Origin of the sequence: Amycolatopsis oliviviridis, from assembly GCF_014654365.1 — a bacterium.
Lineage (GTDB): Bacteria > Actinomycetota > Actinomycetes > Mycobacteriales > Pseudonocardiaceae > Amycolatopsis > Amycolatopsis oliviviridis.
On record NZ_BNAY01000006.1, the window covers coordinates 226,230 to 281,908 of the forward strand.

The following is a 55,679-nucleotide window of genomic DNA, read 5'->3' on the forward strand; positions in this document are numbered from 1 at the left end:
GCGGCTGGACGACCTGGCGGAGCGGCTCGACAAGGTCGAGGACGGCTTCACCGGTCGCCTCGGCGACCTGGACGGCTCGATCCGCAGCGGTCTGTCGAAGGTCGAGAGCACGCTGCAGAAGCAGCCGGACACCGACTCGGTCGACACGCTGGTGCGCAAGAGCAACGACGAGTCCGTGCGCCGCATCGGCGGCCAGCTGGACGAGGCCATGGCGACCTTCGCGGAGCTGATGCTCGGCGGTGGCCCGGCCGTGCAGCAGATCGCCCCGCCGCCGCCCGCCCCGCGTCAGCCGCGTCGCAGCTCGCGCAACGGCCGCGCCCCCAAGGCGGCCGACGCCAAGGCGAAGGCCGACGGCACCGACGAGACCACCGACTGAAGCCCTCCCCCTCCCGCGTTTCGTCCTCTAGTTGCGGTAGTTCGTACTACGCACTTCAGCACCCAGAGGACTAAACGCGACGGATGCGGGCGCGTACTCCTGAAGCGCGTGAAGGCCCCCTTCCCTCGGCTGAGCCGAGGGAAGGGGGCCTTCACTCTTCTCTGCCTCCCCCGCACCGACCTGCGTTTAGCCCCCTAATCGCGATCCGGCCCACGCGTTTCGTCCTCTGGATGCGGCCGGGACCCCGCGACGAGGGCGCGCGCCTGCGGTGCTCGGTGTGGTCGCCAGCGCCGGTGCCCCCAATGTGGCATTGGGGACGCTCGCTCCTGACAGGACCCAGCCGCCACACCCCGCGCGTCGCGTTTAGCGGGCTAAACGCGATCCGGCGCCCGGGCTCACGGCAGAGCGACTTTCGCGGGCTAAACGCGATCCGGCGGGGCGGGGCGCGGGCAGGGCGGAGCGACTTTAGCCCCCTAATCGCGATCCGGGCCACCGGATCGCGATTAGGGGGCTAAACGCAGGTCAGGCGCGCACGGTCTCCAGGACGAGCGGAGCGGAGTCCGGCGCCGAGGAGCCGATCGCGTAGGCGTCTTCGAGCGCAGCGAGAGCCGAAGCAACAGCGTCCGGCGTATCGGTGTGGAGCTCCAGCAGCGGCTGCCCGGCCGTCACCTTGTCGCCCGGCTTCGCCAGGCAGAGCACGCCGGCCGCGGCCTGCACCGGATCCTCCTTGCGCGCCCGCCCGGCCCCGAGCCGCCAAGCGGCGACCCCGACCGAGTACGCGTCCAGCGAAGCCAAGACGCCGGACGAAGGCGCCGAGACGACATGGACGTGCCGAGGCCGCGGCAAAGCGGCTTCCGGATCCCCGCCCTGAGCGGCGATCATCCGGCACCACGTCTCGTAGGCCCGGCCGGAAGCGAGCACCGCGGCCGGGTCCACATCGGACAGCCCGGCCAGCGCCAGCATCTCCCGCGCCAACGCCACGGTCAGCTCGACGACGTCCGCCGGGCCGCCGCCGCGCAGCACCTCGACCGACTCCGCGACCTCGATCGCGTTCCCGACGGCGTTGCCCAGCGGCACGTTCATGTCCGTGATCAGCGCCGTCGTCGCGACGCCGTGCGCGGCCCCGATCTCCACCAGGGTCCGCGCGAGCTCCCGCGCCTGCGGCAGCGTCTTCATGAACGCGCCCGAACCGGTCTTCACGTCGAGGACCAGCCCGGCCGCACCCTCGGCGATCTTCTTGCTCATGATCGAGCTCGCGATCAGCGGGATCGACTCCACCGTCGACGTCACGTCCCGCAGCGCGTACAGCTTCTTGTCCGCGGGAGCCAGCCCGGACGTCGCCGCGCAGACCACCGCGCCGACGTCGTCGAGCTGCCGGATGATCTCCGACGTCGACAGCGCGGCCCGCCAGCCCGGGATCGACTCCAGCTTGTCCAGCGTCCCGCCGGTGTGCCCGAGCCCGCGCCCGGACAGCTGCGGCACGGCCGCGCCACAAGCCGCGACGAGCGGCGCCAGCGGCAGCGTGATCTTGTCGCCGACCCCGCCCGTCGAATGCTTGTCGATCGTCGGGCGGCTGACCTTCAGGTCCAGCCGCTCCCCCGAGGAGATCATCGCGCCGGTCCACCGCGCGATCTCGCCGGAATCCATCCCCCGCAGGAAGATGGCCATCGCGAGCGCGGCCATCTGTTCCTCGGCGATGTCGCCGCGCGTGTACGCGTCGATCGTCCAGTCGATCTGCTCGTCGGAGAGCCGTCCACCGTCCCGCTTCGCGCGGATGACGTCGACGGCGGCGAACGCGCTCACGGCAGGTCGTCCGGCCCGAAAGCGTCCGGCAGCACCGACGACATCGGCAAGATGCCGCTGGGAGTGTCCACAAGGCACTCCGCGCCGCCGTGCTCGAACAGGATCTGACGACAACGTCCGCACGGCATCAGCAAATCGCCTTCACCACTGCGGCAAGCGACGGCGACGAGCTTGCCGCCGCCGGTCAGCCGCAACTGGCCTGCCATCGTGCATTCCGCGCACATTCCCAAGCCGTACGAAGCGTTTTCGACGTTGCAGCCGACGACGATCCGGCCGTCGTCCACCACCGCCGCGACACCGACGTGCAGACCCGAGTACGGCGCGTACGCCGACTTCGCCGCTTCGACGGCCTGAGCCCGCAAGGATTCCCAGTCGTACTCCGCCATGTCAGTCCTCACCTCGCCGGTACAGCGCGCCATCGGCCTTGGGCGGCCGCAGCCGCTGCGAAGCCACCGCCAGCACGATCAGCGTCACGAAGTGCGCCGTGTACGGGATGAGGTCGCTGGGCAGGTCGTCGTTGGTCCAGTAGATCGCGTACAGCGCGCCCGCGCCGACGACGCCGAGCGCGGCGGCGATCCACTGACGGCGGAACAGCTGCACGGCCACGATCACGGCCAGCAGGATCACCGCGCCGTACAGCAGCGCGAGCACCGCGGTGCCGCCACCGGCGAGCTGGAGACCATCGGCGTACCCGAACAGCGCCGCGCCGCCGAGCAGGCCACCCGGCCGCCAGTTGCCGAAGATCATCGCCGCGAGCCCGATGTACCCGCGGTTGTTGGTCTGGTTCTCCAGGTAGTCCGCGCCGCCGGCGAGCAGCACGAGCGACGCGCCACCCATCCCGGCGAGCCCGCCGGAGATGATCATGGCGACGTACTTGTGCAGGTAGACGTTCACGCCGAGGGACTCGGCCGCGACCGGGTTCTCACCGCAGGACCGCAGCCGCAGGCCGAACCGCGTGCGCCACAGCACGAGGTAGCTGATCGGGACCAGGGCGATCGCGATCATCGTCAGCGGCGCGACCTCGGTGACCAGGCCGTTGAGGATCCCGGCGAGGTCGGAGATGAAGACGCGCTGCATCTTCTCCAGATCCGACAACCAGTCCGAGAGGAACGTCGCCGAGTAGGTGTCGAACTTCGGGACCGGCGGCGACTGGCGCGGGTTCCCCGAAAGCGGGGTGAACACCAGGTTCGCCAGGTACTTCGCGACACCGAGGCCCAGCAGGTTGATCGCCACACCGGAAACGATGTGGTTGACGTTGAAGGTCACCGTCGCGACGGCGTGCAGCAGACCGCCGAGCGCGCCGAACACGACCGCCGAGATCAGCCCGGCCCAGACCCCGCCGTGGTACGCGCCCCACGCGGCACCCCAGGTGCCGAGGATCATCATGCCTTCGAGGCCGATGTTGATCACGCCCGAGCGTTCGGCCCAGAGCCCGCCGAGCGCGCACAGCAGGATCGGCAGCGCCAGCCGCAGCGCGGTGTGCGCGGTGTTGGTCGAGGTCAGCGTGTTGACGCCGGTGGCGTACGACGCGATCGCGAGCACACCGACCGCCAGCAGGCCCCAGATGGCGCCCTTGGCCCAGCCGGGAATGCGGCGCTTCGGCGGCTTCACCGGCATGGTGGTCCCGCCCGTGTTGGGCGAAAGAACGTCCGCGGTGGTCACACCGCACCTCCCTCGGACACGCTGGAACCCTTGCCCGCCAGCGCGCGACCCACGCGTCGCTGTTCGGCGGCCAGGTCGGCGCGGCGCACGATCTCGTACGCGATGACGACCGACAGCACGATCACGCCCTGCATGATCGTGGCGATCTCTTTGGACACGTTGATCTGCTCCAGCGACACCGCGGACCGGTCGAGGAACGCCCACAGCAGGGCGCCCAGCGCGATCCCGGCCGGGTGGTTGCGGCCGAGCAGAGCGACCGCGATGCCGGTGAAGCCGTACATCTGGGTCGAGGTGATGCCGTAGGTGAAGTCGCGGCCGAGCAGTTCCGGCATCGCGATCAGACCGGCGACACCGCCGGAAAGCAGCATCGCGATCAGCGTCATCTTCTTGGCGTTGACCCCGCCGGCCGCGGCCGCCGTCGTCGATTCGCCGGACGCCTTCAGCTCGAACCCGAACCGGGTCCGGTTGAGCATGAACCAGTAGGCCGCGCCGATCAGCGCCGCGATGATCACGAAGCCGAACAGCTCGCCCGAACCGATCGGGATCCCGGGGATCCGGCCGGTTTCGGCGATCTCGCGGGTGGCGATGTTGTTACCGGTCTGCACGCCGAACTGGTCGGCGTTGACCAGGAACGCCACGATGCCGCCGACGATCGCGTTCAGCATGATCGTCGAGATGACCTCGGAAACGCCTCGGGTCACCTTCAGCACCGCGGGGATCGCCGCGTAGAGCATGCCGCTCAAGACCGCGACGACCAGGATCGCGAGCACGTGGATCACCGGCGGCAGCTTCAGCGCCCCGCCGATGATCGCGGTGACGATGGCGGCGAACCGGTACTGGCCCTCGACACCGATGTTGAAGAGGTTCATCTGGAAGCCGATGGCCACCGCGAGCCCGGACAGGTAGTAGACCGTCGCGAGGTTCACCGTGTCGACGGCGGTCGAGCCCTTGAAGAGCTGCCCGACCATCGTGCCGTAGGCCTGAAGCGGGTCCGCGCCCGAAATGATCAGCGCGATGGCGGTCAGGATGACCGCGAAAACGATCGCGAGCAGAGGCGGCAGCAGCCTCGTACGCCAGGAACTCACGATGCACCTTCTTCTTCGGAGTCTTCGGAAGCACCCGTCATCGCGGAGCCCAGTTGCTGCGGGGTCACGGTCGCGGGGTCGGCCTCGCCGACCAGCCGTCCGCGGAGCATGACCTGGATGGTGTCCGACAGCCCGATCAGCTCGTCGAGGTCCGCCGAAACCAGCAGGACGGCCAGCCCGGCCGCGCGCGCCTGGCGGATCTGCTCCCAGATCAGCGCCTGCGCGCCGACGTCGACACCACGGGTCGGATGCGAGGCGATCAGCAGGACCGGGTCGCCGGAGAGCTCGCGCCCGACGATCAGCTTCTGCTGGTTACCACCCGAAAGGGCGGCGGCGGGGACGTCGATGCCCGGCGTGCGGACGTCGTACTCCTCGACGATGCGGCGGGTGTCCTCCCGCGCGCCGTCGATGTCGAGCAACTGTCCTTTCGCGACCGGCTTGCGCGTCTGGTACCCGAGGATCCGGTTGACCCACAAGGGTTGCGTGAGCAGGAGGCTGTGCCGCGTGCGGTCTTCGGCGATGTACCCGATCCCGGCCTCGCGGCGGGCGAGCGTCCCCAGTTTGTGCAGTTCGACGACCTCGCCGTCGGCCTCGGTCAGCTCGATCCGGCCGCCGCCCTTGCGCATGCCCATGATCGTCTCGACGAGTTCGGTCTGGCCGTTGCCCTCGACCCCGGCGATCCCGAGCACCTCGCCCGCGTGCACGGTGAAGGAGATGTGGTCGAGCACGTTCCGCTCGGAACCCTCGACCTTCAGGCAGACGTCGTCCAGGCGGAGAACGTCCCGGTCGGTCACGGTGGACTCGCGGGTCTCCGGGCTGGGCAGCTCCGAGCCGACCATCATCTCGGCCAGCTGGCGCGAGGTGATCGTCTTCGGATCGGCCGAGCCGACCGTGGTGCCACGGCGGATCACGGTGACCGTGTCGGCGATCGCGCGCACCTCGTCGAGCTTGTGCGAGATGAAGAGGAAGGTGAAGCCGTCCTTCTGCATGGCGCGGACGGTCTCGAACAGCGCGTCGACCTCCTGCGGCACGAGCACCGCGGTGGGCTCGTCGAGGATGATGATCCGCGCGCCGCGGTAGAGCACCTTGACGATTTCCACGCGCTGGCGGTCGGCGACGCCGAGCTCTTCCAGCAGCGCGTCCGGGCGGGCGTGCAGGCCGACCCGGCCGGCGAGTTCCGCCAGTTTCGCCCTGGCGGCGCGACCGATGCCGTGCAGGTTCTCCGCGCCGAGGAAGACGTTCTCCCCGACGGTCAGGTTGTCGGCCAGCATGAAGTGCTGGTGGACCATCCCGATTCCGGCCTTGATGGCGTCCTGCGGGTTGCGCAGTTTCACCGGTTCGCCGTTGATCGCGATGTCGCCCTCGTCCGGCTGCTGCATGCCGTAGAGGATCTTCATCAGGGTCGATTTGCCCGCGCCGTTCTCGCCGCAGACGGCGTGCACCTCGCCCTTGGTGACGGTGAGGTTGACGTCGGAGTTGGCCACGACACCGGGGAATCGCTTCGTGATCCCGGTCAGCTGCACGGCCGGTTCACCCCGGTCGGGGGCGTCGGTGACCTCGGCCTGGGGAGCGCTCATGAAAAAGCCATCCAGTTCTGGGTAAACAGGTTGGGGCTCGGAAGGGTTACCCTCCCGAGCCCCGTACCTGGTGAAGCTTACTTCTGCGGCTTGTCGGAGACGGTGATCGCCCCGGAGACGATCTGCGCCTTGTAGCCGTCGAGGACGTCCTTGATGTCGTCGATCTTGCCACCGGAGGTGGCGTAGCCGACGCCGTCGACCTTGAGGTCGAAGCGCTTCGGCAGCGACGTCAGGTCACCCTTGGCCAGCGCGCGCAGGTAGTCGAACACCGCCACGTCGACGCGCTTGAGCATCGAGGTGATGATGACGTCCTTCGACGCCTCGACCGTCTTCTGGTTGTACTGGTCGGAGTCGACGCCGATGGCGAGCGCGTTGTTCGACTTCGCGGCCTCGAACACGCCCTTACCGGAGGCGCCGGCGGCGTGGTAGACGACGTCCGCGCCCTTGGCGATCTGCGCGGCGGCCTTCACGTTGCCCTTCGCCGGGTCCTGGAACCCGGAGAAGTCACCGGCCGGGGTGAGGTACTCGTCCTCGATGACGGCCTTGGACGAAGCGGCCTTCACACCCTGCAGGAAGCCGGCCTCGAACTTCTGGATCAGCGGCGTGTTCACGCCACCGACGAAGCCGACGTGGCACTTCTTCGACTTGTAGGCGGCGGCGACACCGGCCAGGAACGAGCCCTGCTCCTCGGCGAAGACCAGCGGGGTGACGTTCGGCGCCTTGACCGAGTCGTCGTCGACGATCGCGAACTGGGTGTTCGGGTACTTCGGCGCGATGGCGCCGACGGCCTTGGCGTAGGCGAACCCGACCGCGATGACCGGGCTGAAGCCCTGCGACGCGAGCTGGTCGAGACGCTGCGACTTGGCGGCCTCGTCCTCGGTCGCGGCGGCGGTGCTTTCGGTGACCGCGGTGACGCCGAGCTCGCTCTTGGCCTTGTCGGTACCGGCGGCGGCGGAGTCGTTGAACGACGCGTCGCCGCGGCCGCCGACGTCGAAGGCCAGCGCGACCTTGAGCTTGCTGCCGTCGACCTTCTCACCGGCCTGCGCGGAGCTGGTGGAGGCGGCTGCAGCGGCGGGCGGCTTGGGCGCCGTCACGCAGCCGGCGGACTGGTCCCCAGAGCTCGCGTTGTTGTTGTTCCCCGCACCCGAATCCTTCGCGCACCCGGCAAGTACCAGTGCACCGGCCATGGCGGCGGCGGCCAGCGCGGTTCCACGCATGCGACGCAACGTGTGTCTCCCTCCCCGCTGATCCAGCGGATGGTCCGAAGAAAGCGACCCGGCGACGCTGCCGGGTTCGACCGGGAGACGGTACCTAACGGCCGCTTTGCTGCCATAGGAAAGGCACGCTACGTAACACAAACGTTTACTCATGAGTCGTAACTGCGACGAATGGAGCACTTACGGTGATCACGACGGAGTAGCCGCTAGTAGGCCTTCCCCCCGTTCGAGCAAGGAGGGAAGGCCCTCACGCCCTGATCAGGACCTACGCGCAGGTGAGCCGCGGAGAGGCCCGGTCACCCCCGGTCGTACTGGACGCCGTCGCCACCGTCGGTGAGCACGAGCCGCAGGTAGCGCCCGGGTCGAGGCAGGGCCACCCGCTCGACCTTCCACCCGGTCGGCGCCGTCGGCGAGACCTCCGGGGTGAACACCGGGACGCGGGCCTCGTCGGCCGCCAGGACCGTCACCTCGACCGGTTCACCCGACGGGAGGATGTCGACGCGACCGCCGCCAGCACGCCTTTCCCGCCCTTCTGCCGCGGCGTGAGCGTCCACTGTGGAGCGCTCCCCTTCGACTCGTTGCGCCGCCGATCTGTCGACGTGTCGACATCGCGGGTGTGCATGTCGAAGCGCCCAGTGATCACCCTCGGAATGGATGCGCCTGGCGCCGGGATGCGAACGGCGTGGCGCCCAGGACGAGCGTCTTCCGGCGGTCCATGTTCTCCATCACGGTTTTCCCTTCTCCGGGGCGACCGCGGTCTCGGGGTGACGGCGGAAGGGAGCCCGCGCACGCCGTCCACAAAGGACGGGTGAACACGGATAGGGCGACGTCCGTCACTCCATCGTGCACTCGGTCGAGTGATCAGATGTCTATCCGACCGAACGCAAGATATGAAATATGAGAGGTCAGCGCATTCCCGGTAGGCCAACCTCATTGGCCGATCGCAGCCCGGACCGTGGCGCGCGCCACTGACAGAGATCCGATGTTCGTCGCGGTCAGGGGCCTGGATCGGCGCGTAAGCGGCAAACCGGAGCGGACCCGCCGCAGTCACCCGCCACGGGGCGTGATGTCTGGTCGATCACACACACGAACCCGGAGGTGAGCCCACCGTGAGGTGCGGGTCTAGCATCCCTTTATCCACGCTCGATGACCATGATCTCGGCACCGTCGCCGGAGCCGTCCCCAGGTGGGCGTCCCGGCGGCAGGCGCGGAAACCAGCGGTCAGCGGGCCCAAGCCATGACGTTGGAGGCCGTTCACCGATGTCCACCACGGCTAGCACCGCCACCGAGGCGGCCGCGAGCGATCGGGCGGGTGCCTCACGCCGGCAAGGGACGTTCTACCGGGGCGACCCCGGTATGTGGTCCTGGGTGCTGCACCGCATCACCGGCGTGCTGACATTCTTCTTCCTTTTCGTGCACGTGCTCGACACCGCGCTCGTGCGCGTGTCGCCCGACACGTACAACGAGGTCATCGAGACCTACAAGACCCCGCTGGTCAACCTCCTCGAGGTCGGCCTCGTCGGCGCGGTGCTGTTCCACGCGCTCAACGGCATCCGGGTCATGCTGGTCGACTTCTGGGAGAAGGGACCCAAGTTCCAGAAGCCGATGCTCTGGACCATCCTGGCCATCTGGGTCGTGGTGATGATTCCCGGTGCCTTCTTCATGATGAAGCGCACCGTCGAAGTTATGTTCGGGGGTAACTGACCATGGCCGAACTCGCTCTCGAGCGCCCGCGCGCCCCGAAGCGCGCCGCCGCCCGCCGCAGCAACTTCGAGCTCTACAGCTGGCTGTTCATGCGCATCTCGGGCCTCGCCCTGATCGTGCTGGTGCTCGGCCACCTGTTCATCATGAACATCCTCGACGGCGGCGTGCACCGCATCAACTGGGGCTTCGTCGCCGGCCGCTGGGCCTCGCCGTTCTGGCAGTTCTGGGACCTGTCGATGCTGTGGCTCGCCGAGATCCACGGCGGCAACGGGCTGCGCACGATCATCGACGACTACGCCCGCAAGGACAGCACCCGGTTCTGGCTGAAGATCGTGCTGTACGTCTCGATGGTGCTGATCCTCGCCGTCGGCACGATGGTGATCTTCACCTTCGATCCCGGTATCTCGGCCAACTGACGCCCACCACACGTTAAGCGGAGTCCCTATGCAGTTCCACAAGTACGACGTGGTGATCGTCGGCGCCGGTGGCGCCGGCATGCGCGCGGCCATCGAGTCCGGCCAGCGTGCCCGCACCGCGGTCCTCACCAAGCTCTACCCGACGCGTTCGCACACCGGCGCCGCCCAGGGCGGCATGTGCGCCGCGCTGGCAAACGTCGAAGAGGACAACTGGGAGTGGCACACCTTCGACACGATCAAGGGCGGCGACTACCTGGTCGACCAGGACGCCGCCGAGATCATGGCGAAGGAGGCCATCGACGCGGTCCTCGACCTGGAGAAGATGGGCCTGCCGTTCAACCGGACGCCCGAAGGCAAGATCGACCAGCGCCGCTTCGGCGGGCACACCCGTGACCACGGCAAGGCCGCGGTGCGCCGCGCCTGCTACGCCGCGGACCGCACCGGGCACATGATCCTGCAGACGCTGTATCAAAACTGCGTCAAGCACGGCACCGAGTTCTTCAACGAGTTCTACGTGCTCGACCTGGTCCTGACCCCGGACGAGAACGGCAACCCGGCCGCTTCCGGCGTCGTCGCCTACGAGCTGGCGACCGGTGAGCTGCACGTCTTCCAGGCGAAGTCGATCGTGTTCGCCACCGGCGGCGCGGGCAAGATCTTCAAGACGACGTCGAACGCGCACACCCTCACCGGTGACGGCCTCGGCATCATCTTCCGCAAGGGCCTGCCGCTGGAGGACATGGAGTTCTTCCAGTTCCACCCGACAGGTCTGGCCGGGCTCGGCATCCTCATCTCCGAGGCCGTGCGCGGTGAAGGCGGCATCCTCCGCAACGCCGACGGCGAGCGGTTCATGGAGCGCTACGCCCCCACCATCAAGGACCTCGCGCCGCGCGACATCGTCGCCCGGTCGATGGTGCAGGAAGTGCTGCAGGGCCGCGGTTGCGGGCCGAACAAGGACTACGTCGTCCTCGACGTCACGCACATCCCGGAAGAGACGCTGAACGCGAAGCTCCCGGACATCATGGAGTTCTCCCGCACGTACCTGGGCGTCGACCCGGTGACGGAGCCGGTGCCGGTGTTCCCGACCTGCCACTACGTGATGGGCGGAATCCCGACCAACATCCACGGCGAAGCGTTGCGGGACAACGAAAACGTCATCCCCGGCCTGTACGCCGCGGGCGAGGTGGCGTGCGTGTCCGTGCACGGCTCGAACCGGCTCGGCACCAACTCGCTGCTGGACATCAACGTCTTCGGCCGTCGCGCCGGCATCGCCGCGGCGGAGTACGCGCTGGCGCACGAGCACATCGAGCTGCCGGAGAACCCGACCAAGGTCGTCGAAGACCAGCTGGCGCTGCTGCTTTCGGAGCACGGTGACGAGCGCGTCGCCGACATCCGCACCGAACTGCAGAAGACGATGGACTCGCACGCTTCGGTGTACCGCACGGAGGACACGCTGAAGCAGGCGCTGACCGACGTGCAGGCGCTGAAGGAGCGGTACGAGCGGATCACCGTGTCGGACAAGGGGAAGCGGTACAACACCGACGTCCTCGAAGCCGTCGAGCTGGGCTTCCTGCTCGAACTCGCCGAGGTCCTGGTCGTCGGCGCCCTGGCGCGCAAGGAGTCCCGCGGCGGGCACGCGCGCGAGGACTACCCGAACCGCGACGACACGAACTTCATGCGGCACACCATGGCCTACAAGCAGGGCGACGGCCTGTCGGCGGACGTCCGGCTCGACTACAAGCCGGTGACCTTCACCCGCTACGAACCGATGGAGCGGAAGTACTGATGACCACGGCCACCCCCGAGAAGTCGGAGGCCGTGTCCTCCGACCACACGCCGATCACCGTCACGCTGAAGATCCTCCGGTTCAACCCCGAGGTCGACACCGAGCCGCACTGGGAGTCCTACGACGTCCCGGCGCAGCGCACCGACCGGCTGCTGAACCTGCTCTTCTACGTGAAGGACTACATCGACGGGACGTTCTCGTTCCGCCGCTCGTGCGCGCACGGCGTCTGCGGGTCCGACGCGATGCAGATCAACGGCATCAACCGGCTGGCGTGCAAGGTCCTGATGAAGGACCTGCTGGAGACCGGCGGCAAGAAGACCACGATCACCATCGCGCCGATCAAGGGCCTGACCACGCTCAAGGACCTTTACGTCGACATGGACCCGTTCTTCGAGGCGTACCGTGCGGTGAAGCCGTACCTGATCGCCTACGGGAACGAGCCCACGCGCGAGCGGATCCAGTCGCAGGCCGACCGCGACCGGTTCGACGACACGACCAAGTGCATCCTGTGCGCCTGCTGCACGTCCTCGTGCCCGGTGTACTGGAACGACGGCTCGTACTTCGGCCCGGCGGCGATCGTCAACGCGCACCGGTTCATCTTCGACTCGCGTGACGAAGGCGCCGAAGAGCGGCTCGACATCCTGAACGACTCCGAGGGTGTCTGGCGCTGCCGGACGACCTTCAACTGCACCGACGCCTGCCCGCGCGGCATCCAGGTCACCAAAGCAATCCAAGAGGTCAAGCGCGCCCTGCTCTTCAAGCGCGTCTAACCCTCTTACTAGTACATGATGGCCCCCTTCCTTGCGCCTAGCGCAAGGAAGGGGGCCATCATGTACTAGGACTGAGTTATCCACAACGGGGTGGTTATCCACAGGTCCGGAAATCAGCACTGGTGACCCGGCCGATCCCGCGCTCATTCTGGCTGCATGACCAAGAGGGGGAGATGGGCTCAGCATCCCGAACTGCTGCTGGAGCGAAGCCGCAACGGCGTCGTCCGGGCTTCCGACCTGGAAAGCCTGGAGATGAGCAGCAGGACGATCTACACCCGTTGCCTGCCGGGCGGGCCTTGGCAGCGGCTGCTACCCGGCATAATCCTGCTGCACAACAACGAACCCACTGCCGGGCAACTCGTGACGGCAGGGCTTCTGCACGGTGGAGCGGACGCGGTTCTCACCGGGACGGAAGCCTGTCTGCGACACGGCCTCCGGAGGGCCTCGATGCCGCCGGATACCGGACTGCACCTGCTGATCCCGCACGACCGGAAGATTCGCAGCACCGGCTTCGTGACAATGGAACGGACGATTCGATTGCCTTCGCCGGTCGTCCGCGACGGAGTTCCCTTGGCACCGCTGATCCGGGCCACCACGGACGCGGTACGTCGGCTGGGGGATGCCGAGCAGGTCGAAGCGATCTTGATCGAATCGGTCCAGAACGGCGGGTGCCATCCCAAATCCTTGCTTCACGAACTCGATCACGGCTCGCTGAGGGGAACCGCTGTGCCAAGGCGGCTTCTGACGGGCTGGGTGGACCTCCGTTCCATGGCGGAGTCACGGGCCAAAATGCTCGGGCAGCGGCTACCCGCCCCGCCGAGTCATTGGAACGCGGCGATCTACGACCGCCAAGGGCGCTACATCGGGCGTCCTGATGCTTTGTGGGTGGACGTCGGTCTCGTCTGGGAAATCGACTCGTTCGAGTTCCATTTCCGGAAGGCGGACTACGCGCGAACCGTCGATCGCAACACGCGATATGCCGCGGCGGGCCTCGTCGTCGTGCAGACCCTGCCGTCCCGGCTGCGAGACGACCCGGATGGCGTCCTCGCCGATCTCACCGCCGCACACCGCATGGCCGCGTCCAGGCCCCGACCCGACATTCACCTCACGTCTGCCGCCTGAAGTACATGATGGCCCCCTTCCTTGCGCTAGGCGCAAGGAAGGGGGCCATCATGTACTTGCCTTACTTAAGGACCTACTTCACGGCGTCCAGGGCGTTCACGCGGCCGTGCCCGTAGTAGGAGTTGTCCTTCGCCGGGCCCTCACAGACCGGCGCGGCGGTGCCGCATGCGATCGCGTCGGCCTGGTGCTCCAGCAGCCAGGTCAGCAGCTGCGGCGGAGCGTGGCGGTAGCGGGACGCCAGCAGCGCGGCGACACCGGCGGCGTGCGGGGACGCCATCGAGGTGCCGCACTTGGTGCCGTACGCGCCGTTGAAGATGGTCGACAGCGGGCAACCGGCACCCTGGCCGGCGGGCGGCAGCTGGGCGCGGTCGCCGCCGGGAGCGGTGACCGAAACGTCGTTGCCGTAGTTGCTGTACGACGACTTCGAGCCCGCGTAGCCGATGGCCGAAACGGTCACGACGCCGTCGATGGCCTTGGGCAGGATGCCGCAGCTCGAGTCGACGGGGTGCGGGCGGTTCGGGTCGACGGTCTGCTCGTCCGGGTCGAAGCCGCTGTTGCCGGCGGCGGCGATGTTCAGCACGCCACGGCCGGTCGAGTAGGCCACCGCGCGGCGGACGGCCTCGTACGCGGCCGCGTCGCCCGGCTCCTTCGAGCAGTAGAACATGCCCGGGTCGATGTAGTAGCTGTTGTTCGTGACCGGGAAGCGGTGCTTCGCCGCCCACATGAACCCGCACACCGCGGCTTCGGGGAGGATCAGGCCGTCGTCGTTCACGACCTTCACCGACGCCAGCTTGACGCCGGGCGCGATACCGGTGAAGCCGCGTGCGGCGTCCTTGCCCGCGATGGTGCCGGCGACGTGCGTGCCGTGGTCGGAGTTCGTGGGCGCCCAGGCGGCGGGCGTGGTGTCGGGCGCGCCGGTGTTGCAACCGGCGGACGTCTTCGGGTCCAGGGCCGCCTTCAGCGCGGGGTGGGTGGGCTCGATGCCCGAGTCCAGCACGCCGACGGTCACCGAGCGGCTGCCACCGGAGACCTTGTTCGCCTCGGGAGCCTGGATCGCCCGCATGTCCCACTGCTGGGCCGAGAGGTCCTCGTCGACCGCGACGCTGGTGGTCTCTTCGCTCTCCTTGGTGTCGACCACGGCGGAGCGGGTCGAGCGGGACGAAGCCGCCGGCGGGAACGCCACGTCACGGCCGCCCGAGTAGGCGCGGAAGACGCCGATCTTCTCCTGGAAGTCGGCGTTGCGCGAGGTCGCCACCGCGACCCCGATCTCCGGGTAGTACGCGACCTTCTCGCCGCACTTGGCGCGCAGCTCGGTGTCGACCTTGCGCTCCGGGGTACGCGGGTTGTAGAGCACCACGTAGTTGAACGGCGCGCTCGCGGTGTCGCACTGCGGCGCGGGCGCGGCGCCGGCCGACGGGGCCACGAACACACTTCCCGCCGCCGCCACGACGAGCGCGGGGACGAGCAGGCGTCTGATCCGGGACATTCCACCTCCATGATTCGGTGGAGTGAACGTAAGCGAGCCGAAGCCCGCCCACCACCGTCAAAAGGACGACAAACCTGATCAGGCGTCAGCCTTTTCCCGCATCCCGTGACTTGGCGCCACGAAGCGTGCGCAGACCGATCAGGCCGATGATGGTGCCGAGCACGAACGAGACGACCGTCAGCACCGCGTGCACGATGAAGTAGGCGGTGGGCGAGCCGTCGGCCGCCCAGGCGCGGTCGCTGTCCCAGAGATTCTTGGCGAACGTGATCCAGATGATCCACGACCACACGCCGAAACCCAGCAGGAACATCGAAGTACCTCGCGAAATGCGCATGCCCCTGAGTATGCAGCGAGCCCGGCGACGCTACATTGCTCGGGTGCACAGCGCTATCTCCCGGTCGCTCCTGGTCCTCGTTTCCGGTGTGCTCGCCCTCGCGGTGACGCCGGTGGCCACAGCCGCCCCGAAGCCACCTGCCCAGGCGCAGCCGTGCGCGAACAAGACGACGCCTCCCGCACCGATCGACACTTCCGAGAAGCCGCGCCCCGGCGAGGCCGTGCCCGCACCGTTGCCCGTCCCGCCGGTCCCGGTGGGCGGCGACCGGATGGCCGAATGCGGGCTCGTGCTGCCTGCCCGCGCGCTGAACCCGCCGGACGGCAACACCTCCGCGTCCTGGGTGCTGCAAGACCTCGAAAACGGCGACATCATCGCCGCGAAGGATCCGCACGCCCGGCAGCGGCCCGCGTCGCTGATCAAGGTCCTGCTGGGGCTGGTCGTGGTCACCGACCTCAAGCCGGAGAAGGTCATCACCCCGACCAAGGAGGACGCCGAGCAGGAGTGCACCTGCGTCGGCATCGCCGCGGGCGGTCAGTACACAGTGGACCAACTGCTGCACGGGCTGCTGATGCATTCCGGGAACGACGCGGCGCACGCGCTGTCCACCGTGCTCGGCGGCGTCGACGCCACCGTCGCGAAGATGAACGAGCTGGCCACCCGCATCGGCGCCACGGACACCCGGGCCGCGACGCCGTCCGGACTCGACGGTCCCGGCATGTCGACCTCGGCCTACGACATGAGCCTGATCTTCCACTACGCGATGAAGAATCCGGAATTCGCGCAGGTGGTCAAGACCAAGAGCTTCGAAATCCCGCCCACCGCGGGAAAACCGGTCATCACGATCTACAACGACAACAAGCTCCTCGGGAACTACCCCGGGTTCACCGGCGGCAAGACCGGCTTCACCGACGACGCGCGGCACACTTACGCCGGTAGTGCGCTCCAGAACGGTCACCGGGTCGGGGTCGTGATGCTTCGTGCCGAACAGCGCCCGACGCGGGTCACCGAACAGGCCGCGAAGCTTCTCGATTACGGCATCGCGCTGCGTGCGGCCAAGGCCGAATCGGTGGGGCGCATCGAATACAAGGCGGCCGAAGCCGTGGACGCGGGTCAGGCGCCGGCCGCGCAGAACGCCGACGGCACGTCGAACAGCGGAGCCGCCGCGGCGGCGGAAGACCCGTTCGGGGTGACCGGCTGGATCATCACGCTGGTCGTCTTCCTGATCATCGTGGCGTCGTTCGTCATCGGCCACCAGCGCAAGAAGGCCATGACGGGCGAGTAGGAGATCAGGACTTGCGGCGGCCGAACCAGCCCAGTAGCGCTCCGGTCGCGAAAGCCCCGCCGACGGCACCGAGCCCCGGCCCCTGCTGAACGGTCACCCTCGGGTGGATCAGCACCGGGGCCGGCGGCTCGATGACCGTCTTCATGTTCTCTTTCGCGGTCGCCGTCCACGCGGTGACGAACAACAGGAACCGCGAAACGAGATTCGCGAACACGAGCAGGCCGATCACCGGGCCGAACAACGTGAACGCCGGTGATTTCGTGACGCTGCCGAGGTAAACGGTCGCGGCCTGCTGGAGCACGATGAAGCCGACGGCGGCGAAGATCGCGCCCTTGACCGCGCTGCGCAGCGCGACGTGCTCACGAGGCAGCCTCGCGATGACCCACAGGAAGACCAGGGTGTTGGCGAGCAGGCCGAGCAGGATCGTCGCGACCTTCAGCAGGAACTTCGCCCAGCTCTGCTCCTCCAGGCCGACCAGTTCGAGCAGGAAGCGTCCGACGCCGCTGCCCGCCGCGGTGAGGCCGAACGACACCACCAGCGCGAGACCGAGACCGACGAGCGACAGCAAATCCTTGATGGTCGTCGAAACCAGCGGCAACTGCTGTTTTTCCTGGCCCCACTGGGCGGTCAGCGCGTCACGCAGATTCGTCATCCAGCCGACGCCGGAGTACAGCGCGAGCAGCAGACCGAACACGCCGATGCCGCCGCCGGACTCCAGCGCGGCCTTGATGATGCTGCCCACCAGATCGCTCAGCCCGTCCGGCACCGACTTCTTGATCCCGTCGACGAGCTGGTTCGTCACCGCGGTGTCACCGCGGAGCACGATCCCGATGACCGCGAAGGCGACCATCAGGATCGGGATCACCGAAAGCACGCTGAAGTAGGTGATGGCGGCGGCGTAGTGGTTGCCGTAGCGCTCGGTGAAGGCGTCGTTGGCCCGGATGAGGTGATCGAGCCAGCCGTACTTCCGCCTCAGCCGCGGTAACAGCTTGTCCTCTTCCGGCTTCGCGCCGTCATCTTTCGCCACCGTCAAACGCTAACCACGCGGCGACGACATCGCAGCGTGAATCAGCCTGCCGGGGGAAGGAACCCGATGTTCTCGTAGACGTTCCGCAACGTCACCGAAGCGACTTCCCGCGCCCGTTGCGCACCGAGGGCCAGCGCCTTGTCGAGCTCGGCGACGTCGTCCATGTAGGACTGGACGCGTTCCTGCACCGGCGTGGCCCACTCGACGAACGCCTCGGCGACGCCCTTCTTCAGGTCGCCGTAGCCCTTGCCCTCGTAGGCGGTGACGAGTTCGGCGACCGGCTGGTCGGTCAGCGCGGACAGGATCGTCAGCAGGTTCGAGACGCCCGGCTTGTTCTCGGTGTCGAAGACGATCTCGCGGCCGGTGTCGGTGACCGCCGACCGGACCTTCTTCGCCGACTTCTTCGGGTCTTCGAGCAGTTCGATGAGGCCGTTGCCGGTCGACGAAGACTTGCTCATCTTCGCGGTCGGGTCCTGCAGGTCGTAGATCTTCGCCGTGTCCTTGACGATATGCGGCTCCGGCACGGTGAACGTCTTGCCGTAGCGGTTGTTGAACCGCTGCGCGAGGTTGCGCGTCAGCTCCAGGTGCTGCCGCTGGTCCTCGCCGACGGGGACCTCGTTCGCCTGGTACAGCAGGATGTCCGCGGCCTGCAGGACCGGGTAGGTGAACAGGCCGACACTGGCGCGATCGGTGCCCTGCTTCGCGGCCTTGTCCTTGAATTGCGTCATCCGGCTCGCTTCGCCGAAGCCGGTCTGGCACTCCAGCACCCAGCTCAGCTGGGCGTGCTCGGGCACCTGGCTCTGGACGAACAGCGCGCTGCGGGCCGGGTCGACGCCGAGCGCGAGCAACTGCGCGGCCGAGCGGCGCGTGCGCTCACGCAGCACCTTCGGGTCCTGCTCGACGGTGATCGCGTGCAGGTCGACGACCATGTAAAAGGTCTCGTGGGTGTCCTGCAGCCGCACCCATTGCCGCAGCGCACCCAGGTAGTTGCCCAGGTGGAACGAGTCGGCGGTCGGCTGGATCCCGGAGAGCACCCGCGGGCGCTTCAGTTCGTCGGACACGCCCGGATTCTGTCAGGCCGCGTCGCGGCGGGTCATCGGAGGTCGCTCCCGCCGAACGGTCTAAACGGTTAAACGCCACATACTTCCGACGGTTCTGGGCGCGTTGTCCGATTCCTAGCGTTCATGGCACCGGATCTTCCGGCCACACCGAAGGAGAACCCAGATGAAGGCACGATCCCTGCTGATGGGCTTGGCCATCGCGGCTGCGGCCGTGTTCACCCTTCCCGGCGTCGCCACGGCTGCCGAGCCCACCGGCGGCGTCCAGCCGAACATCGTCGGCGGCGGCAACGCGACCCAGGTCTACTCGTTCATGGTGTCCCAGCAGTCGAGCTCCGGCGGGCACCAGTGTGGTGGCTCACTGATCAGCGCGACCTGGGTGGTCACCGCGAAGCACTGCGGCACGCCGTCCCAGGTGCGCGTCGGCACCACGAACCGCACCAGCGGCGGCACCGTGGCCCGCGTGGCCCAGCGGATCGCCCACCCGAGCGCCGACCTGGCGCTGCTGCGTCTCTCGACGTCGGTTTCGCAGACGCCGGTCACGATCGCCGACTCGTCCGGGGCCGTCGGCACCGCGACGCGGATCATCGGCTGGGGCCAGACCTGCGCCCCGCAGGGCGCCTGCGGGGCCCCGATCACCCTGCAGCAGCTGGACACCTCGATCGTCGCCGACAACCGCTGCCTCGGGATCAGCGGCGCGAGCGAGATCTGCACCAACAACCCCGGCGGGAACAAGGGCGCCTGCTACGGCGACTCGGGCGGCCCGCAGGTGAAGCAGGTCAACGGTGTCTGGCAGCTCGTCGGCGCCACCAGCCGCGCCGGGAACAACAGCAGCACCTGCGCGACCGGGCCGTCGATCTACGTGGACGTCCCCTACTTCCGCAACTGGATCCGCACCAACTCCGGAGTCTGACCCGGTCCCCGCGTCGCCCCACCGCCCCCTGGGGCGGCGCGGTCCCAGCCGGTTCAGCAAGGAACCGTGCGGAAGTTCGAAGAGCCGCTCCAGCAGCGCGACCGCCTTCAGGGAGTCGCACCGCTCGGGGCGGCTCCTTCCTGTCCGCCAGTAGCTCAAGGTCGCGACACTGACCCGGACGCCCTGCTGGGCGAGCCGGTGGCGGATGCGGTCGAGTCCGAGGCCGCTGTCCGCGATCGCCTGGTCCAGGGCCCGGGGGAAAGGATCACCGGGCCGGTTGCGACGTTGCGTCACCGTCATGCACCCGAGCGTGGCGATCGCCGCGTACCTAAACAATCCGGGCCGGACTAGGTGTCCCTACCCAAGAAATCCGCAGCTTCGCCTTTAGCGGGCTGAACGCGATCCGCGCGCCCCTGGCACCGACCTGCGTTTAGCCCCCTAATCGCGATCCGGCCGGCTGGCGCCGACCTGCGTTTCGCGGGCTAATCGCGATCCGGCCGCGCCCGGGGGCAAAGCGACTTTCGCGGGCTAATCGTGCTCCGGCACCGACCTGCGTTTCGCCCCCTAAACGCGATCTGGTGCGGGGAGGTGCAGGTCAGGGGCGCCGCTGGCGAGCGAGGGCGTCGTCGGTGAGGACGGCCTCGGCCATCGCGGCGACGTGCGGTGCGGCCGACTGGGCCGGGGCGGCGGGAGCAGGAGCGGGCGCCGCGGCCGCGCGGGCCTTCCGGCGCTGACGGAACACACCGAAGGCCATGCCGACGATGCCGAGCGCGACGGCGATCAGGCCGACCGGGCCCAGAAGACCGAACGCCATCTCCGAGCGTGATGTCGACTCCGCGGCCGACGCCGGGACAGCGCCCGCGACGAGCAGCGCGACCGGGATCGCGACGACCGACGCGGCCCTGACCGCGGGCAGGGCCGAGCGCATCAGGAGATGAACTGGGTTCCGCACCGGAGTGCCTCCCGTGACGTGACTTTGCCGAACCGGAACGCTAACCCGAACGAGTGAGCATTTCCAGGTTGCTGGTCAAAAAACTACCGAGCGTGTCAAGACCTGTGGGTTCTGATCAACTCGGGGCACGAGACTAGCCCCTCACAGGGGGGATCTTTCGAGCACCCCTCTTCTCAGAGTTGTCGCGCACGAAATGGGTTTCTGACAAAAGCGGACAGCATTAGGCCGTTCGGATGTCACCACAGGGCCGAACAGGCACGATCCGACTTTCCACGGTTGGTTTCTTGTGCGCAATGGTCTATACCTGTTGGCCATACCCCTTAAAAGGTATAGACCAATATCTCCCTGCATGGTCCCCTCGTACGAAGGAGCCACCGATGTCTCTTCGACGTATTCTCGCGGCGGTCGCCGCCACCTTCGCCGCCACCACGGTCGCCGTGGTCGTCCCGGCCCAGTCTGCCTCCGCCGCAGACTGCGTGGCACCGTGGAACGCGAGCTCGGTCTACTGGGGCGGCAACACCGCCTCGCATAACGGACGCAACTGGTCCGCGAAGTGGTGGACGCAGAACGAAACCCCAGGTACGGCGCAGGTTTGGGCCGACCAGGGCGCCTGCGGCGGCGGCACGACCAACCCGCCGAACCCGTCCGGCTTCGTGGTCAGCGAAGCGCAGTTCAACCAGATGTTCCCGAGCCGGAACGCCTTCTACACCTACAACGGCCTGGTCACCGCCCTCAGCGCGTACCCGGCCTTCGCGGGCACAGGCAGCGACACCGTGAAGAAGCAGGAAGCGGCCGCCTTCCTGGCGAACGTCAGCCACGAGACCGGCGGCCTGGTCCACGTGGTCGAGCAGAACGAAGCCAACTACCCGCATTACTGCGACACGAGCCAGTCCTACGGCTGCCCGGCGGGCAACGCCGCGTACTACGGCCGCGGCCCGATCCAGCTGAGCTGGAACTTCAACTACAAGGCCGCCGGCGACGCGCTGGGCCTGCCGCTGCTGACCAACCCGTGGCTGGTGCAGAACGACGCGGCGGTCGCCTGGAAGACCGGCATCTGGTACTGGATGACCCAGAACGGCCCGGGCACGATGACCCCGCACGACGCGATGGTCAACAGCCGCGGCTTCGGCGAGACCATCCGCAGCATCAACGGCAGCCTCGAGTGCAACGGCGGAAACCCCGGCCAGGTGCAGAGCCGGGTGAGCAAGTACCAGCAGTTCACCGGGATCCTCGGCGTCGACCCCGGCGGCAACCTGTCCTGCTGATCCATCCAGGGAACGAGGGGCCCTTCACCGCGGATGACGCGGTGAAGGGCCCCTTCGTCATTCGAGTGAGCTCAGAAGCCTGCGCAGCGCGCCGTCCAGGACTTCGAGATCGCCACCCAGCGGCGAGAGCAGCTTCGCGACGTTCGCCGTGTGTTCGGTCATCGCGGCGTCGACGACTTCGAACCCGCGCTCGGTCAGCGTGACCCGGAAGCTGCGCCGGTCCTCGGGGTCGAGTGCCCGCTCGACCAGGCCCGCCGACTCGAGCCGGTCGATCCGGCTGGTCATCCCGGCCCTCGACATCATCAGCGTCGCGGACAGCTCGGACGGGATCAGCGTGTACGGCTTCCCGGATCGCCTGAGCGCCGCGAGCACGTCGAACTCACCTTGCTTCAAGCCGTGCTTCGCGAACACGGCCTCCACCATCGGCGTGGTCAGCATCGTCACGCGACCGAGTCGCCCGGCGACCCCGATCGCGGTCAAGTCCAGTTCCGGCCGTTCCCGTCGCCAGGCTCCGACCACCGCGTCGATCGCGTCGACGTTCCGCTCTTCACTCACGTCCCGCAGTCTATTCGACGGGAGATAGTTTGACAGCGAACTATCAGCGGTGGAACTATCAGGACATGACACAGAACGTCGAAACCCGCGAACCCGTCCTCGTCCGCGCCACCGAAGCCGAGACCGTCGGCGCGGCCCCCACCCTCGTCACCCTGCTCGCCGACGTCTCGACGACAGGCGGGGTCATGAGCAGCGCGAGAACACAACTAGGCGTAGGTGCCGACGGAGCGGCACCGCACTACCACACCGGCTCCTCCGAGATGTTCTTCATGCTCGACGGGAAGCTGGAAGTGCTTGTGGGAGAAGAGATCGTCACCGTCTCCGAGGGCGACATGCTCGTCGTCCCGCCACTGACCACGCACGCTTTCCGCGCGGCCGTGGACTCGGCGGCGGACGTGCTGATCGTGTTCATCCCCGGCGTGGAACGGTTCGACTACTTCCGGCTGCTGGAAAAGGTCGGCCACGGCAAGGCGACCGTCCAAGACCTCTTGGACAGCCAGGAAAAGTTCGACAATCACTTCGTCGAAAGTCCAGTGTGGACGGAGAGCGCGAAGTCCCGTCAGTAACCGCGCGGCGGATATCCCGGCGGCGGACCGTACGGCCCCGGCTGCGGATAACCCTGCGGCGGATAGCCGGGCTGCGGATACTGGGGTTGTGGATAGTGAGGTTGCGGATATCCCGGTTGCTGCGGCGGATACGGCGGCTGGCCGTACTGCGGCGGAGGCGGATACTGCTGCTGATACCCGGGATTCTGTGGCGGATGCGGCTGCTGCGGGTACTGGGGCTGCTGCGGCGCCGGCGCCGCGGGCTGCCCGCCACCGAGGTGGAACGGCAGCTGCGACACCAGGAGCCCTAGGTGTCCCAGCGTCAGGAGGACGGCGTCCGGCTTGGTCCGCCCGAACGTCGGATTCTCGACGTAGACCAGTTCCGCGCCCACCAGCGACCAGTTGTGCAGCTTCGACGACCGCATCGTGGCGGCGACCTGTGGCGTCAGCACTCCGATCGCGACGTTCGGGTCGGTGTCGATCAGCTTGTACCAGCGATTGAACTTCCGGTCCGCCGTGGCGGGCTCGGGGTACTGATCGACGTCCCAGGCGGTTTCGATGCTCGACACGATCTGGAAGTTCGGCATCGGCGCGGGCAAGGTGATCACCCAGACCGTGTCGATCGAGATCGTGTCGAGTTCGTTGACCTTCTTGTTGGTCCACCGCGTGTGCACACTCGTGACCGTCGGGCGGCGGTGGTAGTCGAACACGCTGAACTGGAGCCCGTTGTACGTGCCGCTCAGCGCGCCGAACGCCATCCGTTTGTCGCCGCGCTGGTTGAACGGCAGCACCGTCCAGCGCTCCAGGAGGTTCGGCGCGTCCGGGCTGAACTCCCACCCGTACTGGCCGGACATCGCGTAGCGCTCGGCGTTCGTCGCCTCGATCCGCCTGGCTTCGTTCGTTTCCATCGCTGCCCCAGATCTCCCGGCGGGTCAGCCGGAGTAAGTCGCCGTCACCGGCGCGTGGTCCGACCAGCGCTGGTCGTAGGACTCGGCGCGCTCGACCACGACCGACGTGCACCGCTCGGCCAGGCCGGGGGTGGCGATCTGGCAGTCGATGCGCCAGCCCGAGTCGTTGTCGAACGCCTTCCCGCGGTACGACCACCAGGTGTACGGGCCGGGGCCTTCCGGGTCGAGTTTGCGTTGCACGTCGACGTAACCGGCCTCGCTGAACACGCGGCCGAGCCACTCCCGCTCCTCCGGCAGGAAGCCCGAGCTCTTCTGGTTCCCTCGCCAGTTCTTCAGGTCGGTCTTCTCGTAGGCGATGTTCCAGTCACCCACCACGACGACCTCGCGACCACCGGCCTCGGCCTTGGCGCGCAGGTCGACGAGGTACGGCAGGAACGCCGCCATGAAGCGCTCCTTCTCGTCCTGGCGCGGGGTGCCGACGTCACCGCTGGGCAAGTACAGGCTCGCGACCACGACGTTCGGCAGGTGGATCTCGGCGTAGCGGCCGCTGTCCTCGAATTCGGGTTCGCCGAAACCGATGCGGACCTCGTCCGGCTCGGCGCGGCTGAAGAGCATGACGCCGTTGCGCCCCTTCTGCGCGGACGGCGCGTGCACCACGTGCCAGCCTTCGGGCGCGGCGGCACCGGCCGGCAGCTCCTTGAGCTCGGCCCGGACCTCCTGGCAGGCGACGACATCGGCCTTCGTGGAGCCCAGCCACTCGACGAAGCCCTTTTTCGCGGCGGCACGGAGGCCGTTGACATTCACAGTGGAGACGGTCAGCACCCTCCGCACGCTACCCGGGGGGTCCGACAGAACCGTCAGGGAGTTCGCTCTGCGAGACTGCGCGCATGAGCGAGCTGACCGTGCTGGGCAGCTGCGGCGCCTGGCCGGAACCGGGTCGGGCCTGCGCCGGGTTCCTCCTGGTCCACGAGGGTTTCAAGGTGGTGCTCGACCTCGGCTACGGGGCCGCGTCACGGCTGTTCGAACACGCCCCCGGTGGCCGGGTCGACGCGGTGGTGGTGACGCATGAACATCCCGATCACTGCGCCGACGTGAGCGCGCTCGGCCGTGCCCGCGCCTACGGGCTGCCGGACGAGCCGAGGATCCCGCTGCACTGCACGCCTGGCACGGTGCGGCGACTCGAAGCGATGGAGCCGCGACCGCATCCGACGACGATCTTCGACGTGTCCGACCTCGGCCCGCCGCGAGACGTCGGGCCGTTCCGGATGACGACGTTCCTGCTGCCGCACCACGTGCCGAACCACGGGGTCCGGCTGAGCGCGCCCGGGCTCACCGTCGCGTACACCGGTGACAGCGGGCCCAGCCCGGTGCTGGCCGAGCTGGCGCGCGACGCCGATCTGCTCATCGCCGACGCCACGCTGCAGGGCCCGTCACCCGACGAGGCGCCGCGGCTCGTTTCGACGGCGGGCGAGGCCGGGTACTGGGCCGAGCGCGGGGGTGCCCGGCGGCTGCTGCTGACCCACTTCTGGCCCGGTTCCGACCGCGCGGTCTCGGTCTCCGAAGCGCGGAGGGAGTTCAGGGGCGAGGTACTGGCGGCCGAGGAAGGCACCCACTTGCGTTTAGCCCCCTGATCGCGATCCCGCAGGTCAGGGCCCACTTGCGTTTCGCGGGCTAACCGCGATCCCGCAGGTCCGAGACGCCCACTTGCGTTTCGCCCCCTAATCGCGATCCCGCAGGTCAGGGGCCACTTGCGTTTCGCCCCCTAATCGCGAAGCCGCAGGTCAGGGGCCACACTTGGAGCCTTCGACCGGGGGCGCGAACTGGGCGGAGACCCACTTGCCCTCGGCGATCTTGCGGAAGCCGTTCTCGACCACGGGCTGCGCGTCGATCTTCGCGTCCTTGACGTACTTGCCGACGATCTTCTGTCCACCGGGGGTGTCGCGCGCGTTGAGCACGTCGGCCGTCACCACGACCTGGCAACCGGTCGGGCTCGATGCGCTCGACTCCCTGTCCTGTCCGGAGATGGCGACGACGACGATCAGCGCCAGTCCGCCGCCGATGAACAAGACCGGTTTCGAGATGGCCATGATGGTCACTCCTCGAACAAGGGAATCGTTTTCTGCCAAGACCAGAGTGGCAGAAGCCGGGGCGGTCGCCCAGATCCCGGATTGCCAACCACCCGGAGGCGCCAACCGGACGGCGGCCGTACTACCCAGGGTCACAACGCGAAAGGCCCCCTTCCGTGCGGAAGGGGGCCTTCACGTACCTACAGCGAGACTCAGCCCTGGGCGATCTTCTTGGCCAGGTTCTCGTCCAGCGTCGCGAGGAACTCCTCGGTGGTCTGGAACGCCTGCTCCTTGCTGATCAGCAGCGCGAGGTCCTTGGTCATCTTGCCGCTCTCGACGGTCTCGATGACGACCTGCTCCAGCTTGTTCGCGAACCCGATCAGCTCCGGGTTCGAGTCCAGCTTGCCGCGGTGCTCGAGGCCCCGGGTCCACGCGAAGATCGACGCGATCGGGTTGGTCGAGGTCGGCTTGCCCTGCTGGTGCTGGCGGTAGTGCCGGGTGACCGTGCCGTGCGCGGCCTCGGCCTCGACGGTCTTGCCGTCCGGGGTGCGCAGCACGGAGGTCATCAGGCCCAGCGAGCCGAAGCCCTGCGCGACCGTGTCGGACTGCACGTCACCGTCGTAGTTCTTGCAGGCCCAGACGTAGCCGCCCTCCCACTTCATCGCCGCGGCGACCATGTCGTCGATCAGGCGGTGCTCGTAGGAGATGCCCTTGGCGTCGAAGTCGGCCTTGAACTCGGCCTGGTAGATCTCCTCGAACACGTCCTTGAACATGCCGTCGTAGGCCTTGAGGATGGTGTTCTTGGTCGACATGTAGACCGGGTACTCACGGTCGAGGCCGTACTGCAGCGAGGCGCGCGCGAAGTCCTCGATGGACTTGCGGTAGTTGTACATGCCCATGGCGACGCCGCCGCCCTCGGGGAACTTCGCGACGTCGAACTGCATCGGCTCGGAGCCGTCGTCCGGGGTGTAGCTGATGGTCAGCGTGCCGGGACCGGGGACCTTGAAGTTGGTCGCCTTGTACTGGTCGCCGTGCGCGTGACGGCCGATGATGATCGGCTTGGTCCAGCCGGGGACCAGCCGCGGGATGTTCTGGATGACGATCGGCTCGCGGAAGATCACGCCGCCGAGGATGTTGCGGATCGTGCCGTTGGGCGAGAGCCACATCTTCTTCAGGCCGAACTCTTCGACGCGCGCCTCGTCCGGCGTGATGGTGGCGCACTTGACGCCGACGCCGTGCTTCTTGATCGCGTTGGCGGAGTCGATGGTGACCTGGTCGTCGGTGCGATCCCGCTCCTCGATGCCCAGGTCGTAGTACTCCAGGTCCACGTCCAGGTACGGGTGGATCAGCCTGTCCTTGATGAACTGCCAAATGATGCGGGTCATCTCATCGCCGTCGAGCTCGACGACGGTGCCCTGGACCTTGATCTTGGCCATGAGCAGCGGTGCTCCTTCCGCGGATCTTCGCGTTCTTCTTCAGTCTCTCCGGTAGCGGTACAAGCGTACTGCTTAACGGTCCTGGATGGTTCCAGTAGTGGTCGGTATCAAGTCTCCACGAGGCCGATGTGACCGACGTCACCCGGTCGGACGACGGCCATCCGGCCGTCACGGGATCACCGGAGACCGCGCCATCATCGAACCGCACTCCATTTTCGGCATTGCCGGCCACCGGAAGGGCGGTCCCCATGTCCACCAACCCCTACGCAGTGCAGCCGCACGAGCAGCCGTCGATGCCGGAGCCTTACCTGCAGCCTAGGCAAAGCGGCCGCGCCGCGCCCCGGGTGATCAGCGCGCTCGGCGGTGTCCTGCTCTCGCCGGTCGCACTCGGCCTGGTGATCTACGGCGGCTCACGGCTGCAGCGGACCTACGCGCAGGCCTACTCCGTCGGCGAAGACCCGCTGGGCTTGATCCTGCTGATCGTCGGCGGTCTCCTCCTGCTCGGCGTCGCGCTCCTCGGCGTGCTGTCCGGACTCGGGCCGGTCCTCGGCGGGCTGATCTGGGGAGTGATCCCGGGCCTGACCACGCTCCTGGGCGGGTCGAGCGTCATGAGCACCCTGTACGACATCGGCGGCCGCGAACTCGGCGTCGGCCTGGTGACCTGGCTGGTGATGGGCGCCCTGTTCGGGAGCGGGTTCCTGCTGGTCGGGGCCGGCCTGGTCGGGACCCTCGTCCGGCGTCGCTCAAGTCGCGTTTAGCGGGCTAAACGCGCTCCGCGGAGATCGAAGTGAACCGAAGGGGCTTCGCATCCGTAGTCCGGTTCAGGGAGGTGGCCCGCCCATGTCATCGCACCGGTACGTCGCGGAGTACGACGACGAGGACTACCAGGAGTACGGCGAGTACGAGCAGCCCAAGGACCCGCGAAGGCCGTACGAGGACGTCGAGTCGTATGAACCGTACGAACCCTTCGAAGACGACGTGGGCTCCGAAGACGCCCGCGCGGGCCGAGGCGTGCGTCGCGTCCTCAGCGGCGCAGGCGGCCTGATCCTGACGCCGGTCGCCCTCGGTCTGCTGTCGTGGGGCGGCCTGCGGCAGCAGATGCTCGTCCAGGCGACGCTCAGCACCCAGCGTGACGTCCTCAGCATCGGCCTGCTCGTGGGCGGCGGGATCCTGCTGCTGGCCGTCGGGCTGCTCGGCGCGCTCTCGGCGACCGGCCCGATCCTCGGCGGTCTCGTCTGGGGCGTCGCGCCCGGCGTGGCCACCGCGGCGGTCCCCGAATGGGGCTTCCGGCTCATGAAGTACCTGCCACAGAACGACGTCACCTACGGCGTCACGAGCTGGCTGTTCATCGGCGGCCTGCTCGGGACGGGCTTCCTCCTGATCGGCGCGGGCCTCGCGTCGAGACTCGCCCGGCGGCGCCGCTGAGCGGGCTGGGACCATCGGCGCATGGGATTGTTCACCGTTCCTGAAGCCCGCGCCGAACTCGCCCGGCTACGCCCCGTGCTCGACGAGCTCGTCCGGCTCCGCGCCGACGCGGCCGAACTCGCCGCGTCACTGCGCCCGGGCGGCCGGGAGACCGCGCTCGGCGGGATGCCGGAGTGGAAGGCCGCGCAGGCCCGGCTGGACGATCTGATGACCACCGTCCAGCGGACGGGCGCGGAGCTGAAGGGGTTCGCCCCGCTCCTGATCGACTTCCCCGCCGAACTCGACGGCGTCGACGTCCTGCTGTGCTGGCTCGAAGGCGATCCCGAACTGTGCTGGTATCACCGCGTCGACCTGGGTTTCGCCGGACGCCGCCGCCTGCCCGATAGGGTCGCCGTCGTGACCGAGGAGATCGCGGCCGGCCTGTTCGACGGCATCGCCGCACACTACGACGAAGACACCTTTCACGGCCTCGTCGCCGAAGCGCTTGTCGACGGCCTCGGCAGCAAGGCTCCCGAACGCGTTCTCGACGTCGCGACCGGCACCGGCGTGGCCGCGTTCGCCGCGCTCCGCCTGGAGCCGGGCGAAGTGCTCGCGATCGACATCTCGCCGGGCATGATCGCCCAGGCCGAGACGAAGGCGGCGACGCGCGATCCCGGCAAGGTCATCACCTGGCAGGTCGCTTCGGCGGTTCCGTCGCCGGTGGAGGACGAAGGCGCCGACGCCGTGCTCTGCGCGTCTTCACTGCATTTCCTGGGCGCGGCCGCGCTCCGCGACTGGCTGCGGGCGCTGCGCCCGGGCGGCCGGGTGGGCTTCAGCCTGCCGCTGGCGTCGGCGTTCCGGCCGTCGGAGGCGTTCGCCGCGATCGTCCCCACCGACCTGAAATTGCCGGAAACCGAGGACGACGCGGCGGAACTGGCCTCCGAAGCCGGCTTCACCGAGGTGACCGTGAAGCGCCTCGACGTCGAGTCCGGGGACAGGGTCCGGTCGGTGTTCGTGGTGCACGCGACCAAACCCTGAGCCCTACAGCGTCCTACAGCGGCGCGAAGAACGGCACGCACTTCGGCGCGGGCGCGCCGTCCGGGTCGAGCGCCTTGAGGATCAGGCTTGTCACGTTCGGGTCGATCGCCTGGCTCAGATGCCCGGAGACGTCCGCGCCGCATTTGTCCTGCAGCACGATGTCGGTCGTGCCCGGCTCGTTCAGTACCCCGCTGGTGTACGGCGTGACCACGCGATCGTGGCGGCTCACGATGCTCGTGTAGGTCGGCCCCGGCACGCTCACCCCGCCGCGGGCGAGGTCGTCGAGGAAGTCCGATGGCGGGAGGTACTCGCGGCACGCCCCGCATACGCCGTCGGCGAGCAGATCGATGCCGGGCAGCGAAAGCACGGCCTTGGCCAGCCCGGAAAGGCCGTTGAGCGACGTGCCCTTGAAGTTCGAGCCGAACCCGACGAAGTGCTTCACCTTCTTCGCGCCGCCCTCGAACTTGAGGTAGTACGCGGGCATCGTCGTGCCCTCGGAGTGGCCGACGATGTCGACCTTGTCCGCGCCGGTGCTCGACCGCACGCGGTCCACGAACGCGCCGAGTTCGACGGCGCTCTTCCGCATCGAGCCCAGGCCGCCGAACAACTGTCCACCCAGGACGGTCGCGCCGTAGGTCAGCGAATAGACGCAGTAACCGGCGTTCTTGAGTTTCGGCGCGTGGTAGAACCAGTTCGTCGTCGCGTTGCCGCCGAGGCCGTGCACCAGCACGACGGGCTCGGGGTGGTTCGCACTGGGCTTGCACGACCAGTCGTTCCAGCCGCTCGACGGCGCCGCGCTCGCCGCCGCCGGGACGGCGATCGTGAACGTCAAGGCCGCGACAAGCGTGGTGAGGATCCTCCTGGTCTTCGTGGCACCGCCGTTGGTGACCCGAGCCCGCATCCCTGCCTCCGGTTACTCGTCAGTATGTGACGCGAGTCATCATGCGTCACAAACCGGCGGCCGGAACCAGGAGAAGAACCAGACTTACGCGCTGCTTCTTGTGACAGTTCACAAGAGCTTCAGGCGCTGGCCACCAGTGTCACCCCGAGGGCGATCATCGTCGCGGCGACCAGACCGTCCAGCACCCGCCAGGACGACGGCTTGCGGAAGAACCCGCTGAGCAGCCTCGCGCCGAAGCCGAGCACGAGGAACCAGATCACGCTGGCCAGCACCGAACCGACGCCGAACGCCCACCGGCCGCCGCCGTGTCCCGCTGCGATGGCGCCGAGCAGGAGCAGGGTGTCGAGGTAGACGTGCGGATTCAGCCAGGTGAGCGCCAGCGTCGTCAAGACGATGCGGCGAAGCGATCCGCCGGTCTCCGGACCACCGGTCTCCAGTACGGCCGGCTTGAACGCGCGACGGGCCGCGAGAGCGCCGTAACACAGCAGAAAAGCGCCGCCGACCAGCGCGACGACGGTCAGGGCTTCGGGCGACGCCCCCACGATCGCGCCGACCCCGCCGACGCCGAGGCTGACCAGGATGGCGTCCGAGAAGATGCAGATCAGCACCACGACGAGCACCGCTTCCCGGCGGATCCCCTGCCGCAACACGAACGCGTTCTGCGCGCCGATCGCGACGATGAGGGCCATGGTGGCGCCGAAACCGGCGGCCGCGCTGAACAGAACGTCTCCCATACGGAGGACATTAGGAAGCAGATCGTCAACAGTACAGCTAAAGATTCTTACGTAACATTAGCGTTCATGATGAGCGATCTGCCTCTCGACCTGGTCCGCACGCTGCTGGCCGTCGCCGACGAAGGCACGTTCGACGCGGCGGCGTCGGCGCTGCACGTGACACCGTCGGCGATCAGCCAGCGCGTCAAGGCGCTCGAACAACGCACCGGCCGGGTGCTGCTGATCCGCACGAAACCGGTGCGGCTGACCGAATCCGGGCAGGCGGTCGTGCGGTTCGGCCGCCAGCTGGCCCTGCTGGAGGCCGACACCCGGGCCGAACTCGGCCTGACCGCCGGTGACGAACCGGTCCGGCTGCCGATCGCGGTGAACGCGGATTCGCTGGCGACGTGGTTCCTGCCGGCGCTCACGCGGGTGCCGGCCGGGCAGAAGATCTGCTTCGAACTGCACCGTGAGGATCAGGACCACACCACGACTTTGCTGCGGGAGGGCCTGGTGATGGCCGCCGTGACGTCGTCGCCGGACCCGGTCGCGGGATGTTCGGTCCACCGGCTCGGGCACATGCGCTACCTGGCCGTCGTGAGCCCCGCGCTCGGCACCGACATCGACCTGGCCGAAGCGCCCGTCGTCGTCTTCGATCGTCGTGACGACCTTCAGGACCGCTTCGCCCGCGAGCGCGGCACGCTCGCGAGTTCGCTGCGGCACTACGTCCCGTCGTCCGAAGGGTTCTTCGACGCCGTCGCCGCCGGAATGGGCTGGGGCATGGTCCCGCTCGCGCAGCTCGGCGACCGGCTGCGCGACGGCAGGCTCGTCAGTCTCGACCCGGACCACCCGATCGACGTACCGCTGTTCTGGCAGCAGTGGAAACTCGACTCCCCCGCGCTGGCGGCGGTGTCGGCCGCCGTCACCACCGCGGCCGCGGACCTGCTCGTCGACCCACACGGATGAGGACGCGCGCGGCGGCCCGGTCGTGAGATCCTGGGCGCATGACGCGCGCATTGCACCTGGTCGGGGACGAGGAAGCGGACCGGCTGCTGACCGAAGACCCGTTCGCGCTGCTCGTCGGGATGCTCCTCGACCAGCAGTTCCCGATGGAACACGCGTTCCGCGGCCCGCAGAAGATCGCGGACCGGATGGACGGTTTCGACATCAAGAAGATCCACGCGATGGACACCGAGACCTTCGTCGAGCTTTGCGTGGTCCCGCCCGCGATCCACCGCTACGGCGGCTCGATGGCCCGCCGGGTCAAGGACCTCGCCCAGCACGTGGTCGAGGTCTATGACGGCGACGCGGCCGGGATCTGGACCGCCGGGCGCCCCAAGCCGGACGGCCCCGAGGTCCTCAAGCGGCTCAAGGCGCTGCCCGGCTTCGGCGACCAGAAGGCCGCGATCTTCCTCGCACTGCTCGGCAAGCAGCTCGGTATTCACCCCAAGGGATGGCGCGCGGCCACCGGCTCGTACGGCGACCGCGGCTCCCGGCGTTCGATCGCCGACGTCGTCGACGCGAAGACCCTCGGCGAGGTGCGTGCCTTCAAGAAGGCGGCGAAGGCCGCTGCCAAGGCGCCGGCGAAGTAGCTACTTCTTCCCTTAAATCAACTTTCGCACAGAAAGACTATCGACAGCCGAAGAGGCCAGAACTGCTTAACCTAGACCCCAGGATAAGGTGCAGAACCAACGATCACAGCATCAAGATACTCCTTGATTTCTCTATGCCTAAATTGATATCCCGCGCCCGAAATGCGCAAAAGACCTGCCGCCCTGCCCCAGTCCATAAATTTGGCAAAGGCCCACGGTAATCCAAACCTTAGACTTCCATAAGTCGCTGCACAGAAATACCTAACAAAAGCAGAGCAGCAGAACCTTCCAAGCGCACACATTCCTCCAAACCATATGGCCACACTCACACCATACAATGGGAGATAATAGAGTATTCCATACGCCCCAAGGAGAAGACTTCCAAGAACCGCTACATTTAGATCATTCTTTATTACACGAATAGGCGAAAGCACTTCGTCGACCCCCGGAGGAGACAGTGAAGATCCCGCATTAAGGGCAATCATCAGAATTGCAATTAATCCATACAGTACCGCCATTAGCGAGTCAGACAAGAGTGCTATCACCGTGGAAATGGCAGCAACAGCAACGGCGAAGACCGCGGTTAGCATCGCAATACGTGGTACCCGGAGCAACTCTACACTGAGCCGACTTGGCTCTCGATCACGCGTAACGTAGAGCATCGTGCAAAGCATAATAGTTATATAGTTGGCACTCAAGGCTGAAAGTAGCCACAAGCCCGTTAATCCACCTTCTTCAACTCGATCATCAAAGAGCCCGAGAGTAAGACTCGGCAAATGCAAGAGAACGAAGGCGAAGAACAAGTGCAAAACCCGAACCTTTTTCTCTCCAATATTTTTCCACCAATCATAGAGAATTACTTCAGAGGTAACCTCGTTCGACGCGGTCATTGAATTCAAACGATTTACAATAACCAACAGGACGCTGATTCTTCTGGGGATATCCCGCGACTTAGAGTGTGCAGCAACACGCGAATAAACAAAGCTGCCCACTAAAGCATCTCGAACCCTCTTGACATATTCATCATTTTCCTCGCGCTTTCCATCGGATCTCGCCTGCAAAAGTACTTCGGGATGACCGCCACCCAAAAAGTAGACAACAGCAGCAGTGAGGCGCCAGGGAGTGCCAAGCACACCTTGAACATCCGTCGACTTGCGAGAACGTAGAGCCTGAAACACCAGTTCCCACTCATCAAATCGTTGAGAATTCGAGCAATGCACTCGGATGTGCCGCTCGATTTGCCGACCATCCAGCAGCGCTATGTTTACTACTTTCATGCCACGCAACCGACCAACTAGTCGATCATAGAGCCGATCACTGCGCGAAGTAACGACAATTTGACACTGGGAAGTGGTGGCCGTATATTCATTTATTCGCTCGACGGCTCTTATTGATCGCATCGTCTCACCACTGGGCCCCATCTCATCAAGCCCATCTAAAATTGGAATAATCCTCCCATCGTAAACTAAGCTCTTCACCATCTTCTCTTTGAGCGAAAATTCTAAGGATATTTCCTTTATCAGCCAGTTCTCGAGGTCGATATCACCCGGGTCCCACGATGCGAGCGACAATACAATGGGCACCCTTCCATTGCCGGATGCGCCAGCTATCAGCTGATCTGCCAGCTGTAGCGCAAGAACCGACTTCCCCGACCCGGGGGGACCGAGAATCGCCATTCTGCCTTTGGCATGGTTCGTAAAAAAATTCCCCAATTCCTCCCGTCCGATCGTACGACTCTTCGAACTTCGCCTGCCATGCTCATTTAGCACGAGCTGAAATGGAGCCGCCCTCGAATCCAGCCCATCGGTACTGAGCAACTGCGCGAGCGAGCGAGCCCCGCGCCGCTGCGATTTTGCAGCCAACTTGCCCGCCAGCTGCGCAAGGTCGTACTCCACCGAAATTAGAGTACTTCCCTTCTCCGCGAGTAGCATCAGAAAACCAACCGCCGCCAGCGAGTAGGCTAGAATATTTGCCCACCCGACTTGTCGATCGAAGACCTCAGAGGACGCACCGAAAGCATCTATTGGCAATTTAATCGCCGGAAATCCTATACCCGCAATAATTGCAATCAGCGCTACGGTGCGCAGCCATCGCCACGCGCGTTTAGAAAGCTTCAGCATTGCCCTCTATCCAGCTCATCCCAATCCACCCGCTTTCACGGCACTTATACCGACTTCTATCGACCATAGCCGGACAAGAAGGGTTCATCATCGCCCAAACAGTCGATAGTCGATACATTCGACGGTTGACGCATCGAGATCACTGATTTCGACGCGGCTACACCCTGCCGCATCAACAGGAACACCAGGATGACGACAGCGAAGAAAGATCTAGAATAGAAGCCATTGATGCGAGTCACTTCCAAACTGCACCCTTCGAGGTAGCTACTTCTTCGCCGCCCCCGGCCACGGCCCCGGCGTCTCGGCGGGCAGTTCGGCCTGCTCGACCTCGGTGCGGAACACCCGGAAGCCGCGTGCCTGGTAGTTCTTGAGCGCGGCCGGGCCGTCCGTGGTGCACGTGTGGACCGTGACGCGGCGCGTCGTCGTCTTGCCCGGCCAGCGCTCCGCGAGCGCCCACGCCTGCCGCAGCGCGACGGTCAGCAGGTGTCCACCGACGCCCTTGCCGACGAAGGACGACATCAGCCCGAAGTACGCGAGTTCCACGTCACCATCGACAGCGCCGTCGAGCTCGAAATAGCCGCACGGCGTCCCCTGCGCGTACGCCACCCAGGTCTCGACACCCGGCCTGTCCAGCCACTCGATCCACTGTTCCCAGGTCCAGCCGAGCCGGTCGATCCAGAACCAGTCGCCGCCGACCGCGGTGTAGAGGTAGCGGTTCAGCTCCGGGCTGACCAGCTCGGAGCGAGTGACCGTCACCGGCACGGCGGGCGGTTTCGCCGCGCTCAGGTCGTCCGGCGAGGTCTGTTCGAGGTGCCAGGTCGTGATCTCCATCCGGCGATCATTTCAGCCAGACCCGCAGCGGCCCCAATGTCGTGTAGCCGTTGCGCAGTGCCGCGTCGAGATCCTCGCCGCGTTCGTAGCCGGTGATCGGCAAGCCGGGGAAGCTCGCCGCGACGGCTGAAGTCGCGCCGCGCCACGCGTCGTCCAGCGCGCCCTGAGTGTACAAATTGGACAGTCCGGCGAAGTCGCCGTCACGGTTCGCCGTCACGCCGGAGACGCCGTCGGACCACACCGCGACGGACGGGTCGCCGAACCGGTCGTCGACCCGGGACCAGCCCGGTTCTAGCGGCATCCGCGCCGTGCGGGTGATCCACGTGGCCTCGAAGAGCAACTGGAAGCCCGCTGGGGCGAGATCCAGGCAGGCGAAACTGTCCTTCACCGCGCAGCCCGGCGACAGGTCGATCCCGTCCAGGACGTCCTCGACCGTCGCGTCCGGCGTCAAGGTCACCGCGTCCGGGTACAGCGGCGGTGTCCGGCGCTGCGACTTCCAGACGCGGGCGGTGAAAGTGCCCGTCCGGCACACCGTGTCACACCAGCGGGCGTTGACCCGCGCGGCGTCGGCTACCTCCGCGCGAACCACAGCACGTCCGGTTCACCTTGGGGCACCGGGATCTTCAGCTCCCGGACCTCACCGAACCGCGCTCGCAGCCGCTTCGCGAACGACGGCACCGACTCGGCGCTCCACACGCCGAGCACACCGCCGGGCCGCAGCCGTGCGGCGAGCATGTCGAGCCCGGCTTCTCGGTACAGCTTGGCGTTGCCGTCGGTGACCGTCCACTCAGGACCGTTGTCGATGTCGAGGCACAGCGCGTCGAACCGCTCTTCCGTCCGGCGCAACCACTTCACCAGATCGGCCTCCACGACGGTGACCCGCTCGTCGGAAAGGGCGTCGTCGTGGACGTCCTTGAGCGGGCCCTCGCGGTTCCACCCGATCACGGCGGGTTCGCGTTCGACGACCACAATCTCGCCGACGCCGGGGTGGTCCAGCGCGGCGCGCAGTGAATAGCCGACACCGAGGCCGCCGATCAGCATCCGGGCCTTGCCGGGCACCAGATCCGCCGCCACCGAGACGAGCAGGCGTTCGGATTCACCGTTCCGGGTGTCCATCAGGAAGACGCCGTTCGCGATGACCTCGAAGTCGTCTCCTGCCCGGCGGAGGACCAATTCGCCGCTCTTCCCGGCCACTGTGTCGAGTACGTCGGTCATCCGGGCAGCCTATCGGCGACGGTCACAGCAAGCCCGCCAATTTGTACAACACGAGACTGCCCGCGACGGCGACGTTGAGACTCGCGCCCGTACCCACCATCGGGATCTCGACGACGGTGTCGAGAAGGTCGAGTGCTTCCGGCGGAATGCCTTGCTGCTCATGGCCGAGTACGGCGATCGTCCGGCCCCGCGCGGGCGGGAGATCGGCCAGTCGCACGGATTCGTCGGCGAGTTCCACACCGACGATCGCCGTGCCAGCCGCCTTTTCCCGGGTCAGCCAGCCTGGCGGATCGTGCACCCAGTGCACACACGCGGGACGCCGCAACGTGTTCCCCCGGCGCAGCGCCTCCGGCACCCACGGAAACTTCGGCACGGCAAGGCAAGCGCCCACCGCGTCGCAGGTCCGCAGAAGTGTGCCGAGATTCGCGCCGTGCAGCGGCCACAGCGGTGCCGCGACGAGATGTCCCCAGCAGGAGTGGGCTTTCTTTCTTCTGGCCGCACGCAGTTCCGAGGGCGTGCGGACCCGGATCGACGGGCTCACCGGACGTGAGGCGTCGCGCCTCCAAGGATTTCGAGGATCATGCCCACACTGTAGCGGGATCACCTCCGACGCTCCTAACCTTGAAGCGTCGGAGGTGGTTCTCATGCAGGCGACCGTCGGAGACGAGATCCACGTGCACGGACGCACGGTGGGATCGGCCGAACAGCGCGGCGAAATCCTCGAGGTACGCGGAGAACACGGTGGTCCGCCGTACCTCGTCCGGTTCGCGGACGGGCACGAAGGGCTGGTGTTCCCCGGCTCCGACTGCGAGGTCCAGACCCGCGCCGAATAGGCGTCAGTCGACCAGCGCGGGCTGCCTCACGCGGCTCCGCCAGCCCACCACGACCACGGCCGCGCCGAGCGCCGTCAGCACCGCCGCGATCTCGGGCAGCAGGAGCGGGCCGCCACCGCTGAGCACCGCTCCCCCGACCAGGCCGGAGAGTCCGACGCCGAGATAGATCGCGGACGCGTTGAGCGAGAGGACGAGCCCCGCGTTCTGCTTGGACAGCTCGATCAGCCGGTGCTGGATCGGCGGGTTGATCGACCAGGTGGCCAGGCCCCAGAGGAACAGGATCACGGCCGCGCCGGCGACCGTGGTCGCCACCAGCGGCAGCATCGCGAGCACCACGGTGATCCCGCCGAACACGATCAGCAGCGGTCCCTTGGCGCCCCAGCGGTCGGTCGCGCGGCCGCCGAGGACGTTGCCGAGCGCACCGCCCGCGCCGTAGACGAACAGCAGCAGGCTGACCGTCGTGCCGTGGACGCCCGCCGTGGCGGACAGGACCGGCGAGATGAAGGTGTAGACGGAGAACGCGGCGAGGCAGCCGAGCACGGTCGCGCCGAGCATGGCGAGCACGCGTGGGTCCTTGGCGACGGTGAACCGTTCGGCGAACGGGACCGGGGGCGGCGCCGGGACGGCGGGCAGGACCAGCCGGACCGCGAAGGCGCCGAGGAGCGAGAAGGCCGCGACGAGCGCGAAGACGGCCTGGTAGCCGACGCTCTGCGAAAGGACGCTGCCGAGCGGGACGCCCAGGATCGTCGCGATGGTCAGGCCGCCGAAGACGAGCGCGACCGCGCGGCCCCGGCGTTCCGGCGAGGTGAGTTCGGCGGCGACTGCGCTCGCGGCCGGGGTGAAGACCGCGGCGCCGATCGCGGTGACGACCCGCGCGAGGAGCAGGGTCACGTAGCCGGGCGCGAGGGCGGCGAGGGCGTTGCCGATGGCGGTGACGACGAGGGCGGCGACCAGGAGCGTGCGCCGTTCCCAGCGGCCCGTGACCGCGGCGAACAGCGGCGAACCGACCGCGTACGCGATGGCGAAGGCGGTGACCAGCTGGGCGGCGGCCGTCTCGGAGACCGCGAGCTCGCCGGTCAGCGCGGGCAGCAGTCCGGCGACGACGTACCCGCTGGTGCCGACCGCGAAGGTGCCGAGCGCCAGCACCGCGGTCCTGGGTGGTGCGAATGTCATGACTCCCCAGCTCCAGACCCCTTTTACGTCGACTCCCCAGGCTGCGGCCGGAGCGCGTTTAGCCCGCGGAAGTCGCTCCGGGACCCCGGTCACCCAGGTGCCGCCGGATCGCGATTAGGGGGCTAAACGCAGGTCGGGCCCGGTCTCCCGGAGGCGCCCGGATCGCGATTAGCCCGCGAAACGCAGGTCGGTGCCGGAGCACGGTTAGCCCGCGAAAGTCGACTTGGGGTCGTTGTTCGATGGTTGTCGTAGTTCGATGAAGACCGTACTACGAACTCGCGGAAAGTTCGAGGGGCGTCGTACTATGGACGGATGGCCGCGACGACCCAGCAGTACGTCTACCCCGATCAGGACGAGATCCGGATCGAGGCGGTCCTCGCCGCGCTCGCGGACCCGGTGCGGCTCGACATGGTCCGCCAGCTGGCCGAATCCGGCACCGAGATCTCGTGCAGCGGTTTCGACGTCGCCGTGACCAAGTCCACACTCACCCATCACCTGCGCACACTGCGCGAAGCGGGCATCATCATGGGCCGCCAGCAGGGCACCGCGCGCTACAACTCCTTGCGCCGCAACGATCTCGACGAGCTCTTCCCCGGCTTGCTCCAGGGAGTGCTCGCCGCCCGCCGCTGAGGGTGGGCAGCCTCACCCGAAACCGGGATGACAAAGGCCCCCTCGATCCGTTGAACTGGACGCCGGACAGCTCGTCGACGTCGAGTCCACACGCGCTGTCTTCTTTTGTGTCCGAGACCTAAATCGATTCAGCTCTCCCATTCGCGACACTGGGCGAGTAATCGTTTACTCACGTACGACCCCGGAAGGAGAGCCGTGCCCGTCGCGCTGCTCGCGCTCGCCATCGGTGCCTTCGGCATCGGGACCACCGAATTCGTCATGATGGGCGTGCTGCCCGAAGCCGCCGCCGACTTCGGCGTGTCGATCCCGTCCGCCGGCTACCTCATCTCCGGGTACGCCCTCGGCGTCGTGGTCGGGGCCCCGCTGCTCACCGCCGCCGCCGTGCGGCTGCCGCGCAAGACCATGCTGCTGGCGATGATGGGCCTGTTCACGCTCGGCAACACCCTCTTCGCGCTCTCGCCGAACCAGGAGTTCGGCGTCGCCTTCCGCTTCCTCGCCGGCCTGCCGCACGGCGCGTTCTTCGGCGCCGGCGCGGTCGTCGCGTCCAGCCTGGCCAAGCCGGGCGAACGCGCGAAAGCCGTCTCGATGATGTTCCTGGGCCTGACCCTGGCCAACGTCGTCGGCGTGCCGCTCGGGACGCTGCTCGGCCAGAAGGTCGGCTGGCGCGCAACGTTCGGCGTCGTCGCCGTGATCGGCCTGCTCGCCATGGCCGCGATCGCGAAACTGGTCCCCCACCAGGGCAAACCGGTCGAGCCGTCACTGCGCGGCGAACTCGGCGCGTTCCGCCGTCCGCAGGTGTGGCTCGCGCTCGCGATCGTCACCTTCGGCCTCGGCGGCGTGTTCGCCTGCCTGTCCTACATCGCGCCGATGCTGACCGACGTCACCGGCTACTCGCCGTCCAACGTCACCCTGCTGCTCTCCCTGGCCGGGGTCGGCATGACGATCGGCAACATCCTCGGCGGCAGGCTCGCCGACAAGGCGCTGATGCCGAGCCTCTACGTCTCGCTGTTCGGGCTGGCCACGGTGCTGGCGATCTTCACCATCACCGCGAACGGCAAGGTCGGCGCGGCGGTGACGATCTTCTTCGTCGGGCTCGCCGGGTTCATGATCGGCCCGATGATGCAGGCCCGGATCATGGAGAAGGCGGGCGGGACGCCGTCGCTGGTCTCCGCCGCCGTGCAGTCGGCGTTCAACATCGCGAACTCCATCGGCGCCTACCTGGGCGGCTTGGTGATCGCGGGCGGGTTCGGCCTGGTCGCGCCCAACTGGGTGGGTGCGTCGCTGGCCGTCCTGGGGCTTTCGCTGGCCGTGGTGTCCGGCGGCCTGGACCGCCGCGAAGCGCGGCTCACCCCCGCGATGGCCTCCTGACCTTTCAGGACAGCGGGCCGCCGGTGATCGTGAAGGCGATGAACAGGATCAAAACGGACAACGCGCCGTAGGTCAGGACGTCGACCGGCTTGCCCCGGATCGCCAGCAGACCGGCCTTGGCTTCGGGCAGCGCCGCCCGGAGCAGGCCGGCGAGCAGCAGCGCCCCGCCGATCAGCGCGGCCCCCTGCCGCCAGTGGTACTGCCCGATCCGCAGGGCGGCGACGGCCACCACCAGCATCACCAGCAGGAACGGCAGGTGATGGAGCAGTGCCCCACGGTCACGCCGTTGTCCGGCCACCGCCATCAGTCCTCGTCCTTCACGGTCTCGCGGGCAGATGAGTTCACTTCGCCAGTATCCCGGGTGAGTGACGCGGCAGCAGGTCAGGGCGTCTTCCCGGCTGTCAAGAGCGGCAAAACCCACATGCGGGGTGCACACGAGCGCGGATACGGTCAAAATGTGACCGTGGCACAACCGACGACTCAGTTGAACGCGACCGAGCAGGACACCCTGGTCAAACAGATCGGCCTCGCCCTGCTGCGGGCCGCGCCGCGCGATTGGCGGAAGGTGACCGCCGAGTACCGAGCCGTCGGCAGGTACCACGAGATGACCGGCGAGATCATCACCGAGGACGGCTCCGCGCACGAATGGGTCGCGACGCACGACATCGCGACGCTGTTCGGCAGGCTCCGTGCCGGGATGTACCGCGACGGCCGCGGCACCTGGTTCAACGCCCGTTACCAGCTCGACCATCCATCCAGCTACAACCTCGAGTACAACCGCGACGAGCCCCAGTGGCGCCTCGCGCCGCCTCCCCAGGCGCTCTCCGACGAGCTGCGCATGTTCCCCCGCTCCGAGGAGAACGTGCCCGAATGGCTGATCCGGCGCATGTCCGGTCTCGGCCCGGAGCAGCCCGGACCGCATTTCCGCATCGCCCGCATCTTCGACACCATCGGCCCGGCCGGGCGTCCGGTGATCAACCGGCCCGATCTGGAGATCGAGGAGCAGGACAGGCTGCTCGAATACCTCGACCACGCGCCGCTGGTGGTCACCGAACGCGGCTACGACATCGACAGGCTCGCGCAGACGCCCGAGGCCACCGTCCCGGTCGCCTTCCACAGCGACGGGCAGTGGATCTGGCCCGCCGCCGTGAACTTCTACCTGCGCGAGTACGGCGTCTCGCCGGAGCTCGACCTGATCGACCACGTCCGCCAGAACGACTTCGCGCTGCCCGAGGTCGACGCCCCGACGCTGCAGGCCGCGGCGGGGTACCTCACCAGGGGGAATCAGCCCCCGCAGCAACGCCCCAACGGCCCGGGTGGGCCTGGTGGACCCAACGGCGCGCCCGTCGGCCCGCCTCCGCAGGGCCCGCCGCAGAACGGGCCCGCGCAGAACGGCCCTGTACAGAACGGCCCTGTGCCGCCGCAGCAGCAGGCCGCGGTCAACCAGCCCGGTCCTCAGGGGCCCGGTGGTCCCGCGGGTCCCGGTCCGAACCAGGCCGCTCAGCCGCCCGTTCCGCCGCCGCACCAGCAGGGCCCGGACCCGGCCGCGGTGGCCGCCGCCGCTGCCGCACCGGTCGCCGCCGCGGCGGCCGTTCCCGCCGTCGAGTCCACGGTTCCGGACCAGGCCGAGCAGGCCCAGCGGTACGAAGAGGACTACGACACCCAGGACTACCAGGCGCAGGACTTCCACGAAGCCGCCGCCGAGCAGCAGTACGAAGACGGCTACAAAGACCCGTACGCGCACGACGAGGCGCAGTTCCACGAGTCCGAACAGGACGTCTACGCCGACCAGGACCGGCAGGACGAGGGGTCGCATCAGCTCTCCGAGCCGGAACCGGAGCCGCAGATCGCCGACCCGGAGGCCACCACGTACGCGCGGCCTCCTCAGGTCGACGTCTACGAGCAGCCGCATGAGGAGGAGCCGGACCCGTACGCCCGGCAGGAGGAGACCCAGCCGTACACGCCTCCCGAGGAGGAGACGACCACCGGCTACACCCCGGTCGAGCAGGACGACGCCGTTCCTGAGCTGCCTCTCCTGACGCACGACGCGGAACCGAACGTGCCCCCGCCGTCGGATTCCGAGGTCACGCAGGTCGACGCGCCGCCGCAGGAGCGGGGGACCTTTGCTGCCGCCGCCGCGCCGATGCCCCGCCCGGAGCCCGAACCGCGGCGTGAGGAAGCCCCGCGCCGCGCCGAGCACCCAGAGCCGGTGCTGAACGAGCTCCAGGCGAAGTTCGACGACCTCGACGTGCCCGGCGACGTCTACCGCATCGGCGGCCCCGTCGACCACGGCTGGAGCGTCGAGCAGGTGGACGGCGGAGGCTGGCGGGTCGGCTGGTACGACGGGAAGCTGACCAACCCGGCGGTGTTCGGCGACGCCGAGGACGCGGCCGCGTTCATGCTGGGCAAGGTCCTGCTGAACCCGAACGGTGCCCCACCTGTCGACGAGCAGCCTTTGGACGAGCAGGGCTTCGACGAGGAGCCCGCCGTCGAAGAGCAGCCTGTCGAGCAACTGCCTCCGCCACGCCCTGTGCTGGCGACGCTGTCCCCCGAGGTCGCGACCGGTTCGCATCCGGTGCCGCCGAGGGAGGCGATCCCGCCGCAGGAGCAGACGGCGTTCACGACGGCCGAGGAGCTGCTCGGGGACGACCTGGACGACGAGCCCGCCCCCGCACCGGTCCCGCCCGCGCCCCCGGTGCGGCCGAACCCGGTGCTGGCGAGCCCGCCGCCCGCGCCGCCGCGCCGCGAACCGCCGGTGGCGCCGCCGCCGATGCGGCGTGAGGAACCGGCTCGCCCGCCCGCGGCGGCCAACGCCGGGGCTCCCGACGCCAAGCAGAACTGGCCGATCTCGCCGCTCAACGGCGAGCCGCCGCTGACGCTGTTCCGCGGCAAGGAGCTGCGCGAGCTGCCCGCGGGCAGCGAACTGGACCGCTTCGGTGGCCCGAACGGCAACCTGACCTACGCGGCCGGGACGCCGTTCGAGGAGCGCTCGCTCGTGCCGGAGTGGGTGAACCGGCCGTACCACGTGTACCGCGTGCAGCGGCCGCTCGAAGCCCTCGCCGGTGTCGCGATCCCGTGGTTCAACCAGCCCGGTGGCGGGTCGGCGTACCTGCTGCCGGCGTCCATCGAGGAGTTGCTCGCCGAGGGCGACCTCATCGAACTGGACCCGGGCGAACCGCCGATCGACTAGCGCTCAAATGTCATGAAAGGGCCGTTCCTGACGTTTTTCGTCAGGAACGGCCCTTTCATGACATCCGGGACCGTCAGTGGATGACGAGGCCGTGCGCGGCGGCGTAGGCGATCGCGGTCTCGGTGTCCACGTGCACGCCCGAAAGGTTCGCCTGCACCAGGCCGTTGGCGTCGATCCGCGCTCCCCGCAGGTCGGCGCCTTCGAGTGTGGCGCCCGCCAGCCGGGCACCGGTGAGGTCGGCGCCACGCAGATCGGCGCCGGTGAGGTCCGCCTCGGTCAGGTTGGCCTCGCGCAGCCGCAACCCGGAAAGATCCACTTTGGACAGTCGATTCCGGCTCAGCGAAACGAGCGAGAGATCACATTCGGTGAACGCGACCTTCTGGAACCGGCAGTCCACAAAGGACGATCCGAGCATCGAGCAGGAGCTCCACCGGGTACCGGCGAGCACACTGCGGTCGAAGGTGCACGAGCGGAACGCCGACGCTTCGTGCCGTGAGCTCTCGAAGTCGACCTTGGTGAAGTCGCACTGGTCGAAGGTGCAGCCCTGGGTACGCAGACCACGCAGGTCGGCCTCAGTGAAATCACAGCCTACGAAACTGCGTTTTTCCCACCATTGCTGGGAAAGGACGGCTTCTCGATAGTCTTCGGCGGTCTCGATCACCCGTTCAGGATCGCATACGCGCCTAAGGCCAGGTGATCCCGTCGAACAACGCGCGCAGTTTCGCCGCCCGCACCGGTGAGGACGCGGCGATCCAGCCGATGCGGCCGAGCAGATGGGCGCGGAAGTCCGGACGCGCGGCCCGGTTCTGCGCTTCCGGGCCGGTCCGGGCGCAGTTGTGGAGCAGGGCGCGCAGAGCGTCGTAGTCGGCGCGCGTCGCGGCGGGCGCGCTGTTGACCACCAGGCCCGCGACCCGTTGCCGCTGGTGCGCGGCGGCGACCGACGTCTTGTCGTCACACAGCCGGAAACCCTCGTCGGTCACGATCCGCCGGACGCCGGGCAACAACCGGTGTAGCGGCAGGGAATCCCCGGAGAACGCCAGGTCGTCGGCGTACCGCGTGTAGACCGCGCCCAGTGCTCGCGCGAGGCCGTCGAGCCGCCGGTCCAGGTGATGCGTGACGGCGTTCGCGACCGCGGGTGACGACGGCGCGCCCTGCGGCAGATGCGTGGCAGCGAGGTTGTTCAGCAGCCGCACGCGGGCCGGGTCCCGCCGTCCCCCGGGCGCGGTGGCGAGGACGTCGGGCGGGACGGCCGTGGTGAGCACGCCCGCCAGCGCCTCCGCCACGGCGGGCGGATATCCGGCGAGCGCGAGCAGTGCCGAGATCCGGCGCGCGGACACCGCCGGGAAGAACCCTTCGAGGTCCATCCTGACCACGGTCTCCCGGCCGGCGTGCGGTGTGGCACAGGACATCGGCGAACGTCCGCGCCGGAAGCCGTGTGAGGCCTCGTGTACCGGCAGTGCCTCGACGACGTGCCGCAGGATCCGGCGCTGCAACTCGGCGATCCGCGGCTTCGGCCGCTCGATCAGCCGCACCCCGCCCGAGGCTGTCGGGATCCAGCGGTAGCCGTAGTGCCGGACCGGCTCGTCCGCACGCCGGTTCCAGCCTTTCGTGTCGGCGAACCACGAGAGTTCGCCGGGCGTCAGGTCCAGCCCGGCGGCACAGTCGTCGAAGGTCGCCCAGCGGGCCACCTGCCACCGCCAGACCGGCATCGGCCCGAGAAGCGACGCGGAGGTGACTCTTTCTCCTGTCATCCGCGCGTACCCGCACGCGAAGCATGCCGCTCTCGCGCGGGGCGCCTTGTCTCGCTGTCTTCGTGCTCCCCGGGGTTGCCCCGGAGTGGGTGGTGCTCCACCGGCTCACCTCCGCGTCGCGATCACCACCCTACCGAAATCAACGGCTCGGGATGATCTCCGTGCCGGAGACGTACCGCATGGCCTCGATGAACTTCGGGTCGTTCATCCGGCGCTCCATCTCCGGGTAGTCGAGGTCGACCAGCCGGGTCTGGATCCACCACAGGTTGCCGAACGGGTCGAGTACCCGGCCGACGCGGTCGCCGAAGAAGAGTTCGGTCTGCTTCGTGACCTCCTTGGCGCCCGCGTCGATGGCCCGGCGCTGCGTCTCGATGCTGTCCTCGACGTAGAGCCGCAGGTACGCCGGGGTTTCGATCCAGTCGTCCTGCGCGTCGAACAGCATGACGACCGAGTCGCCGATCCGGACCTCGGCGTGACCGATCTTCCCGCTTTCGACGTACACCGGGTCGCCCATCGGCACGGCGTCGAAAGCGCGCTTGAGGAAGTCGATCACGCCCGCGGTGTCGCGCGAGATGATCCACGGGGTGACCGAGTTGTAGCCGTCGGGGATCGGGTTGGCCATCGGAGCTCTCCTCTGTCGTCGTGACGTTGAGAAGAACGCTAGAACCCGTATAGGACAGTTCGTGTCCTAATGCGATTTCAGCAGGAAAGAAGGCTTCGTTTCCCGCCACTCCGGCATGTCCAGCGAGTTGAGCGCCTCGACGATCCGCTTCTCCTCGTAGAAGAAGTGCGACTCCATGATCGCCGTGAGCCCGTCGAGTTCCCGCTGCACGTAAAGGATCTCGTCCTGGGTCGACTCCGGGCCGACATCGGCGACGAGTCGCTCCAGCCGTTCGAGGATCCCGGTGACGATGTCGTGATCGTGCGCGAGCTCTTCGAGCACCGGCCGGAGTTCGGGGAATTTCTCCGCCAGCACAAGGAAAGCGCCAGCGTCTTCACCGGTGTGATGCCTGGTCAGCGCCGAGCAGAAGGTGAGGCAATGCGCCCTGAGATCGCGCAGCCGCTCGGCGCGTCCCGCCGCGACCGACCCGAGGTCGTCGTGCAGCCTGGCCAGCTCTTTACGCAGCCACTGATGAACCTGAACGAGTTGATTTCCGAACGCCGTCAACCGGCCGTTCGTCCGAGAAGGGGTTTCCATGATTTCCCATGGTCCGGCGCCTCCATGCCCACGACGGTCTCTTTGCCGGGTGCACCGCGACGCTGGAGGAACTTCAGCACGGTCCCGGGTGATCGTCAAGAGGGTTCAGTGGAAGTCACGGGACTTGGCGGTGATCCGCAGCGGCAGGTGCCGGATCTGTTCGGCGAGGACGTTCACCACCTCGCCGGTGCGCTCGACCACGCCGCGGACCAGCAGCGCGGGACTGCCGCGGGCGACCCGGTGATAGCGCTGCCACACGCCCATCGTGCAGATGACGTTGATCATCCCGGTCTCGTCTTCGAGGTTCATGAAGGTGACGCCGCCCGCGGTCGCCGGCCGCTGGCGATGGGTCACCGCGCCGCCTGTCAGCACCCGCGCGCCGTGGGGGACCTCGCGCAGGCCCTCCGCGGTGACGACGCCGAGTTCGTCGAGGCTCTCCCGGATGAACTGGGTCGGGAAACTGTCCGGTGACACCCCGGTGGCCCAGACGTCCGCGGCCGCGACGTCGATCGCGTCCATCCCCGGCAGCATCGGCGCCTTGGCCCCGGTGGTGAGCCCCGGCAGCTTCTCCAGGCTTTCGCCGGCGACCGCGCCCGCCGCCCAGAGCGCGCTCCGCCTGCTCTCACCGAAACAACCGAAAGCGCCGGCCGCGGCCAGCGCCTCGACCTGCGGCGTGGTCAGCCGCACCCGCCGGGCGACCTCGGCCAGATCCGCGAACGGGCCGCCGCGCTCCCGCTCCTCGACGATCTCCTTCGCCAGGTTCTCGCCGATCATCCGCACGGTGGACAGGCCGCCCCGCACGGCGAGCAGTTCTCCCCCTTCCGGCAAGGGTTCCAGCGTCGCGTGCGGGAGGCTCGCGTTGATGTCCGGGCCGAGCACCCGCACCCCGTGCCGCCGCGCGTCGGCGACCAGCGACTGCGGCGAGTAGAACCCCATCGGCTGGGCGCGCAGCAGCCCGGCCAGGAACGCGTCCGGGTGGTAGTACTTGAAGTACGCGCTCGCGAACACCAGCAGGGCGAAACTCAGCGCGTGACTCTCCGGGAAGCCGAAATTCGCGAACGCCTTGAGCTTGCCGAAGATCTTCTCGGCCAGCTCTCCCTCGATGTCGTTCCTCGCGGCGCCTTCGAGGAATCGCCGTTTGAGCCGTTCCATCTTCCGCTCGGAACGTTTGGCGCCCATCGCGTGCCGTAACTGGTCCGCTTCCGCCGGGGTGAAATCGGCGACGTCGAGGGCGATCTGCATCATCTGTTCCTGGAACAACGGGACGCCGAGGGTCTTTCCCAGCGCGTTGGCCAGTTTCGGATGGTCGAAATCCCATTTCTCCTGCTCGTTCTTGCGCCGGATGTAGGGATGCACCGAACCCCCCTGGATCGGGCCGGGCCGGATGAGCGCGACCTCGACCGCCAGGTCGTAGAACTCCCTGGGACGCAAACGAGGCAGGGTCGCCAGCTGGGCACGGCTCTCCACCTGGAAGACACCGATCGCGTCGGCCCGGCAGAGCATTTCGTAGATGTTCTGGTCCTTGAGATCCAATTCGGAGATGTCGACCTCTTCCCCTTTGTGGTCGAGTACGAGATCGATCATATAGTGCAGGGCCGACAACATCCCGAGTCCGAGCAGATCGAATTTGACCAATCCCGCGGCGGCGCAGTCGTCCTTCTCCCACTGCACGACGCTGCGGTCCTCCATCCGTGCCCATTCGATCGGGACGACCTCGCTCACCGGTTGTTCGCAGATCACCATCCCGCCGGAATGGATGCCGAGATGCCGGGGGAAGTCTTCGAGCGCGCAAGCGAGTTCCACGACCTCTTCCGGGATGTCGTGGTCGTGATCCTTCTCCGTGGCGCGCAACGCGCCCCAGCGGTCGATCTGCTTGCTCCACGCGTCCTGCTGGCCGGGTGAGTACCCCAGCCCCCGCGCCGCGTCCCGGACCGCGGACCGTGCCCGGTAGGTGATCACGTTCGCCACCTGCGCGGTGTTCAGCCGCCCGTATTTCCCGTAGACGTACTGGATCGCCTCCTCGCGGCGGTCGGATTCGATGTCGAGGTCGATGTCCGGGTAACCGTCGCGATCCGGGGCGAGGAACCGTTCGAAGAGCAGGCCGTAGCGCACGGCGTCGACCTTGGTGATGCCGAGCGCGTAGCAGACCGCGGAATTCGCGGCCGAACCCCGGCCCTGACAAAGGATGTCGTTGTCCCGGCAGAACCGCACGATGTCCCAGACGATCAGGAAGTAGCCGGGGAAGCCCAGTTCTTCGATGATGTCCAGTTCGTGGTCGATCAGCTTCCGGGCCTTCTCGCGGTAGTCCTCGTCCTTGTTCTTCTCGTGCTCCTTCGCGCCTTTCTCGGTGAGATAACGCAAGTAGGACGCTTCGGTGTGCCCTTCCGGCACGTCGAACGGCGGCAGCTTCGGCTCGATGTGGTGGAGTTCGAACGCGCACTCCCGGCCGAGCAGCGCCGCCCGCTGTACCGCGCCCGGGTATCGCTCGAAGATCCCGGCCATCTCCTCCCCCGACCGCAGGAACGCCGTCCCCGCGGCGGGCAGCCAGCCCTCCATGTCCTCCAGCCCGCGCCGGGCGCGGATGGCGCTGAGCGCGTCGGCGAGCGGGGCCCGTTCCGGCCGGGCGTAGTGCGCGGCCGTGGTCGCCACCGTCGGGAGCCCGAACTCCAGGGCCATCTCGCTCAGCAGGTCGTTGTGCGTGCTGTCCAGGGGAAGGCTGTGGTCGATGAGTTCGACGTAGACGTTTTCCCGGCCGAAGCAGTCGATGAGTTCCTTCAGTCTCTCGACGGCCGCGGCGGGCCCTTCGGTGACGAGCGCCTTGCGCACCGCGCCCTTGCGGCAACCGGTGAGCACGACGCACTTCCCGTGGACCTCTTCGGCGACCGCGCGCAGGTCGTAGACCGGTCTGCCCTTCTCCGCCCTTTCCTTGGGCGACAACGACTCCCTGTCGAAGCCGTACAGCTGACCGGCGGTGATCGCGCGGTTCAGGCTCAGGTAGCCGTCCTTCTGTTTGGCCAGCAACAGGAGGTGCTCGCCCTCGGGATCGGCGAACCCGTTCTGCGGTCCGGACAGGCCGAAGCTGAGCTCCGTGCCGAAGACGGTGTGCACGCCCAGTTCCCTGGCCGCTTCGGCGAAGCGCACCACGCCGTACATGCCGTCGTGATCGGTGAGCGCGATCGCGTCCAGCCCCAGCCGCGCGGCCTCCTCCACCAGTTCCTCGGGATGGCTCGCGCCGTCGAGGAAACTGAAGTTCGAATGACAGTGCAGTTCGGCGTACGGCACCCGGCGCGCGGTGGCTCCGTCGTCCTCGCCGATCTGCCCCGTCAGGTCCGGGGGCGGCTGGTAGCCCTCCCGTTTGGCGCTCCACGCGGGGCTGTCACCGCCGTCGCCGGGCTGGACCTCGCCCGCGAGCTCGCGGGCGAGGTCCCTCCACGGCCGCGGAGGATTGTCCCAGCCCATCGGTCACCGGTTCTCGATCGAACGTCTCGGCGCGGGGACGAACACTTCCGCTCGCGGGACGCACGCCGCCCAGGCCGTGTCCAACTCGGCACGCTGCACCGGGATGGCCGGTTCCTCCAGCCAGCGCCGCACCAGCCGCGTGTACTCCTCGTCCATGTTCAGTCGTACTTCCCTTCCAGTGTCCACATCGGATTCCTGTGGTGTTCGAAGCGGAGCAGCACCGCCTCCTCGGCGTCCCGCCCGTCGGCCAGCAGCACCTGCACCCGGATCCGGGTGCCCGACCGCGCGTGGCCCGCCCCGGCCCGGACGCCGACCAGCCACGGCCCGGCCCAGGCCAGGACCTCGCGCGGCTCGGCGCCTTCGAAGCTCACGAGGAACGGCGCGGCGGTGATCCGGCGCCGCGCGGTGATCTCCACGACGCGTCCGTTCTCGTCCAGCACCTGGGCGGGCACCGGCCGGGCGAACACCGTCGCCGGGGAGGGCGACGGGAGCCTCCCGGCCCAGTTCGCGTCCGCCTGCGCCGACTTCTCCCGCCTGTCGCCCCACGGCACCAGCCGGACACGCTCGACCGGATCGCGACCGCCGTCGAGCACCGCGGTGAAGACGCTCTCCGGGCCGAGCAGCCCCTGCACCCGCACCAGGGCGCGACCGGCTCGCTCGCCGGACAGCCCTTCGTCCTCGGTGGCCGGGCGCAAGGTGCCCGACGCGCCCGATTGCCACAATCCGAGTTGCAGCGACCGGCCTTCGACGGTCTCCTCCGGCTCCAGCCGCAGCCGGACGACTCCGGATCGGGGCCGCGCCAAGGTGTCCCGGACCTTCAGCCAGCCCTCGAACTGCCAGCGCACCCTGTCCGCGACGCCGAGCGGGGTCAGCGGTTCGGCGCAGCGCCACACCCGGCCGAGTTGTTCACCGGTCTCGGTGGTGGCGTAGATGCCGAGGCGGGTGCAGGCCAGTCCGTGCGCGGAAAGCCCGGCGTGGAAACGTTCGCCGAGTCCTTTCGCCACGAACGCGGCGGCGTCGACCCGGTCGATCGGCGGGTCGAACGCCTTCGCGAGCGAGAGTTCCGGTGGCGGGCGACGGCGCAGCGGCGGGCGTTCGGATCGTCCCCGCGCCAGCCGGTGCGCGAGCACGCCCTCCATGCCGAAACGCGCTGAGACGTCGCTTTCGTCGAGCGCCGCGAAGGCGCCCAACGTGCGAAGGCCGAGCTGTTTGAGCAAGGTGACCAGTTCGGTTCGGCCGGCTTCGGGCTGGTCGAGTTCGCGGATGGGCAGCGGGGCCAGGAACTCCGCCGTCCCGCCGGGCCCGACCAGCGTCGAACGCCGGGCGGCGAGCGTCGCGGCGAACAGGCCCTCGGCGACGCCGACCTGGCATTCCACCCCCGCCGCCACGGACACCTCGTCCACCAGCCGTTCGAGGAGGCCGTGCTCGCCGCCGAAGTACCCGGCCGCGCCGTCGACCGGGACGGCGACGATCCCCGGGCGCACCACCTCGACGCCGACGGCCAGTTCCTCCACCGCCCGTGCGACGGATTCGAAGAGCCGGGCGTCACGGCCGTCGTCCTCGCCGAAGACCGCCAGCTCCGGGCAACAGGACTGGGCCTCGCGCCGCCGCATCCCGCGGCGGACGCCGTACCCTCTGGCGACCGCGGTACAGGCGACCACGCGGTTCGCCGAGAAGACCGCGGCCGGGCGGCCGACGGGCTCGCCCGCGACGGCCGCCGCGGCGACCGCGGGCCAGTCCGGGCACCACAGCACCAGCATGCGTACAGGTGGATTCACGCCGTCCCCCACCTCGTGGTGACCGCCGCGGGAAAGTCGGCCTTCCGCACCTCGCCCTCACTGGGAAACCGCAGCGACGCCGACATCGGCCGGGCGGCCGCACCCCGGCCACCCGTCCGTACCTCCACCTCACGAGCCCGCAGGTAGCCCGCGCCGTCGCCGGTGAGACCCGTCCAGCGCGAGCGACGACAGCTCAGCTCGACCTCCGCACCGGGCCAGGAGCCCAGTGAGAGCAGGACCGAGCCACGGTTGCGAGCGCGGGCGGACAGCCGTCTCGCCACGTCGGGCCGGGCGAGCCCCGGACCGACGACCACGAGATCGAAGCCGTCGAGCAGGGCCGCGGTCACCGCCGGGAACTCGGCGCCAGGACGGGGGACCAGCGCCAGCCTGCCCACCTCGACCCCGAGTTCCGCGGCGGCGACCACCCCGAGCGCAGGCAGGCCGACCGCGACCGCCCACGCACCGCCGGCGGTCGCGGCGGCCAGCAGAGCGAGCATCAGTGACGTGGACCCCAGCACCGAAACGGTGCTCCCGCGCCGGAGCCCCGCGGCGGGCAGCAGACCGGACAACGCCGGGGACACCGGGAGCACCCTTCCCGTCGTCCTCGCGTGTTCGGCCGCGGAAGCCACGCCACTGGCCGTGCTCACTCCCGGCAAGGCCGCCAGCCTCGCCAACGGCAAGGCCCGTGCCTCGACCACCTCCGCTGTCACCGGACCCCGCCTCCCCACGACATCTAGACCGTCCTTTGTGGACGGCACTGGACGCGCCACGGGGAAGGCGGCACTTCGAACGCTTGTTCGATAGCTCCAGTAGACCGGGTCTCGCGGTGGTTGTCAAGCGAGCCGGGAACGATCACTGGACCTGTCACGTCCGTGACCGGGAATCCCCGCGCAGGAAAGGAAAACCCACAGTGAACGACGCTTGGCCCGAGACGGTGAACGGCTGGGAACTCGCCAGGGAGGGCCACATCGAGAACTACCGCAAACGGCTGGCCAACCGGGTCACGGTCACCGCGATCTGGGAGAACGCGACCCCGCCGCGACCTGCGTCCTGGAGATGGCCGCGAACCTGCCCTCGCTGGAATGGCGCACGAGCCCGGCGCCCACGGCGCTGGCGGGGGACCGTGGCGGGCATGGTCGAGGCGAGGACGAGGAATTCGAAGAAACCGGCTCCGGCATCGACGACGTTCCCGACGTCGAAGAAGTCCTCTCCGGCCCGGACACCGGACACGACCTGGTCACCGTCCTCGACGAGCGGTTCGGGGTCACCGAGGACAACCTGCTGGCGCACGTCGACTGGTCCGCGCTCATCGTGGTGGGTGAACCCGCGGTGAGTTCGCTCATCGACCGGGGTGACGAACTGACCGCCGCGGTCGCCCCGAGGTGGTATCCGGTCGTCGCGGACAGGCCCGGTGAGCGTTGGGTCGTCCTGAAGCGCACGGGCCTTCGCTACCACGGGGAATGAGCGGCGGTTTCTGTCATTCTGGACGCCATGCCCTCGCCCGCCCTGCGCCGCGCCCTGACCGATCCCGGCGAGCCGCCGATCCGCCCCCCTGCCGGACGAGGTGAGCGAACTGCTGGAGGAACTGTCCGCTCCCCCGCGCCTGGCCGCGCATCTGCGCGCGGTCCACGACGTGGCTTGGTCGCTGGCCGGCTGGATGGAGAAGCGGCATCCGGACGTGGCCTTCGACCGCGAAGCGACCCTGTTCGGCGCGGCCGTCCACGACATCGGCAAAACGATCCACCGCGAAGAGCTGTCCGGCCCCGGCGCGGCCCATGAGCAAGCCGGTTACGAACTCCTTGTCTCCCAAGGAATCGACGCGAACCGGGCCCGGTTCGCGAGGACGCACGCCGCCTGGGGCGCGGACGTCGGCGTCGAAGATCTGCTCGTGAGCATCGCGGACAAGGTGTGGAAGGCGAAGCGGGTCACCGATCTCGAACAGCTGCTGGTCGACCGGCTGGCCGTCGCGAGCGGACAGCCGCCGTGGGAGGTCTTCCTGGCGCTGGACGATCAGCTCGACCGGATCGCGGCGGACGCCGACGGGAGGCTGGCCTTCCAGGCGAGCCATCCCGTCGGCGGCTGAGGCGTCAAGCCACGCGCGGCAGCGGGGCCGGGTGACACCGCCGGAAGGCGGGCGCGGCGGCGCCCGGCTCGCCGTGCAACCAGTCGTAAAGGAAGCGGAGTTCCGGCCCGAACCGGTTCGCCTCGGCGTTCAGTCTTTCCGGCGACGTCGACGGCCAGCGGCCGGTTTCGACGCGATCCCGCAGCACCCGCAACGCCGTCAGTTCCTCGGCGGCGGTGTGCTGGCAGTGCCCGCCCCGGTTCACGAACAGCTGCCGGATCCGGTCGGAATCGACACGGTCACCATAGGTCCGCTCGTGTTCGGGAGCGACGCCGTCGCCGATCGGGTGCAGCGTGACGACGGGTTGGTGTCCGCGTCCGGTCGGCGTCCCGACGCGGGCGAGCCAACGGGCGGCGGCGTTGTCGGCCTTGACGCGGGGCGCGGCGGCGAGCTTGGCGAGATCGGCGCCGAGGTCCAGTCCCGCGTCACGGTAGGCCTGGTTCACGAGGTCACGTTCACTCGACCGCGCGAGCAGGCCTCGGTAATCGATACCGGTGTTCCCGGTCGGGTTACCACCGGCCTGCTTCTCCAGATCGGCTCGGTGGGCACCCCACGCGAGCTGGTCGTAGACCGCCTGGACGAACTTCGTCTGCTGACGGATCTGCTCGGCGACGTCGGTGGGGCGGGGGTGGTGCGCCGTCGACCAGCCGGGGACGTCGGCGAAAGCGTTGGCGAGGGCGAGCCGCGCCCGACCATCGGGTGACTCCAAGGCCGTCGCGATCACCTGATGGGCTTGCGCCAGGTTCGCCTGGGGATCGGCGATCCGGACGACCTCCAGCTCGGGCGCCAGCAGTGTCCGGACCGCGAAACCGAGGTCCAGCGCCTGGCCGAACAACGCGGACCCACCCGCGACGGGGCCGCACATCGCCAGCACGCCGTCGATCCGCTGCGGAAGCCGCTCGGACAGCAGGACCGCGTTGAGCCCGCCGCCGGAGGCTCCCCAGGTGAGCACCTGCGCCGGGCGGCCGACGTTGCGGTCGAACCAGGACAGCAGTGCCGTCTGGTCGTGCACGGCTTCGCG

57 protein-coding genes (1 of these 57 only partly in view) are annotated in these 55,679 nt (G+C 68.1%); 22 read left to right on the plus strand and 35 right to left on the minus strand.

All coding sequences use genetic code 11. The annotated features are described in order from the left end of the window. Positions 1 to 376 carry the final stretch of a hypothetical protein gene (locus tag IE302_RS26280; RefSeq protein WP_005165536.1) on the plus strand. Its footprint begins 713 nt before the window's first position, so 376 of the gene's 1,089 nt are visible here — the last part of the coding sequence; the start codon falls outside the window, past its left edge; it ends in the stop codon at positions 374 to 376. A 522-nt stretch (positions 377 to 898) separates the two neighbouring features. On the opposite strand, the gene IE302_RS26285 is transcribed toward IE302_RS26280, so the two are convergent. The 7 genes from IE302_RS26285 to IE302_RS26315 form a co-directional block, all read right to left on the minus strand. Continuing rightward, positions 899 to 2,179, minus strand: coding sequence for a thymidine phosphorylase (locus IE302_RS26285; RefSeq protein WP_191257143.1), 1,281 nt, complete (start codon positions 2,177 to 2,179; stop codon positions 899 to 901). Further along, on the minus strand, positions 2,176 to 2,565 hold the full coding sequence (locus IE302_RS26290) for a cytidine deaminase (protein ID WP_191257144.1): 390 nt from the start codon (positions 2,563 to 2,565) through the stop codon (positions 2,176 to 2,178). The genes IE302_RS26285 and IE302_RS26290 overlap by 4 nt, the downstream gene beginning before the upstream one ends. A gap of 1 nt (position 2,566) precedes the next feature. Further along, positions 2,567 to 3,796 (minus strand): ABC transporter permease, encoded by a 1,230-nt coding sequence (locus IE302_RS26295; protein WP_373308025.1) that lies wholly within the window; start codon positions 3,794 to 3,796, stop codon positions 2,567 to 2,569. A 41-nt stretch (positions 3,797 to 3,837) separates the two neighbouring features. After that, complete coding sequence (locus IE302_RS26300; RefSeq protein ID WP_191257146.1) at positions 3,838 to 4,926, minus strand: ABC transporter permease; 1,089 nt, start codon at positions 4,924 to 4,926, stop codon at positions 3,838 to 3,840. Further along, on the minus strand, positions 4,923 to 6,503 hold the full coding sequence (locus tag IE302_RS26305) for an ABC transporter ATP-binding protein (protein ID WP_191257147.1): 1,581 nt from the start codon (positions 6,501 to 6,503) through the stop codon (positions 4,923 to 4,925). The genes IE302_RS26300 and IE302_RS26305 overlap by 4 nt, the downstream gene beginning before the upstream one ends. Before the next feature lie 77 nt (positions 6,504 to 6,580). Next, complete coding sequence (locus tag IE302_RS26310) at positions 6,581 to 7,720, minus strand: BMP family lipoprotein (protein WP_191257148.1); 1,140 nt, start codon at positions 7,718 to 7,720, stop codon at positions 6,581 to 6,583. A gap of 296 nt (positions 7,721 to 8,016) precedes the next feature. Beyond that, positions 8,017 to 8,274, minus strand: a complete 258-nt coding sequence (locus IE302_RS26315; protein ID WP_191257149.1) for a hypothetical protein — start codon at positions 8,272 to 8,274, stop codon at positions 8,017 to 8,019. Between the two features lie 706 nt (positions 8,275 to 8,980). Here IE302_RS26315 and sdhC point away from each other — a divergent pair. The 5 genes from sdhC (at position 8,981) to IE302_RS26340 (ending at position 13,515) form a co-directional block, all read left to right on the plus strand. Then, positions 8,981 to 9,424: a succinate dehydrogenase, cytochrome b556 subunit gene (sdhC, locus tag IE302_RS26320; RefSeq protein WP_191257150.1), complete on the plus strand. Its 444-nt coding sequence runs from the start codon at positions 8,981 to 8,983 to the stop codon at positions 9,422 to 9,424. A 2-nt stretch (positions 9,425 to 9,426) separates the two neighbouring features. Then, a complete protein-coding gene (locus tag IE302_RS26325) occupies positions 9,427 to 9,840 on the plus strand; it encodes a succinate dehydrogenase hydrophobic membrane anchor subunit (RefSeq protein ID WP_005165555.1) in 414 nt (137 codons plus the stop codon). A 28-nt stretch (positions 9,841 to 9,868) separates the two neighbouring features. Beyond that, complete coding sequence (gene sdhA, locus IE302_RS26330) at positions 9,869 to 11,623, plus strand: succinate dehydrogenase flavoprotein subunit (RefSeq protein ID WP_191257151.1); 1,755 nt, start codon at positions 9,869 to 9,871, stop codon at positions 11,621 to 11,623. After that, a complete protein-coding gene (locus IE302_RS26335) occupies positions 11,623 to 12,393 on the plus strand; it encodes a succinate dehydrogenase iron-sulfur subunit (protein ID WP_076163134.1) in 771 nt (256 codons plus the stop codon). The genes sdhA and IE302_RS26335 overlap by 1 nt, the downstream gene beginning before the upstream one ends. A gap of 156 nt (positions 12,394 to 12,549) precedes the next feature. Continuing rightward, the gene (locus tag IE302_RS26340) at positions 12,550 to 13,515 is read left to right on the plus strand and encodes a hypothetical protein (protein WP_191257152.1); all 966 of its coding nucleotides are present in this window, start codon (positions 12,550 to 12,552) and stop codon (positions 13,513 to 13,515) included. 73 nt (positions 13,516 to 13,588) lie between these two features. Here the strand turns inward: IE302_RS26340 and IE302_RS26345 are convergent, their stop codons facing one another. Both IE302_RS26345 and IE302_RS26350 read right to left on the minus strand, forming a co-directional pair. Further along, positions 13,589 to 15,001 (minus strand): S8 family peptidase, encoded by a 1,413-nt coding sequence (locus IE302_RS26345; protein WP_191257153.1) that lies wholly within the window; start codon positions 14,999 to 15,001, stop codon positions 13,589 to 13,591. An 85-nt stretch (positions 15,002 to 15,086) separates the two neighbouring features. Then, positions 15,087 to 15,335: an SCO4848 family membrane protein gene (locus tag IE302_RS26350; RefSeq protein WP_191257154.1), complete on the minus strand. Its 249-nt coding sequence runs from the start codon at positions 15,333 to 15,335 to the stop codon at positions 15,087 to 15,089. Between the two features lie 43 nt (positions 15,336 to 15,378). On the opposite strand from IE302_RS26350, the gene IE302_RS26355 reads away from it, so the two are divergent. Next, entirely contained in the window at positions 15,379 to 16,617 is a 1,239-nt protein-coding gene (locus IE302_RS26355; protein WP_191257155.1) for a D-alanyl-D-alanine carboxypeptidase family protein, read from the plus strand. Positions 16,618 to 16,621: 4 nt separating this feature from the next. Here IE302_RS26355 and IE302_RS26360 read toward each other — a convergent pair whose 3' ends face one another. Continuing rightward, positions 16,622 to 17,650: a YhjD/YihY/BrkB family envelope integrity protein gene (locus tag IE302_RS26360; RefSeq protein ID WP_373308024.1), complete on the minus strand. Its 1,029-nt coding sequence runs from the start codon at positions 17,648 to 17,650 to the stop codon at positions 16,622 to 16,624. 35 nt (positions 17,651 to 17,685) lie between these two features. Further along, a complete protein-coding gene (gene trpS / locus IE302_RS26365) occupies positions 17,686 to 18,705 on the minus strand; it encodes a tryptophan--tRNA ligase (protein ID WP_191257157.1) in 1,020 nt (339 codons plus the stop codon). A 163-nt stretch (positions 18,706 to 18,868) separates the two neighbouring features. Here trpS and IE302_RS26370 point away from each other — a divergent pair, with 163 nt between their 5' ends. Then, positions 18,869 to 19,615 (plus strand): S1 family peptidase, encoded by a 747-nt coding sequence (locus tag IE302_RS26370; RefSeq protein ID WP_191257158.1) that lies wholly within the window; start codon positions 18,869 to 18,871, stop codon positions 19,613 to 19,615. Between the two features lie 595 nt (positions 19,616 to 20,210). Here the strand turns inward: IE302_RS26370 and IE302_RS26375 are convergent. Further along, entirely contained in the window at positions 20,211 to 20,543 is a 333-nt protein-coding gene (locus tag IE302_RS26375) for a hypothetical protein (RefSeq protein WP_191257394.1), read from the minus strand. Between the two features lie 401 nt (positions 20,544 to 20,944). Between IE302_RS26375 and IE302_RS26380 the strand changes: the two genes are divergently transcribed. Further along, on the plus strand, positions 20,945 to 21,832 hold the full coding sequence (locus IE302_RS26380; protein ID WP_191257159.1) for a glycoside hydrolase family 19 protein: 888 nt from the start codon (positions 20,945 to 20,947) through the stop codon (positions 21,830 to 21,832). Positions 21,833 to 21,889: 57 nt separating this feature from the next. On the opposite strand, the gene IE302_RS26385 is transcribed toward IE302_RS26380, so the two are convergent. After that, positions 21,890 to 22,387, minus strand: coding sequence for a MarR family winged helix-turn-helix transcriptional regulator (locus IE302_RS26385; RefSeq protein WP_191257160.1), 498 nt, complete (start codon positions 22,385 to 22,387; stop codon positions 21,890 to 21,892). 65 nt (positions 22,388 to 22,452) lie between these two features. Between IE302_RS26385 and IE302_RS26390 the strand changes: the two genes are divergently transcribed. Next, complete coding sequence (locus IE302_RS26390) at positions 22,453 to 22,953, plus strand: cupin domain-containing protein (RefSeq protein ID WP_191257161.1); 501 nt, start codon at positions 22,453 to 22,455, stop codon at positions 22,951 to 22,953. Here the strand turns inward: IE302_RS26390 and IE302_RS26395 are convergent. Further along, entirely contained in the window at positions 22,947 to 23,840 is an 894-nt protein-coding gene (locus IE302_RS26395; protein ID WP_191257162.1) for a hypothetical protein, read from the minus strand. The two genes, IE302_RS26390 and IE302_RS26395, sit on opposite strands and share 7 nt — an antisense overlap. A gap of 24 nt (positions 23,841 to 23,864) precedes the next feature. Continuing rightward, positions 23,865 to 24,671: an exodeoxyribonuclease III gene (locus tag IE302_RS26400; RefSeq protein WP_191257163.1), complete on the minus strand. Its 807-nt coding sequence runs from the start codon at positions 24,669 to 24,671 to the stop codon at positions 23,865 to 23,867. 56 nt (positions 24,672 to 24,727) lie between these two features. Between IE302_RS26400 and IE302_RS26405 the strand changes: the two genes are divergently transcribed. Continuing rightward, positions 24,728 to 25,471, plus strand: coding sequence for an MBL fold metallo-hydrolase (locus IE302_RS26405; protein WP_191257164.1), 744 nt, complete (start codon positions 24,728 to 24,730; stop codon positions 25,469 to 25,471). A 150-nt stretch (positions 25,472 to 25,621) separates the two neighbouring features. Here the strand turns inward: IE302_RS26405 and IE302_RS26410 are convergent, their stop codons facing one another. Continuing rightward, positions 25,622 to 25,927: an SH3 domain-containing protein gene (locus IE302_RS26410; RefSeq protein WP_191257165.1), complete on the minus strand. Its 306-nt coding sequence runs from the start codon at positions 25,925 to 25,927 to the stop codon at positions 25,622 to 25,624. A gap of 191 nt (positions 25,928 to 26,118) precedes the next feature. Next, a complete protein-coding gene (locus IE302_RS26415) occupies positions 26,119 to 27,342 on the minus strand; it encodes an NADP-dependent isocitrate dehydrogenase (RefSeq protein WP_191257166.1) in 1,224 nt (407 codons plus the stop codon). 248 nt (positions 27,343 to 27,590) lie between these two features. On the opposite strand from IE302_RS26415, the gene IE302_RS26420 reads away from it, so the two are divergent. From IE302_RS26420 to IE302_RS26430, 3 genes are all read left to right on the plus strand, one after another. Beyond that, complete coding sequence (locus IE302_RS26420) at positions 27,591 to 28,100, plus strand: hypothetical protein (RefSeq protein ID WP_229907941.1); 510 nt, start codon at positions 27,591 to 27,593, stop codon at positions 28,098 to 28,100. An 82-nt stretch (positions 28,101 to 28,182) separates the two neighbouring features. Continuing rightward, complete coding sequence (locus IE302_RS26425; protein ID WP_191257167.1) at positions 28,183 to 28,767, plus strand: hypothetical protein; 585 nt, start codon at positions 28,183 to 28,185, stop codon at positions 28,765 to 28,767. Between the two features lie 21 nt (positions 28,768 to 28,788). Continuing rightward, the gene (locus tag IE302_RS26430) at positions 28,789 to 29,784 is read left to right on the plus strand and encodes a DUF2203 family protein (protein WP_191257168.1); all 996 of its coding nucleotides are present in this window, start codon (positions 28,789 to 28,791) and stop codon (positions 29,782 to 29,784) included. Positions 29,785 to 29,797: 13 nt separating this feature from the next. Here IE302_RS26430 and IE302_RS26435 read toward each other — a convergent pair whose 3' ends face one another. Continuing rightward, positions 29,798 to 30,685: an esterase/lipase family protein gene (locus IE302_RS26435; RefSeq protein ID WP_191257169.1), complete on the minus strand. Its 888-nt coding sequence runs from the start codon at positions 30,683 to 30,685 to the stop codon at positions 29,798 to 29,800. Between the two features lie 119 nt (positions 30,686 to 30,804). Continuing rightward, positions 30,805 to 31,419 (minus strand): LysE/ArgO family amino acid transporter, encoded by a 615-nt coding sequence (locus tag IE302_RS26440; protein WP_191257170.1) that lies wholly within the window; start codon positions 31,417 to 31,419, stop codon positions 30,805 to 30,807. 66 nt (positions 31,420 to 31,485) lie between these two features. Here IE302_RS26440 and IE302_RS26445 point away from each other — a divergent pair, with 66 nt between their 5' ends. Continuing rightward, a complete protein-coding gene (locus IE302_RS26445) occupies positions 31,486 to 32,364 on the plus strand; it encodes a LysR family transcriptional regulator ArgP (protein ID WP_191257171.1) in 879 nt (292 codons plus the stop codon). 38 nt (positions 32,365 to 32,402) lie between these two features. Beyond that, positions 32,403 to 32,990, plus strand: coding sequence for an HhH-GPD-type base excision DNA repair protein (locus IE302_RS26450; protein ID WP_191257172.1), 588 nt, complete (start codon positions 32,403 to 32,405; stop codon positions 32,988 to 32,990). A gap of 71 nt (positions 32,991 to 33,061) precedes the next feature. Here the strand turns inward: IE302_RS26450 and IE302_RS26455 are convergent, their stop codons facing one another. From IE302_RS26455 to IE302_RS26475, 5 genes are all read right to left on the minus strand, one after another. Continuing rightward, positions 33,062 to 35,110 (minus strand): NACHT domain-containing protein, encoded by a 2,049-nt coding sequence (locus tag IE302_RS26455; RefSeq protein WP_191257173.1) that lies wholly within the window; start codon positions 35,108 to 35,110, stop codon positions 33,062 to 33,064. Positions 35,111 to 35,374: 264 nt separating this feature from the next. Further along, positions 35,375 to 35,941 (minus strand): GNAT family N-acetyltransferase, encoded by a 567-nt coding sequence (locus tag IE302_RS26460; protein WP_191257174.1) that lies wholly within the window; start codon positions 35,939 to 35,941, stop codon positions 35,375 to 35,377. Positions 35,942 to 35,948: 7 nt separating this feature from the next. Further along, complete coding sequence (locus IE302_RS26465) at positions 35,949 to 36,530, minus strand: hypothetical protein (protein ID WP_191257175.1); 582 nt, start codon at positions 36,528 to 36,530, stop codon at positions 35,949 to 35,951. Next, positions 36,512 to 37,156 carry a spermine/spermidine synthase domain-containing protein gene (locus IE302_RS26470; protein ID WP_191257176.1) on the minus strand — a complete coding sequence of 215 codons (645 nt, stop codon included), beginning with the start codon at positions 37,154 to 37,156 and terminating at the stop codon, positions 36,512 to 36,514. The genes IE302_RS26465 and IE302_RS26470 overlap by 19 nt, the downstream gene beginning before the upstream one ends. A gap of 22 nt (positions 37,157 to 37,178) precedes the next feature. Beyond that, on the minus strand, positions 37,179 to 37,697 hold the full coding sequence (locus IE302_RS26475) for a TrmH family RNA methyltransferase (protein ID WP_229907942.1): 519 nt from the start codon (positions 37,695 to 37,697) through the stop codon (positions 37,179 to 37,181). 103 nt (positions 37,698 to 37,800) lie between these two features. Here IE302_RS26475 and IE302_RS26480 point away from each other — a divergent pair, with 103 nt between their 5' ends. Continuing rightward, positions 37,801 to 37,989, plus strand: coding sequence for a DUF1918 domain-containing protein (locus tag IE302_RS26480; protein WP_191257177.1), 189 nt, complete (start codon positions 37,801 to 37,803; stop codon positions 37,987 to 37,989). A 3-nt stretch (positions 37,990 to 37,992) separates the two neighbouring features. Here IE302_RS26480 and IE302_RS26485 read toward each other — a convergent pair whose 3' ends face one another. Continuing rightward, positions 37,993 to 39,162 (minus strand): MFS transporter, encoded by a 1,170-nt coding sequence (locus tag IE302_RS26485; RefSeq protein ID WP_191257178.1) that lies wholly within the window; start codon positions 39,160 to 39,162, stop codon positions 37,993 to 37,995. A gap of 312 nt (positions 39,163 to 39,474) precedes the next feature. Between IE302_RS26485 and IE302_RS26490 the strand changes: the two genes are divergently transcribed. Together IE302_RS26490 and IE302_RS26495 are read left to right on the plus strand one after the other, a co-directional pair. Next, positions 39,475 to 39,792 (plus strand): ArsR/SmtB family transcription factor, encoded by a 318-nt coding sequence (locus IE302_RS26490; protein WP_191257179.1) that lies wholly within the window; start codon positions 39,475 to 39,477, stop codon positions 39,790 to 39,792. 195 nt (positions 39,793 to 39,987) lie between these two features. Then, positions 39,988 to 41,160 carry an MFS transporter gene (locus IE302_RS26495; protein ID WP_191257180.1) on the plus strand — a complete coding sequence of 391 codons (1,173 nt, stop codon included), beginning with the start codon at positions 39,988 to 39,990 and terminating at the stop codon, positions 41,158 to 41,160. A gap of 4 nt (positions 41,161 to 41,164) precedes the next feature. Here IE302_RS26495 and IE302_RS26500 read toward each other — a convergent pair whose 3' ends face one another. Further along, entirely contained in the window at positions 41,165 to 41,464 is a 300-nt protein-coding gene (locus IE302_RS26500; protein ID WP_007032100.1) for a DUF3017 domain-containing protein, read from the minus strand. A gap of 153 nt (positions 41,465 to 41,617) precedes the next feature. On the opposite strand from IE302_RS26500, the gene IE302_RS26505 reads away from it, so the two are divergent. After that, positions 41,618 to 44,350, plus strand: a complete 2,733-nt coding sequence (locus IE302_RS26505) for a TNT domain-containing protein (protein ID WP_191257181.1) — start codon at positions 41,618 to 41,620, stop codon at positions 44,348 to 44,350. Positions 44,351 to 44,423: 73 nt separating this feature from the next. On the opposite strand, the gene IE302_RS26510 is transcribed toward IE302_RS26505, so the two are convergent. The 8 genes from IE302_RS26510 to imuA' all read right to left on the minus strand — a co-directional run bounded on the left by IE302_RS26510 (position 44,424) and on the right by imuA' (position 53,246). Continuing rightward, positions 44,424 to 45,011: a pentapeptide repeat-containing protein gene (locus IE302_RS26510; protein WP_191257182.1), complete on the minus strand. Its 588-nt coding sequence runs from the start codon at positions 45,009 to 45,011 to the stop codon at positions 44,424 to 44,426. 22 nt (positions 45,012 to 45,033) lie between these two features. Beyond that, positions 45,034 to 46,101 carry a reverse transcriptase family protein gene (locus IE302_RS26515; RefSeq protein WP_229907943.1) on the minus strand — a complete coding sequence of 356 codons (1,068 nt, stop codon included), beginning with the start codon at positions 46,099 to 46,101 and terminating at the stop codon, positions 45,034 to 45,036. A gap of 139 nt (positions 46,102 to 46,240) precedes the next feature. Next, positions 46,241 to 46,723, minus strand: coding sequence for a VOC family protein (locus IE302_RS26520; RefSeq protein WP_191257183.1), 483 nt, complete (start codon positions 46,721 to 46,723; stop codon positions 46,241 to 46,243). A 66-nt stretch (positions 46,724 to 46,789) separates the two neighbouring features. Beyond that, a complete protein-coding gene (locus IE302_RS26525) occupies positions 46,790 to 47,299 on the minus strand; it encodes a hemerythrin domain-containing protein (protein WP_191257184.1) in 510 nt (169 codons plus the stop codon). A 105-nt stretch (positions 47,300 to 47,404) separates the two neighbouring features. Then, positions 47,405 to 50,758: an error-prone DNA polymerase gene (locus tag IE302_RS26530; RefSeq protein ID WP_191257185.1), complete on the minus strand. Its 3,354-nt coding sequence runs from the start codon at positions 50,756 to 50,758 to the stop codon at positions 47,405 to 47,407. A gap of 3 nt (positions 50,759 to 50,761) precedes the next feature. Continuing rightward, a complete protein-coding gene (locus IE302_RS26535) occupies positions 50,762 to 50,914 on the minus strand; it encodes a hypothetical protein (RefSeq protein ID WP_167406425.1) in 153 nt (50 codons plus the stop codon). A 2-nt stretch (positions 50,915 to 50,916) separates the two neighbouring features. Continuing rightward, positions 50,917 to 52,518, minus strand: coding sequence for a DNA polymerase Y family protein (locus tag IE302_RS26540; RefSeq protein ID WP_191257398.1), 1,602 nt, complete (start codon positions 52,516 to 52,518; stop codon positions 50,917 to 50,919). A 14-nt stretch (positions 52,519 to 52,532) separates the two neighbouring features. Then, on the minus strand, positions 52,533 to 53,246 hold the full coding sequence (gene imuA', locus IE302_RS26545; RefSeq protein WP_229907944.1) for a DnaE2-dependent mutagenesis accessory factor ImuA': 714 nt from the start codon (positions 53,244 to 53,246) through the stop codon (positions 52,533 to 52,535). 346 nt (positions 53,247 to 53,592) lie between these two features. Here imuA' and IE302_RS26550 point away from each other — a divergent pair, with 346 nt between their 5' ends. Together IE302_RS26550 and IE302_RS26555 are read left to right on the plus strand one after the other, a co-directional pair. Next, a complete protein-coding gene (locus IE302_RS26550; protein ID WP_229907945.1) occupies positions 53,593 to 54,000 on the plus strand; it encodes a hypothetical protein in 408 nt (135 codons plus the stop codon). Between the two features lie 100 nt (positions 54,001 to 54,100). Then, positions 54,101 to 54,619, plus strand: coding sequence for an HD domain-containing protein (locus IE302_RS26555; protein ID WP_229907946.1), 519 nt, complete (start codon positions 54,101 to 54,103; stop codon positions 54,617 to 54,619). Positions 54,620 to 54,623: 4 nt separating this feature from the next. On the opposite strand, the gene IE302_RS26560 is transcribed toward IE302_RS26555, so the two are convergent. Beyond that, positions 54,624 to 55,670: a hypothetical protein gene (locus IE302_RS26560; protein WP_229907947.1), complete on the minus strand. Its 1,047-nt coding sequence runs from the start codon at positions 55,668 to 55,670 to the stop codon at positions 54,624 to 54,626. Positions 55,671 to 55,679 lie beyond the last annotated feature (9 nt).

Bases quoted from the DNA above. Each gene is read 5' to 3' on its own strand.
- IE302_RS26430 (WP_191257168.1), top strand. From the start codon at position 28,789: ATGGGATTGTTCACCGTTCCTGAAGCCCGCGCCGAACTCGCCCGGCTA.
- IE302_RS26520 (WP_191257183.1), bottom strand. From the start codon at position 46,723: ATGGCCAACCCGATCCCCGACGGCTACAACTCGGTCACCCCGTGGATC.
- IE302_RS26440 (WP_191257170.1), bottom strand. From the start codon at position 31,419: ATGGGAGACGTTCTGTTCAGCGCGGCCGCCGGTTTCGGCGCCACCATG.
- IE302_RS26305 (WP_191257147.1), bottom strand. From the start codon at position 6,503: ATGAGCGCTCCCCAGGCCGAGGTCACCGACGCCCCCGACCGGGGTGAA.
- IE302_RS26460 (WP_191257174.1), bottom strand. From the start codon at position 35,941: ATGGAGATCACGACCTGGCACCTCGAACAGACCTCGCCGGACGACCTG.
- IE302_RS26375 (WP_191257394.1), bottom strand. From the start codon at position 20,543: ATGCGCTCGGCCCTGCCCGCGGTCAGGGCCGCGTCGGTCGTCGCGATC.
- IE302_RS26350 (WP_191257154.1), bottom strand. From the start codon at position 15,335: ATGCGCATTTCGCGAGGTACTTCGATGTTCCTGCTGGGTTTCGGCGTG.
- IE302_RS26395 (WP_191257162.1), bottom strand. From the start codon at position 23,840: ATGGAAACGAACGAAGCCAGGCGGATCGAGGCGACGAACGCCGAGCGC.
- sdhA (WP_191257151.1), top strand. From the start codon at position 9,869: ATGCAGTTCCACAAGTACGACGTGGTGATCGTCGGCGCCGGTGGCGCC.
- IE302_RS26500 (WP_007032100.1), bottom strand. From the start codon at position 41,464: ATGGCGGTGGCCGGACAACGGCGTGACCGTGGGGCACTGCTCCATCAC.
- IE302_RS26435 (WP_191257169.1), bottom strand. From the start codon at position 30,685: ATGCGGGCTCGGGTCACCAACGGCGGTGCCACGAAGACCAGGAGGATC.
- IE302_RS26295 (WP_373308025.1), bottom strand. From the start codon at position 3,796: ATGCCGGTGAAGCCGCCGAAGCGCCGCATTCCCGGCTGGGCCAAGGGC.
- IE302_RS26530 (WP_191257185.1), bottom strand. From the start codon at position 50,758: ATGGGCTGGGACAATCCTCCGCGGCCGTGGAGGGACCTCGCCCGCGAG.
- IE302_RS26535 (WP_167406425.1), bottom strand. From the start codon at position 50,914: ATGGACGAGGAGTACACGCGGCTGGTGCGGCGCTGGCTGGAGGAACCG.
- IE302_RS26470 (WP_191257176.1), bottom strand. From the start codon at position 37,156: ATGACCGACGTACTCGACACAGTGGCCGGGAAGAGCGGCGAATTGGTC.
- IE302_RS26455 (WP_191257173.1), bottom strand. From the start codon at position 35,110: ATGCTGAAGCTTTCTAAACGCGCGTGGCGATGGCTGCGCACCGTAGCG.
- IE302_RS26405 (WP_191257164.1), top strand. From the start codon at position 24,728: ATGAGCGAGCTGACCGTGCTGGGCAGCTGCGGCGCCTGGCCGGAACCG.
- IE302_RS26450 (WP_191257172.1), top strand. From the start codon at position 32,403: ATGACGCGCGCATTGCACCTGGTCGGGGACGAGGAAGCGGACCGGCTG.
- IE302_RS26410 (WP_191257165.1), bottom strand. From the start codon at position 25,927: ATGGCCATCTCGAAACCGGTCTTGTTCATCGGCGGCGGACTGGCGCTG.
- IE302_RS26335 (WP_076163134.1), top strand. From the start codon at position 11,623: ATGACCACGGCCACCCCCGAGAAGTCGGAGGCCGTGTCCTCCGACCAC.
- IE302_RS26290 (WP_191257144.1), bottom strand. From the start codon at position 2,565: ATGGCGGAGTACGACTGGGAATCCTTGCGGGCTCAGGCCGTCGAAGCG.
- IE302_RS26340 (WP_191257152.1), top strand. From the start codon at position 12,550: ATGACCAAGAGGGGGAGATGGGCTCAGCATCCCGAACTGCTGCTGGAG.
- IE302_RS26390 (WP_191257161.1), top strand. From the start codon at position 22,453: ATGACACAGAACGTCGAAACCCGCGAACCCGTCCTCGTCCGCGCCACC.
- IE302_RS26480 (WP_191257177.1), top strand. From the start codon at position 37,801: ATGCAGGCGACCGTCGGAGACGAGATCCACGTGCACGGACGCACGGTG.
- IE302_RS26310 (WP_191257148.1), bottom strand. From the start codon at position 7,720: ATGCGTGGAACCGCGCTGGCCGCCGCCGCCATGGCCGGTGCACTGGTA.
- IE302_RS26425 (WP_191257167.1), top strand. From the start codon at position 28,183: ATGTCATCGCACCGGTACGTCGCGGAGTACGACGACGAGGACTACCAG.
- IE302_RS26370 (WP_191257158.1), top strand. From the start codon at position 18,869: ATGAAGGCACGATCCCTGCTGATGGGCTTGGCCATCGCGGCTGCGGCC.
- IE302_RS26525 (WP_191257184.1), bottom strand. From the start codon at position 47,299: ATGGAAACCCCTTCTCGGACGAACGGCCGGTTGACGGCGTTCGGAAAT.
- IE302_RS26485 (WP_191257178.1), bottom strand. From the start codon at position 39,162: ATGACATTCGCACCACCCAGGACCGCGGTGCTGGCGCTCGGCACCTTC.
- IE302_RS26515 (WP_229907943.1), bottom strand. From the start codon at position 46,101: ATGACAGGAGAAAGAGTCACCTCCGCGTCGCTTCTCGGGCCGATGCCG.
- IE302_RS26325 (WP_005165555.1), top strand. From the start codon at position 9,427: ATGGCCGAACTCGCTCTCGAGCGCCCGCGCGCCCCGAAGCGCGCCGCC.
- IE302_RS26420 (WP_229907941.1), top strand. From the start codon at position 27,591: ATGTCCACCAACCCCTACGCAGTGCAGCCGCACGAGCAGCCGTCGATG.
- IE302_RS26415 (WP_191257166.1), bottom strand. From the start codon at position 27,342: ATGGCCAAGATCAAGGTCCAGGGCACCGTCGTCGAGCTCGACGGCGAT.
- IE302_RS26445 (WP_191257171.1), top strand. From the start codon at position 31,486: ATGATGAGCGATCTGCCTCTCGACCTGGTCCGCACGCTGCTGGCCGTC.
- IE302_RS26380 (WP_191257159.1), top strand. From the start codon at position 20,945: ATGTCTCTTCGACGTATTCTCGCGGCGGTCGCCGCCACCTTCGCCGCC.
- sdhC (WP_191257150.1), top strand. From the start codon at position 8,981: ATGTCCACCACGGCTAGCACCGCCACCGAGGCGGCCGCGAGCGATCGG.
- IE302_RS26490 (WP_191257179.1), top strand. From the start codon at position 39,475: ATGGCCGCGACGACCCAGCAGTACGTCTACCCCGATCAGGACGAGATC.
- IE302_RS26550 (WP_229907945.1), top strand. From the start codon at position 53,593: ATGGCCGCGAACCTGCCCTCGCTGGAATGGCGCACGAGCCCGGCGCCC.
- IE302_RS26345 (WP_191257153.1), bottom strand. From the start codon at position 15,001: ATGTCCCGGATCAGACGCCTGCTCGTCCCCGCGCTCGTCGTGGCGGCG.
- IE302_RS26540 (WP_191257398.1), bottom strand. From the start codon at position 52,518: ATGCTGGTGCTGTGGTGCCCGGACTGGCCCGCGGTCGCCGCGGCGGCC.